Annotated in this window: 62 protein-coding genes and 2 other annotated features (1 of these 64 running past the window's edge); of the genes, 48 read left to right on the forward strand and 14 right to left on the reverse strand. The window is 40.9% G+C overall.

Going from position 1 to position 57671, the window contains the following annotated elements; translation table 11 throughout:
• Window positions 1-64: 64 nt before the first annotated feature.
• From DAHG_RS05675 to DAHG_RS05805, 26 genes are all read left to right on the forward strand, one after another.
• Window positions 65-316 carry a hypothetical protein gene (locus DAHG_RS05675; RefSeq protein WP_022937371.1) on the forward strand — a complete coding sequence of 84 codons (252 nt, stop codon included), beginning with the start codon at window positions 65-67 and terminating at the stop codon, window positions 314-316.
• A 36-nt stretch (window positions 317-352) separates the two neighbouring features.
• Window positions 353-2497, forward strand: coding sequence for a Tex family protein (locus DAHG_RS05680; protein WP_022937372.1), 2145 nt, complete (start codon window positions 353-355; stop codon window positions 2495-2497).
• Between the two features lie 10 nt (window positions 2498-2507).
• Window positions 2508-3137 carry a GDSL-type esterase/lipase family protein gene (locus tag DAHG_RS05685; protein WP_022937373.1) on the forward strand — a complete coding sequence of 210 codons (630 nt, stop codon included), beginning with the start codon at window positions 2508-2510 and terminating at the stop codon, window positions 3135-3137.
• Complete coding sequence (locus DAHG_RS05690; protein ID WP_022937374.1) at window positions 3137-3568, forward strand: C-GCAxxG-C-C family protein; 432 nt, start codon at window positions 3137-3139, stop codon at window positions 3566-3568. The genes DAHG_RS05685 and DAHG_RS05690 overlap by 1 nt, the downstream gene beginning before the upstream one ends.
• Window positions 3569-3673: 105 nt before the next feature.
• Window positions 3674-3943, forward strand: coding sequence for an ACT domain-containing protein (locus tag DAHG_RS05695; RefSeq protein ID WP_022937375.1), 270 nt, complete (start codon window positions 3674-3676; stop codon window positions 3941-3943).
• Window positions 3944-3955: 12 nt separating this feature from the next.
• A complete protein-coding gene (locus DAHG_RS05700) occupies window positions 3956-5314 on the forward strand; it encodes a PFL family protein (protein WP_022937376.1) in 1359 nt (452 codons plus the stop codon).
• Between the two features lie 298 nt (window positions 5315-5612).
• Entirely contained in the window at window positions 5613-6089 is a 477-nt protein-coding gene (locus DAHG_RS20475; RefSeq protein WP_022937377.1) for an SLOG family protein, read from the forward strand.
• Between the two features lie 79 nt (window positions 6090-6168).
• Entirely contained in the window at window positions 6169-6642 is a 474-nt protein-coding gene (locus DAHG_RS05710) for a pyridoxamine 5'-phosphate oxidase family protein (protein ID WP_022937378.1), read from the forward strand.
• Window positions 6643-6655: 13 nt separating this feature from the next.
• Entirely contained in the window at window positions 6656-6982 is a 327-nt protein-coding gene (locus DAHG_RS05715) for a DUF3784 domain-containing protein (protein ID WP_022937379.1), read from the forward strand.
• 126 nt (window positions 6983-7108) lie between these two features.
• Window positions 7109-9025 (forward strand): molecular chaperone HtpG, encoded by a 1917-nt coding sequence (htpG, locus tag DAHG_RS05720; protein ID WP_022937380.1) that lies wholly within the window; start codon window positions 7109-7111, stop codon window positions 9023-9025.
• Window positions 9026-9108: 83 nt separating this feature from the next.
• The gene (locus DAHG_RS05725) at window positions 9109-9897 is read left to right on the forward strand and encodes a MurR/RpiR family transcriptional regulator (RefSeq protein WP_022937381.1); all 789 of its coding nucleotides are present in this window, start codon (window positions 9109-9111) and stop codon (window positions 9895-9897) included.
• 53 nt (window positions 9898-9950) lie between these two features.
• On the forward strand, window positions 9951-10868 hold the full coding sequence (locus tag DAHG_RS05730; RefSeq protein ID WP_022937382.1) for a DUF7916 family protein: 918 nt from the start codon (window positions 9951-9953) through the stop codon (window positions 10866-10868).
• A gap of 90 nt (window positions 10869-10958) precedes the next feature.
• Window positions 10959-11636 (forward strand): hypothetical protein, encoded by a 678-nt coding sequence (locus DAHG_RS05735; RefSeq protein ID WP_022937383.1) that lies wholly within the window; start codon window positions 10959-10961, stop codon window positions 11634-11636.
• A gap of 105 nt (window positions 11637-11741) precedes the next feature.
• Entirely contained in the window at window positions 11742-12602 is an 861-nt protein-coding gene (locus DAHG_RS05740) for an alpha/beta fold hydrolase (protein ID WP_022937384.1), read from the forward strand.
• Window positions 12603-12882: 280 nt separating this feature from the next.
• Window positions 12883-13119: a binding site (T-box leader), on the forward strand.
• Window positions 13120-13154: 35 nt separating this feature from the next.
• Entirely contained in the window at window positions 13155-14264 is a 1110-nt protein-coding gene (gene hisZ, locus DAHG_RS05750) for an ATP phosphoribosyltransferase regulatory subunit (protein ID WP_022937386.1), read from the forward strand.
• Window position 14265: 1 nt separating this feature from the next.
• Window positions 14266-14904 carry an ATP phosphoribosyltransferase gene (gene hisG / locus DAHG_RS05755; protein WP_022937387.1) on the forward strand — a complete coding sequence of 213 codons (639 nt, stop codon included), beginning with the start codon at window positions 14266-14268 and terminating at the stop codon, window positions 14902-14904.
• Entirely contained in the window at window positions 14898-16175 is a 1278-nt protein-coding gene (gene hisD, locus DAHG_RS05760) for a histidinol dehydrogenase (protein ID WP_022937388.1), read from the forward strand. Before hisG ends, hisD begins: the two co-directional genes overlap by 7 nt.
• On the forward strand, window positions 16175-17185 hold the full coding sequence (locus tag DAHG_RS05765) for a pyridoxal phosphate-dependent aminotransferase (protein ID WP_022937389.1): 1011 nt from the start codon (window positions 16175-16177) through the stop codon (window positions 17183-17185). Before hisD ends, DAHG_RS05765 begins: the two co-directional genes overlap by 1 nt.
• Entirely contained in the window at window positions 17182-17763 is a 582-nt protein-coding gene (hisB, locus tag DAHG_RS05770; RefSeq protein ID WP_022937390.1) for an imidazoleglycerol-phosphate dehydratase HisB, read from the forward strand. The genes DAHG_RS05765 and hisB overlap by 4 nt, the downstream gene beginning before the upstream one ends.
• Window positions 17760-18374, forward strand: coding sequence for an imidazole glycerol phosphate synthase subunit HisH (hisH, locus tag DAHG_RS05775; protein ID WP_022937391.1), 615 nt, complete (start codon window positions 17760-17762; stop codon window positions 18372-18374). Before hisB ends, hisH begins: the two co-directional genes overlap by 4 nt.
• Complete coding sequence (hisA, locus tag DAHG_RS05780; RefSeq protein ID WP_022937392.1) at window positions 18371-19087, forward strand: 1-(5-phosphoribosyl)-5-[(5-phosphoribosylamino)methylideneamino]imidazole-4-carboxamide isomerase; 717 nt, start codon at window positions 18371-18373, stop codon at window positions 19085-19087. The genes hisH and hisA overlap by 4 nt, the downstream gene beginning before the upstream one ends.
• 1 nt (window position 19088) lies before the next feature.
• Complete coding sequence (gene hisF / locus DAHG_RS05785; protein WP_022937393.1) at window positions 19089-19853, forward strand: imidazole glycerol phosphate synthase subunit HisF; 765 nt, start codon at window positions 19089-19091, stop codon at window positions 19851-19853.
• Window positions 19850-20182, forward strand: coding sequence for a phosphoribosyl-AMP cyclohydrolase (gene hisI, locus DAHG_RS05790; protein ID WP_022937394.1), 333 nt, complete (start codon window positions 19850-19852; stop codon window positions 20180-20182). The genes hisF and hisI overlap by 4 nt, the downstream gene beginning before the upstream one ends.
• The gene (gene hisE / locus DAHG_RS05795; protein ID WP_022937395.1) at window positions 20175-20498 is read left to right on the forward strand and encodes a phosphoribosyl-ATP diphosphatase; all 324 of its coding nucleotides are present in this window, start codon (window positions 20175-20177) and stop codon (window positions 20496-20498) included. The genes hisI and hisE overlap by 8 nt, the downstream gene beginning before the upstream one ends.
• 56 nt (window positions 20499-20554) lie before the next feature.
• Window positions 20555-21211, forward strand: a complete 657-nt coding sequence (locus DAHG_RS18915) for a phosphatase PAP2 family protein (RefSeq protein ID WP_022937396.1) — start codon at window positions 20555-20557, stop codon at window positions 21209-21211.
• 21 nt (window positions 21212-21232) lie between these two features.
• A complete protein-coding gene (locus DAHG_RS05805) occupies window positions 21233-21487 on the forward strand; it encodes a TfoX/Sxy family DNA transformation protein (RefSeq protein ID WP_022937397.1) in 255 nt (84 codons plus the stop codon).
• A gap of 250 nt (window positions 21488-21737) precedes the next feature.
• Here DAHG_RS05805 and DAHG_RS05810 read toward each other — a convergent pair whose 3' ends face one another.
• The 5 genes from DAHG_RS05810 to DAHG_RS05830 all read right to left on the reverse strand — a co-directional run bounded on the left by DAHG_RS05810 (window position 21738) and on the right by DAHG_RS05830 (window position 26344).
• Entirely contained in the window at window positions 21738-22928 is a 1191-nt protein-coding gene (locus DAHG_RS05810; protein WP_022937398.1) for a coenzyme F420-0:L-glutamate ligase, read from the reverse strand.
• Between the two features lie 59 nt (window positions 22929-22987).
• Window positions 22988-23869, reverse strand: coding sequence for an SPL family radical SAM protein (locus tag DAHG_RS05815; protein ID WP_026880836.1), 882 nt, complete (start codon window positions 23867-23869; stop codon window positions 22988-22990).
• A gap of 1 nt (window position 23870) precedes the next feature.
• A complete protein-coding gene (locus DAHG_RS05820; protein WP_022937400.1) occupies window positions 23871-24590 on the reverse strand; it encodes an N-acetyltransferase in 720 nt (239 codons plus the stop codon).
• On the reverse strand, window positions 24587-25492 hold the full coding sequence (locus DAHG_RS05825) for a helix-turn-helix transcriptional regulator (RefSeq protein WP_022937401.1): 906 nt from the start codon (window positions 25490-25492) through the stop codon (window positions 24587-24589). The genes DAHG_RS05820 and DAHG_RS05825 overlap by 4 nt, the downstream gene beginning before the upstream one ends.
• 84 nt (window positions 25493-25576) lie before the next feature.
• The gene (locus DAHG_RS05830; protein ID WP_022937402.1) at window positions 25577-26344 is read right to left on the reverse strand and encodes a hypothetical protein; all 768 of its coding nucleotides are present in this window, start codon (window positions 26342-26344) and stop codon (window positions 25577-25579) included.
• A gap of 751 nt (window positions 26345-27095) precedes the next feature.
• Here DAHG_RS05830 and DAHG_RS05835 point away from each other — a divergent pair.
• The 5 genes from DAHG_RS05835 to DAHG_RS05855 all read left to right on the forward strand — a co-directional run bounded on the left by DAHG_RS05835 (window position 27096) and on the right by DAHG_RS05855 (window position 30418).
• A complete protein-coding gene (locus DAHG_RS05835; protein WP_022937403.1) occupies window positions 27096-27950 on the forward strand; it encodes a MerR family transcriptional regulator in 855 nt (284 codons plus the stop codon).
• 54 nt (window positions 27951-28004) lie between these two features.
• The gene (locus tag DAHG_RS05840; RefSeq protein ID WP_022937404.1) at window positions 28005-28463 is read left to right on the forward strand and encodes a hypothetical protein; all 459 of its coding nucleotides are present in this window, start codon (window positions 28005-28007) and stop codon (window positions 28461-28463) included.
• Entirely contained in the window at window positions 28460-29101 is a 642-nt protein-coding gene (locus DAHG_RS05845) for a hypothetical protein (protein WP_022937405.1), read from the forward strand. The genes DAHG_RS05840 and DAHG_RS05845 overlap by 4 nt, the downstream gene beginning before the upstream one ends.
• Window positions 29102-29162: 61 nt before the next feature.
• On the forward strand, window positions 29163-29954 hold the full coding sequence (locus tag DAHG_RS05850) for an alpha/beta hydrolase (protein WP_022937406.1): 792 nt from the start codon (window positions 29163-29165) through the stop codon (window positions 29952-29954).
• On the forward strand, window positions 29945-30418 hold the full coding sequence (locus DAHG_RS05855) for a hypothetical protein (protein ID WP_022937407.1): 474 nt from the start codon (window positions 29945-29947) through the stop codon (window positions 30416-30418). Before DAHG_RS05850 ends, DAHG_RS05855 begins: the two co-directional genes overlap by 10 nt.
• Before the next feature lie 80 nt (window positions 30419-30498).
• Here DAHG_RS05855 and DAHG_RS05860 read toward each other — a convergent pair whose 3' ends face one another.
• The 8 genes from DAHG_RS05860 to DAHG_RS05895 all read right to left on the reverse strand — a co-directional run bounded on the left by DAHG_RS05860 (window position 30499) and on the right by DAHG_RS05895 (window position 38610).
• Complete coding sequence (locus DAHG_RS05860; protein ID WP_022937408.1) at window positions 30499-31230, reverse strand: calponin homology domain-containing protein; 732 nt, start codon at window positions 31228-31230, stop codon at window positions 30499-30501.
• Window positions 31231-31235: 5 nt separating this feature from the next.
• Complete coding sequence (locus tag DAHG_RS05865; RefSeq protein ID WP_022937409.1) at window positions 31236-31802, reverse strand: TetR/AcrR family transcriptional regulator; 567 nt, start codon at window positions 31800-31802, stop codon at window positions 31236-31238.
• A 110-nt stretch (window positions 31803-31912) separates the two neighbouring features.
• A complete protein-coding gene (locus DAHG_RS05870) occupies window positions 31913-32977 on the reverse strand; it encodes a branched-chain amino acid aminotransferase (protein WP_022937410.1) in 1065 nt (354 codons plus the stop codon).
• A gap of 10 nt (window positions 32978-32987) precedes the next feature.
• Complete coding sequence (gene leuB / locus DAHG_RS05875) at window positions 32988-34058, reverse strand: 3-isopropylmalate dehydrogenase (protein WP_022937411.1); 1071 nt, start codon at window positions 34056-34058, stop codon at window positions 32988-32990.
• Window positions 34051-34548, reverse strand: a complete 498-nt coding sequence (gene leuD / locus DAHG_RS05880; protein WP_022937412.1) for a 3-isopropylmalate dehydratase small subunit — start codon at window positions 34546-34548, stop codon at window positions 34051-34053. The genes leuB and leuD overlap by 8 nt, the downstream gene beginning before the upstream one ends.
• Window positions 34549-35811, reverse strand: a complete 1263-nt coding sequence (leuC, locus tag DAHG_RS05885) for a 3-isopropylmalate dehydratase large subunit (protein ID WP_022937413.1) — start codon at window positions 35809-35811, stop codon at window positions 34549-34551. It abuts the gene before it with no gap.
• Between the two features lies 1 nt (window position 35812).
• The gene (locus tag DAHG_RS05890; protein ID WP_022937414.1) at window positions 35813-37477 is read right to left on the reverse strand and encodes a 2-isopropylmalate synthase; all 1665 of its coding nucleotides are present in this window, start codon (window positions 37475-37477) and stop codon (window positions 35813-35815) included.
• A gap of 37 nt (window positions 37478-37514) precedes the next feature.
• Window positions 37515-37748, reverse strand: a binding site (T-box leader).
• A gap of 82 nt (window positions 37749-37830) precedes the next feature.
• Window positions 37831-38610, reverse strand: coding sequence for a hypothetical protein (locus tag DAHG_RS05895; protein ID WP_022937415.1), 780 nt, complete (start codon window positions 38608-38610; stop codon window positions 37831-37833).
• Between the two features lie 305 nt (window positions 38611-38915).
• Between DAHG_RS05895 and DAHG_RS05900 the strand changes: the two genes are divergently transcribed.
• The 13 genes from DAHG_RS05900 (at window position 38916) to DAHG_RS05960 (ending at window position 53447) form a co-directional block, all read left to right on the forward strand.
• Window positions 38916-40274, forward strand: coding sequence for a hypothetical protein (locus tag DAHG_RS05900; RefSeq protein ID WP_187118763.1), 1359 nt, complete (start codon window positions 38916-38918; stop codon window positions 40272-40274).
• A gap of 327 nt (window positions 40275-40601) precedes the next feature.
• Complete coding sequence (abc-f, locus tag DAHG_RS05905; RefSeq protein ID WP_022937417.1) at window positions 40602-42197, forward strand: ribosomal protection-like ABC-F family protein; 1596 nt, start codon at window positions 40602-40604, stop codon at window positions 42195-42197.
• A gap of 73 nt (window positions 42198-42270) precedes the next feature.
• On the forward strand, window positions 42271-42957 hold the full coding sequence (locus DAHG_RS05910; protein WP_022937418.1) for a peptidoglycan-binding domain-containing protein: 687 nt from the start codon (window positions 42271-42273) through the stop codon (window positions 42955-42957).
• A gap of 229 nt (window positions 42958-43186) precedes the next feature.
• Window positions 43187-44458, forward strand: coding sequence for a S8/S53 family peptidase (locus tag DAHG_RS18920; protein ID WP_022937419.1), 1272 nt, complete (start codon window positions 43187-43189; stop codon window positions 44456-44458).
• Between the two features lie 120 nt (window positions 44459-44578).
• Window positions 44579-46294 (forward strand): ABC transporter ATP-binding protein, encoded by a 1716-nt coding sequence (locus tag DAHG_RS05920; RefSeq protein WP_022937420.1) that lies wholly within the window; start codon window positions 44579-44581, stop codon window positions 46292-46294.
• 69 nt (window positions 46295-46363) lie between these two features.
• A complete protein-coding gene (locus tag DAHG_RS05925) occupies window positions 46364-46774 on the forward strand; it encodes a hypothetical protein (RefSeq protein ID WP_022937421.1) in 411 nt (136 codons plus the stop codon).
• Window positions 46775-46833: 59 nt separating this feature from the next.
• Window positions 46834-48216 (forward strand): aminopeptidase, encoded by a 1383-nt coding sequence (locus DAHG_RS05930; protein ID WP_022937422.1) that lies wholly within the window; start codon window positions 46834-46836, stop codon window positions 48214-48216.
• Window positions 48217-48308: 92 nt separating this feature from the next.
• Window positions 48309-48641, forward strand: a complete 333-nt coding sequence (locus DAHG_RS05935; protein WP_022937423.1) for a putative quinol monooxygenase — start codon at window positions 48309-48311, stop codon at window positions 48639-48641.
• A gap of 116 nt (window positions 48642-48757) precedes the next feature.
• Complete coding sequence (locus tag DAHG_RS05940; RefSeq protein ID WP_022937424.1) at window positions 48758-49468, forward strand: response regulator transcription factor; 711 nt, start codon at window positions 48758-48760, stop codon at window positions 49466-49468.
• Entirely contained in the window at window positions 49452-50864 is a 1413-nt protein-coding gene (locus DAHG_RS05945; protein ID WP_022937425.1) for a sensor histidine kinase, read from the forward strand. Before DAHG_RS05940 ends, DAHG_RS05945 begins: the two co-directional genes overlap by 17 nt.
• A gap of 95 nt (window positions 50865-50959) precedes the next feature.
• On the forward strand, window positions 50960-51850 hold the full coding sequence (locus tag DAHG_RS05950; RefSeq protein ID WP_022937426.1) for an ABC transporter ATP-binding protein: 891 nt from the start codon (window positions 50960-50962) through the stop codon (window positions 51848-51850).
• Complete coding sequence (locus DAHG_RS05955) at window positions 51847-53079, forward strand: ABC transporter permease subunit (RefSeq protein ID WP_022937427.1); 1233 nt, start codon at window positions 51847-51849, stop codon at window positions 53077-53079. Before DAHG_RS05950 ends, DAHG_RS05955 begins: the two co-directional genes overlap by 4 nt.
• An 8-nt stretch (window positions 53080-53087) precedes the next feature.
• Entirely contained in the window at window positions 53088-53447 is a 360-nt protein-coding gene (locus DAHG_RS05960; protein ID WP_022937428.1) for a hypothetical protein, read from the forward strand.
• 52 nt (window positions 53448-53499) lie between these two features.
• Here the strand turns inward: DAHG_RS05960 and DAHG_RS05965 are convergent, their stop codons facing one another.
• A complete protein-coding gene (locus DAHG_RS05965) occupies window positions 53500-54336 on the reverse strand; it encodes a DegV family protein (RefSeq protein WP_022937429.1) in 837 nt (278 codons plus the stop codon).
• A 161-nt stretch (window positions 54337-54497) separates the two neighbouring features.
• Here DAHG_RS05965 and DAHG_RS05970 point away from each other — a divergent pair, with 161 nt between their 5' ends.
• The 4 genes from DAHG_RS05970 to DAHG_RS05985 form a co-directional block, all read left to right on the forward strand.
• Window positions 54498-55061 (forward strand): DUF1836 domain-containing protein, encoded by a 564-nt coding sequence (locus DAHG_RS05970; RefSeq protein ID WP_022937430.1) that lies wholly within the window; start codon window positions 54498-54500, stop codon window positions 55059-55061.
• Complete coding sequence (rlmD, locus tag DAHG_RS18925) at window positions 55058-56410, forward strand: 23S rRNA (uracil(1939)-C(5))-methyltransferase RlmD (protein ID WP_022937431.1); 1353 nt, start codon at window positions 55058-55060, stop codon at window positions 56408-56410. The genes DAHG_RS05970 and rlmD overlap by 4 nt, the downstream gene beginning before the upstream one ends.
• Window positions 56411-57212: 802 nt before the next feature.
• Entirely contained in the window at window positions 57213-57521 is a 309-nt protein-coding gene (locus DAHG_RS05980) for a type II toxin-antitoxin system RelB/DinJ family antitoxin (RefSeq protein ID WP_022937432.1), read from the forward strand.
• Window positions 57518-57671, forward strand: the 5' end (the start) of a protein-coding gene (locus DAHG_RS05985) for a type II toxin-antitoxin system RelE/ParE family toxin (RefSeq protein WP_022937433.1). Its footprint extends 182 nt past the window's final position; 154 of the gene's 336 nt are visible here — the first part of the coding sequence; it begins with the start codon at window positions 57518-57520; its stop codon lies beyond the right edge, outside the window. The genes DAHG_RS05980 and DAHG_RS05985 overlap by 4 nt, the downstream gene beginning before the upstream one ends.

The following is a 57671-nucleotide window of genomic DNA, read 5'->3' on the forward strand; positions in this document are numbered from 1 at the left end:
TTATATCTTAATCAGGAATAAAAGACACCCCTTATTTATGATATAATAGTGGCTGGGAGGCATTATGCGAAAAACAATTGATCTACATGGCTGTTTGACATCACAAGCCAAGGCATATCTTTTAAAAACATTAGACAGCTGTCCTTCATCAGTGAATGAGCTGGTTGTCATTCATGGCTCCAATCATGGTGATAAATTGGCTCAGCTGGTCCGCAAACAAATCAAACATCCGCGTATCAGCAAGATATTTCTGACAATGAATCCAGGTGAAACCATTCTTGAGCTTAAGGCTGTCAAGACTGGAACAAAAAAATAAAAGCATTATAATCATAGAGAGAAAAGAGGTAGCAGTATGGAACATTTAATCGCGCCGATCGCGAAAGAACTTAATATATCAGTAAATCAAATTAAAAGTACATTAGCTTTGCTTGAAGAAGGCAATACAGTTCCTTTTATCGCCCGTTATCGCAAGGAGATGACAGGGGGACTTGATGAGGAACAGATCCGTGTTATTTCTGAAAAATATGAATATCAGGCGGCGCTTACCAAGCGTAAGGAAGATGTCGCCAGATTGATTGAGACACAGGGTAAATTGACCGATGAAATCAAGGCGCAGCTGGCAGCCTGCACAAAGCTGAGTCAGATTGAAGATATCTACCGTCCTTATCAGCAGAAACGCAAAACAAGGGCAACGGATGCCGTGGCTAAGGGGCTGAAACCCTTTGCTGAATGGATGCTGACGCTGCCTAAGCAGGGCAATGTCGAAAATGAAGCGGCAAAATATCTCAATGAAAAGGTTACAACGGCTGAAGAAGCGTTGCAGGGAGCCAGAGATATACTTGCGGAAATGGCAAGCGATGATTTAGAAATACGTAAAAAGCTACAGGACAGCATGAATAATTACGGTAAAATCGTAACTAAGGAAAAGAAAAAACATGAGGATGAGCGCAAGGTTTATAAGATGTATTATGATTTTACGAGCCGGGTGATTTCCATTCCGAATCACTGTATCATGGCAATGGATAGGGCGGAAAAGGAAAAGGTAATTACCGTATCCATTCAATTTGATGAGCAATACTGTATCAATTGGGCAATCCGCCGGTTTACTAAAAACCGTGAGAGCATCGTAAAGGAACAGATCGAAATGGCGGTGACTGACGGCATTAAGCGGCTGGCTATTCCATCAATTGAAAATACGATCCGCGCTGAATTAAGTGAACGTGCGCAGAAATCAAGCATTGATGTATTCTCGATGAATCTTGAACGTCTGCTGCTGCAGCCGCCAATGAAGAACAAGACGATTCTCGGCTTTGATCCGGCGTTTAGAACCGGCTGTAAATTAGCGGTCATCGATAAGACGGGGAAGATGCTGACGGTCAGTGTTATTTATCCGCATCAGCCCAATGCGAGAGTTCAGGAAGCTAAGCGCATTCTGCTTGATTTATGTACCCGCTATCCAATTGATATCATCGCTATCGGCAATGGTACAGCCTCACGTGAAAGTGAGAAGTTTGTTGCTGAATTTATCCGTGAGAATAAATTGAATATAGCTTTTACCATGGTATCGGAAGCCGGAGCATCAGTATATAGTGCGAGTAAGCTGGCGCGTGAGGAATTTCCGGATCTGCATGTGGAACAGCGCAGTGCGATTTCGATTGCCCGCCGTATCCTTGATCCGCTGGCAGAGTTAATTAAGATTGATCCGCAGTCAATTGGCGTTGGTCAGTATCAGCATGATCTGCCAGCCAGTCAGCTGAAACAGCGGTTGGATTTCGTAGTGTCTAAGGCTGTTAACCTGGTAGGTGTCAATGTGAATACAGCCAGTCCGGAGCTGCTTAAAAATGTATCCGGTTTGAGTGCTGCCAGTGCGAAGTCCATTGTTGATTATCGTGACAGCAACGGTGGTATCAGCAGCCGTAAGGAATTAATTAAAATACCAAAGATTGGCGCCAAGAGCTTCCAGCAGGCTGCCGGATTTTTACGCATTGAGGACGGCAGTGAAATTCTTGACCGTACAAGCATCCATCCGGAGAGCTATGATGCCGCTTATCATGTATTGAAAGAGCTGACTGTTGATCCGCAGCAGATTGGGTCCTTACAGGCTCAGGAAAAGGCTGCCGGCGCTGATCGTGAACAATTAATGAAGGTATGCGGACTTGATGAATATACATTAAATGATATTTTAGAAGCGATTGCCGCACCGCTGAGAGATTATCGTGACAGCTATGATGCACCGCTTCTAAGAAGTGATATTTTGGAGATGGAAGACTTAAAGGTTAATGAAAAACTGGAAGGAACTGTTCGTAATGTTGTGGATTTCGGTGCCTTTGTCGATATTGGCATGCATGAAGACGGACTGGTACATATCAGCAACATGAGCAAAGAGAAGTTTTCACATCCAAGTGAAATTGTATCCGTCGGTGATATTATTACGGTTTGGGTAAAGAAAATCGATGAAGAAAAGCAGAAGGTTCAGCTGACGATGCTGGAGCCATAAGGAGGACAGCATGAATCAAAGAGAATTACAAGATCGCTGTGAGGCATATCAGGTTGATAAAATCATGCAGATTCAAGCATGGGGTGAACAAGCGCATGAGGGCTCATTCGTCTTGTTGGGTGATTCACTGATCAATCGTTTTGATGAACATCTGCTTGACATAAACAAAGAGGTTATAAACTGCGGGATTGATGGCGCTACTTCGCAGACCTTGTATTTAGTGCTTGACTCAGTGATTCGTATGAAGCCGGACAAAATCATTTTTTTGATTGGCACAAATGATCTTGATGATGCCCATGAATTTGACTGTCTGGATATTACGTTTGCGCTTTATAATATGATTTCTTCCATCAGCAGGCAGCTGCGGGCAGTTAAGATCGGTATAATGACGCCGCTGCCAATTGATGAATCAAGACAAAAGACACGGGCCAGAAACAATCGTACATTAAAAATGCTGGGCAATGAAATGATGGCCTTAAAGGATGAACTGAATCATGTAGAGGTGCTTGATCTGTTTGCGTTATTTTCAGATGCGCAGGGCTCGCTGATTGATGAAATGACAACCGACGGCCTGCATTTGAACGCGCAGGGGTATGAGCGTCTTGCGAATAGACTCAATGAATGGCTGGTGAGTTTTTAGTGAATGACTATGTAGAAAAAGCGCTCGCTAATCAGCGCAATGGTTATAATTGTGCGCAGGCGGTTGTCTGCGCTTACGCTGATGCAGCCAATATCAGTGAAGCAGATGCCTATCGCATGGCTGAAGGCTTTGGTTCAGGATTGGCTGGCTGTCAGCTGACATGTGGTGCCCTGCTGGGTATGGCCATGGTGATTTCGTTGCTGAACAGCTCTGGAAAGCTGGGCGATAAGCAAACCCGCGGCCAAACATACAAGCTGATTCAGCAGGGACTGAAAATGTTTGAGACCATGAATCAATCGACTCAATGTGCTCAATTAAAGGGGATGGGATCACAGCCGATGCTGCGCAGCTGTCCGGGCTGTGTTGAAGACAGCGTAAGGATCATTGAGGAGCTTAAAAACAGCTGTGTCTGCAGCGGAAACATGCGGTAAGCCATGTATTTTATTTGAACACAAAAAAATGAATTGTTGGTGCGAAAAATCTTGTCAATTTAATACTTTAACGATAAAATAAGAAGACGTATAAGGAGAACGAAAATGAAAGCTGTAGTAAGTGTTTTGGGTAAGGATAGTGTAGGGATTTTAGCTAAGGTTTCAAAAGAGTGCGCAGATGTCAACGCGAATGTTTTGGAGGTAAGCCAAAATATTATGCAGGAAATGTTTGCCATGATTATGATGATTGATATCAGCCATATCAATTGTGATTTTAAGGATTTTGTTGATCATATGTCTGCATATGGTGATCAGAACAATCTGAAAATCCATGTGATGCATGAAGATATCTTCAATTCCATGCATCGTATTTAACAGGTGAAGCTTATGTTAAATGCTAATGATATTTTACAAACCATCAAAATGATTGATGAAGAGGATCTGGATATCCGTACAATAACGATGGGTATTTCTTTGCTTGATTGTGCTGACGCGGATATTGATAAATCCTGTGAGAAAATCTATAACAAGATTACTCGCTTAGCCAAGGATTTGGTTAAGACTGGCAATGATATTGAAAAAGAATACGGTATCCCAGTAATCAATAAGCGTATTTCAGTGACACCGATTGCGATGCTGGCGGCAGTCAGCGGCGGTGATCCTATCAAATATGCTTTAACTTTAGAGCGCTGCGCGCAAAGTGTCGGTGTTAATTTTATCGGCGGTTTTTCAGCACTTGTTCAAAAGGGCTTTTCAGCTGGTGATTTAGAAGTGATGAACGCGATTCCGCAGGCTTTAGCGCAGACGGATCATGTTTGTGCCTCAGTAAATATCGGCTCTACAAAAGCCGGTATTAATATGGACGCAGTTAAGATTATGGGTGAAAAGGTTGTGGAAGCTGCCAAGCTCACTCAAGACCGTAATTGTATCGGTGCTGCCAAGCTGGTTATTTTTTGTAATGCACCTGAAGATAATCCGTTTATGGCGGGTGCTTTTCATGGTGTCGGGGAAGCTGACTGTGTGATTAATGTCGGGGTGTCCGGCCCAGGGGTTGTAAGAGCCGCGCTGGCTAAGGCACCAAAGGATCTGCCGATGCATGAACTGGCGGATATTATTAAAAAGACAGCCTTTAAGATTACCCGTATGGGACAGCTTGTCGGAACAGAAGCGAGCCGCCGGTTAGGTGTGCCTTTTGGTATCGTTGATCTTTCATTGGCGCCGACACCGGCCATCGGTGATTCTGTGGCTTATATTTTAGAAGAAATGGGTCTTGAAACATGCGGTACCCATGGTACGACAGCCTGTCTGGCAATGCTTAATGACGCGGTGAAAAAGGGCGGCGTTATGGCATCAAGCTCAGTCGGCGGTTTATCGGGTGCTTTTATTCCTGTTTCTGAGGATGCCGGCATGATTAATGCAGCCCGCAGCGGTGCGCTAAGCATTGAAAAACTGGAAGCTATGACAGCGGTATGCTCTGTGGGTCTTGATATGATCGTTGTGCCAGGTGATACACCGGCCGAAACGATTGCGGCAATTATAGCTGATGAGGCTGCAATCGGTATGGTTAATTCTAAGACAACAGCTGTCCGTGCAATTCCTGCTATCGGTGTCGAAGAAGGCATGGATCTGGAGTTTGGCGGTCTGCTTGGCAGTGGTCCAATCATGAAAATTAATCGCTGTTCAAGTGCTGTGATGATCAATCGAGGCGGAAGAATTCCGGCTCCGTTGCAAAGTCTTAAAAATTAAAATTCAGCTCTTTTATCAAAAAGAGCTTTTTTAAATGAGTCAGCAAATTTTTTTTACGATTAAATTAAATATTGATAGATAAACAAAATAACTGGATAATTAACGTTTATGTACTGATTATTGGGCTAAATGTATTTTAACGTTAACTATTACAAGCGGCGGTTAAGCTGTTGTAACTTTAAAATGTAAAGTTTATAATAAAAATGAAAGTATCTGAATATCATGAAATAAGGTGAAAATAGTAATCATTGAAAATGATAGGATGATATAAAAATCAATGACTAAAGGAGACACAATTATGAAACGTACGATCTGTTTTGATGGACCGGTTTACGATCATCTGCAATATGCGAAGGATGAAAATTCAGTGGAATGTCAGCGTATTAAAAAGGCACTGACAGATAAAATCGACACTTTGATCAAAGAGGGAGAATGTGTGTTTATGAGCGGTGTGCGACGGGGGATAGAGATGTGGACTGCTGAAATCGTACTTGAAAAGATGGAAGTGTATCCCAATGTAAGTCTGATCTGTGTCTGTCCTTATGAGGAACAGCCAACCTATTGGAATGAGAATCACCGTGAGCGTTATTTTACGATTCATCAGCTTTGTACCAAACTGGTAATGCTTAATCGGCATTATGAGAATGATAGCTATCAGAAACTGGATAATTATCTTCTGGAGCATTGTGATACCATTGTTACGCTGAACAGTGAAGAATCAAGATTGGCAAGAAAAGCGGCGCAAATGAATAAGCTTATTTTAAGCATCGACTAAATAAGGAGGTTCAGCCTCCTTTTATATTGCTTGTTCCTGTTTTCAGTGCTACTATAAGAGAAACAGGAAGGTGATTTCCATGGATGCTTATGAAGTTGGACTGCAGAAGCTGTCAGCCTTATTCAGTCAGGATCGGACATTTGTTTTAGCGACAGTGAAGGAATCAAAACCCTCTCAGCGGGTAGTGGATACTTATTATGATGAGGGTGTATTCTGGATTGTCACCTATGCTCAGTCAAATAAGGTAAAAGAATTAAGGATGAACCCGCAGGTATCCTTATGTAATTCATTTCATACATTTAATGGTTTAGCTTATTATGCCGGACATCCGCTTGATGAGCAAAACAAAGATATCCGCGCCAAGCTGATTCAAGTATTTGAGCCTTGGTATTTTGCGCATAATAATGAAGCGGATAAGGATATGTGTTATGTGCGGATTGAATTAACAGAAGGTTTTTTTCATACTGATGGTTTCGGATATATCATGGATTTTACAAAGCATGAAGCTAAAATTATTCCCTTTACTCCGCAAATCAGTCTGTTACCGATTTAGGCAGGTGATGTAAATGCTGATACAAAGCATAGTGGGTGTAATTTGCGGGGGACTTGCATTGCTGCTTTTGATTTATTGTATTTTAATGCTGTGTGAAAAAGGCCCGATTTTTACTAATCGTTTTATATGGAGCAGTGAAGCTGAAAAGAAAACCTTTGATAAAAAGGCGGAATATCGTCTGGCGAGCATCGTCTACGGCACTCTGGCGTTATTCTTCGCTTTAGAGACGATTTATGTATTTACTTTAGATATGCGGATACTGATCGTAGGATTTTCTTTGATCGGCCTGCTTTTTATCTATTTAATAATTAATGCGGTTAAGTCACAAAGAAAGCGGTAAAGGATTGTTTATAGCAAAAATTAAGTTCGTTAACGAACTTTTTTTATTTTATGCTTGAATTTTAACAGAGATGGATTATAATATCATTAGCACTTAAATATGATGAGTGCTAATGGAGGGATCAACATGAGCAAAAAGAAAGCATTTAAAGCTGAGTCAAAACGATTACTTGATCTGATGATCAATTCTATTTATACGCATAAGGAAATCTTTTTAAGAGAATTGATTTCTAATGCCAGTGATGCGATCGATAAGTATTATTATTTATCATTGAGTGATGAGAATATTACGGCAGATCGTTCAGCGCTGAAAATTCAGCTGTCAGTGGATAAAGAACACCGTACTCTTACCATCAGTGATAATGGTATTGGTATGAACAAGGATGAGCTTGAAGAAAACTTAGGTACGATTGCCAAGAGCGGTTCTTTAGCCTTTAAGGAAAAAATGGAAGCAGAAGAAAAGAATGATGAGGATGTTGATATCATCGGACAATTTGGTGTCGGTTTCTATTCTGCCTTTATGGTTGCCAGTGATGTTGTTGTGGAAAGCCGCAAAGCTGGAGAAGAAGAGGCATACCGCTGGGAAAGCAATGCTGTCGATGGCTATACAATCGATAAATGTGAAAAAGCGGAGCATGGTACAACGATTACTTTAGTGTTGAAGGAAGACAGTGAAGATGAGAAATATTCACAGTATCTTGAAACCTATGAGATTGAAAATCTGATTAAGAAGTATTCTGATTATATCCGTTATCCGATTACAATGTTTGTATCACATGAAGAACCAAAAGAAGAAGGCAGCGAAGAAATGCAGCTGGTTGTCGAAGAAAAGACATTGAATTCAATGGTGCCTTTATGGAAAAGAAATAAATCAGAGATAACCAAAGAAGAATACAATGAATTCTACAAGAATAAATTTAATGATTACATGGATCCTCAGAAGGTGATTCACACACATGTGGAAGGCAGTGTAAATTTCGATACCTTACTGTTTATTCCGTCAAAGGCACCTTATAATTATTACAGCAATGAATATGAGAAGGGCCTGCAGCTGTATTCACGCGGAGTCTTTATCATGGATAAGGCCAGTGAATTAATTCCGGAATATTTCCGCTTTGTGCGCGGTCTTGTCGATTCACAGGATCTGAGCTTGAATATCAGCCGTGAAATGCTTCAGCATGACCGTCAGTTAAAAGCGATCGCTTCTAAGATTGAAAAGAAGATTAAATCTGAATTAGTAAATATGCTGAAGAATGATCGCGAGGAGTATGAAAAGTTCTGGAAGAACTTTGGCCTGCAGATTAAATTTGGTATTTATAATGATTATGGTATGCATAAGGAGATGCTGCAGGATCTGCTGATGTTTACATCTTCCCATGAAATGAAGCTGACAACGCTTGATGAATATGTGAGCCGTATGAAAGAGGGACAGGATGTTATCTATTATGTAGCCGGTGATAATCTTGATAAATTGGATAAACTGCCAAGTGCAGAACTGGTAAAGGATAAGGGTTATGAAATCCTTTATCTGACAGATAATGTCGATGAATTTGCTCTTCAGGTAATGATGAATTATCAGGAGAAGAATTTCAAAAATATCGCTCAAGGTGATTTGAATCTTGAAAGTGAAGAAGAAAAGAAGGAAATCGAGGAAAAGGCAGAAGAAAATAAAGATATGCTGTCTGATCTGAAGGAAACATTAAAGGATAAAGTAAGTGATGTTGTTATTTCAACTCGCTTAAAGAGTCATCCGGTATGTTTGAGTGCCGGTGAGGGTATGAGCTTTGAAATGGAAAAAGTATTGTCCCAGATGCCTGAGGGTAATCCATACGGTATGAAGGCAACCCGTATTTTGGAAATTAATCCAAATCATCCGATTTTTGAAGCTTTACAGAAGCTGTATGGCCGTGATAAGGATAAGGTTAAGGATTATGCGGATCTGCTTTATGATCAGGCATTACTAATTGAAGGCTTTGATTTAGATGATCCAATCAGTTTCTCAAATAAGATTTGTAATTTAATGGTTGATGCAAGTAAAGAATAAGAGTGGCTGTCCACTCTTTTTCATCATTATAAAAGGAGCGCCGGGATGGAAAAATCAATAAACCAAGGCAAAAGAAGTCGATTATGAATAATGCCTATATTCGTCTGCTGGTTTTCTTATATACAGCTGAAAAATCCTCTGTGGATTATGAGATTGCCGTTGTTTTGATGAGGGAATATAATCGCTTTCCCAACATACTGATTGAAGATATCGCAAAGCAGGCTTGTACGACAGCTTCAGCAGTTACTAAGTTTTGTCATAAATTAAATTATAAAAGCTTTAAGGAGCTGCGGAATGACTGTATTTGTGATGAGCAGCTTCAGGTGATTCCTAAACAGCTTGAACTTGCCCAAACCAGCTATAAACAGGCATGTTTATCTTATTTAGAGCAGGAACAGCATAACCTAGCCTTTTATATGCAGTATCATGATGAAGCAATGATTCAAAAAGCAGCTTCATTGATGCGGGCGGGGATGGAAATCGGTGTCTGTTATGCCCCTTACAGCTATACCTGTGTGCATGTGATGCGCAATTATCTGGAGATGTTTCATATTCAGGTACAGGGTGTGCCAAGAGATCTCGATGAGGATTTTATGGCGTATCGCTTAAAGTCATCAGCTTTGATTTGGCTTATCAGCTTGCAGGGAACATGGATCAAGGAGCATTGGAACTGGCTGATTAAGCTGAAGGGTGAAGGGAAAACATTTTTAATCATTACTGCTACCTATGAAGAAACATTTAAAGAGCTGACACCTTATATTTTTCCTTTTCAATTTAAGGATACAATTCTGGATACAGCCGCTCAGATTTCTTGTCTTTTCGTGAAGCTTGCGTTTGCCTATGCGAATTTTCCAAAATTGGAAAAAAGCTGAACAGCGTTTATCAAAGACACCTGTTATACTGAAGCTGTAAACAGGAGGTAAAGATGATGAAACGTTTTTTGGATTGTGATTTTTCTGATATGGAGGCAATGAATAAAAAAGAATTGCTGGAATCATTAGAGGCAAGTGAGGGACGCGTGTTGATTGCAGAGTGTTCTCTGTGTCATGACAGTTTACTGCCCCCGATTAGCAACGCGGAAATCAGTGCGGCATTTGGCGCGGATATTCTTTTATTGAATATGTTTGATGTGAATCATCCACGTATTGACGGAATCCAAGTGGCAGATGACAGTGAGGTTATTCGTGAATTAAAAAGACTGAGTGGCCGATTGATTGGGGTTAATTTAGAACCCGTTGATCCAAGGGCAGAGACAATGGGTCAAATTAAAGCGATCTGTGAAGGCCGGCAGGCTAGTGTGGATACGGCGCTAAAAGCAAAAGCGCTGGGCATTGATTTTATCTTGCTGACCGGCAATCCAGGCACCGGTGTCAGCAATCAGACAATCATTGAGACGTTGAAAATGATGAAGGAAGCAGTCGGTGATGATGTTGTATTGATGGCAGGTAAGATGCATGCCGCAGGTTCAAAAAGTGAAGCTGGCGAAAACATTATCACAAAGGATACGATCCGTGCGTTTGTCGAAGCGGGAGCGGATGTCATTTTGATACCAGCGCCGGGTACAGTACCGGGAATCACTTTAAATTATGTAAAGGATATGATTGCGTACGCTCATTCTTTAGATGCCTTGACACTGACATCGATCGGCACCTCCCAGGAAGGCGCTGAGGAAGCTACGATCCGTGATATTGCCTTGATGTGCAAGATGTGCGGTACGGATCTTCATCATGTAGGTGACGCGGGTTTTGCGCCGGTGGTACCAGAAAGTATTATGACATACAGCATTGCCATTAGAGGCAAGCGTCATACATATGCCCGTATGGCAAGATCAATTAATCGATAATGCAAGCGGGCTGTCTGATGGTTGTTATTGCAGAAAGTGACTAAAACTGTTAGAATGAATGTATATATTAGAGAATAAGAGAGGGTTATCATGCAACAATATTTGATAGTTTTAGGGATTTTTGCGATTATTTATTTAATTTATTATATTTGGAAAAAGAAAAAATCCAATGCTTTAATTGACGAACTTTACAAGGTACTGCTGAATAATGATGAAAAACGGCTGAATGAGATCTGTGATTCAAGATTGGCTAAGTTCTTATTTACACCTTATCATTTATATTACTATAAGTTAAATTTCTATACGAAGAATGATAATGAAAAAAAAGCAACGGAAATTTTAAAGACTTTGCTGCCTTTAAAGATTCGTGATAAAGAAAAGCTGTCTTTCTTAAATCTAACTTTCCCATATTTCTTAGGTAAGGAAAATAAGAAGATGTGTGAAGAAATCGCACCGCTGATTAAGACTTTATCCGCTAAGGATAAAAATGCAGAGCTGATCTGCAGTGAAGTTGATTTATTAATGGATATTTATATTCATCCTAACCGTGAGAGAATTGCGGAGCTGCGCGCTCTTGCTGATGAGAATGAGGGCGAGGTTAAGGCAATGTATCTTGAACGTCTGGCTATTCTGTATACGATGCTGGATGAAATGGATAATGCGAAAGCGGCTTTTGATGAAGCGGTGCCATTGGCTGAAAATGCGGCTTATAAGGCGAAGCTGGAATTACTTGCTGAAAAGATCGGCGAAAAGAAACATAAGAAATAGTTATTATAATCAGAAACAAGCTGCCCTGAATTTGCTTTTATAGGGCAGCTGTTTTTAAAATATCAGATATATTACAGATCCAGAATCTGAAAACATGGAGGATTTATGAAATCGATATATAAATCAGCACAGGGAAAGCAAAAAATAATCGATCTATATGATGAACAGTTATCGAGACTTAATGTGCCTTATCACGATATTTATATAGCGACCTCCTTTGGTCAAACGCATCTAATTGAAGCAGGGATTCAAGCGGGGCCGCCTCTGCTTGTATTTCATGGCGGCAATGCGACTACCGCCTATAATTTATTAGCGTGTACGTTTCTGTTGGAGAATTTTCATGTTTATGCCGTTGATACAATGGGGCATCCCGGTAAAAGTGCTGAAACTACTTTATCGCCTAATAATTATGATTATGGCAAATGGGCAAGTGAAGTGATATCTAATCTTGGATTCCAGAAAATACGATGTTTCGGCGGTTCTTTTGGGGCAGGCATCCTTGCCAAAACGATGTGCGCGGCTCCTGAAAAAATTGAAAAAGCGGTGCTTTATGTGCCATCAGGAATAAAGAATGCGCCTGCTATCCATTTAATAAGCATGGCATTGCCAATGCTGTTCTATCGGCTTACACATAAACCGAAATGGTTGATTAAAACCATTTTGCCAATGGCTGTATCTGAGGAAAACATTGATCATGACGCGCTTGAAACGGCAAAGTGCAGCATTGATAACGCAAGAATCAAAGCGGGGATGCCAAGTGATGCAGATCCGAATAAAATACGAAAATGTCTCGCTCCTACGCTTGTAATGGCAGGCGAAAAGGATTGTATGTTTCCAGCTGAACGGGTAATTCCACAGGCTGAAAAAATGCTTGTCAGCTGTACTGCTTATTTATTGGCAGGCAGAGGGCATATGCATAGCTTAACGAAAACTGAGAAACAAATGATTATTCAATTTCTTATGTGAAATAGTACAATTGAAATGATTGTCAGATTAATATCACCGTTTTTTTTATTACTGATTTATTAATAATAGACAAAATATATTATAAAAATTAAAGTTTTTATTTATTTTAAGCAAAAAGTTAGAATACAATAATGTTATTAAAAGATAGGTAAGGCTGGTATATATCGGGTGGAGATGAGTGCACTTAAATTTGTCTGTTGAATGCAAATTATTACATTTTAATGAAAATTTACAGAAAATGGTTGACATCCATTTTCTTCAGCGTTATGATTGAATCAGAAATAATGTTAAGACTGGAAAGAGTAGAGCTGGGCGCAGTATAGAGAGCTTTCGTTTGGTGGAAGAAAGCCTGTTTAACAGTTTGAACACATCCACGAGCAGTCAGGGTGAATGAAGTAATCCTGAACGGGTCCCTGCATCCGTTATCATGCTAGAGTATGTTTGTACTTGAAGAGGTTGGCATTGTGAGATGTCAATAAAATAAGGTGGAACCACGAAGTCAGCTTTCGTCCTTAGGATGAAAGCTTTTTTGTATTTAAAGGAGGCATAAAGATGCAATTCAGTATTCCGGAGGGAACCCGCGATCTTCTGCAGCGCGAGTGCCGAATTAAAAGATTAATGCAGAATCGTATTGAAGCGGTTTTCGAGCGTTGGGGATATGAGGAAATCATTACACCGGCTATTGAATATTATCGGACTTATCAGACTGGCTTCATGCTGCCCAAGGATGAGGAGATGTATAAGTTCTTTGATCAGCAGGGACAGATTTTAACTTTAAGGATGGATATGACGGTACCCATCGCAAGATTGGTAGCAGCCCGTTTCAAGGATCAGCAGCCGCCGTTTCGTTTTCGATATTGCGCCAATGTCTATAAGGTTAAGGAGCATTTAGCTGGTAAGCAGAATGAAGTGAGCGACTGTGGGATTGAATTGATCGGCATGAATGAGCAGGAAGGCGATCTGGAGGTGCTGTGCTGTGCGTGTGAGGTGATTGATCAGCTTTCATTAAAAGACAGTGTGCTTGAGATCGGCAACGTGAATTTTTTTCATCAAGCTTGTTTAGCCTATGGCATTGTGGATGATCAGCAGGCTTTAATGGCTGAATTGATTGACAGGAAGAATCTGCCGGCCCTTCATGAACAAGTATCCAAGCTGCAGTTGGATGATGCGGGCAAGGCATTCTTTCTGCGGCTGCCATGGCTGTGCGGTAAAGCGGATATCTTAGATGAGGCTTTGTCCTATTGCTTCAATGATGAATTGCGTGCAATCGTGCTGGCCTTGAAAAAACAGCATGCGGCGTTAACGATGTTTAGCGATGCTGCAATTACTTATGATTTAAGTAAGGTACCGCATCTGAATTATTACAGCGGTTTGATTTTTGAGGTTTATGCGCAAGGTGCCGGCAGTGCGGTAATCAGCGGCGGCCGTTATGATCATCTGATTGAGAAGTTCGGCAAAGCGATGCCGGCGATTGGGTTTTCAATCAAGCTGGATCAGCTGCTGCCGCTGATGAGTGATGTGAGTGTTAAAAAACATGTTCTGGTATATCCGTTATGTAAACAGGTAGAGGCGTTAAAACAAGCAGCGCTCTTGCGTCAGCAGGGAATTGTCGAGCTGCGGGTTGATGATCAGGCTGACATTGTATGGTTTGAGGAGGGATAGAATGAGTCTTTCAATTGCGTTAACCAAGGGACGTTTAGAAAAGCAGACTGTGGAAAGATTGGCGGCAGCCGGTTATGGCATCGAGGCTTTAAAAGATAAGGGACGTCAATTAGTATTTCAGGATCAGGTTAAGGATATACGCTATTTTCTGGTCAAAGCAAATGACTGCATCACCTATGTGAATCATGGCGTGGCAGATATAGGTGTCGTCGGTAAGGATACTTTGCTGGAAAATATGAATGAGACCTATGAGCTGCTGGATCTGAAGATGGGCTGCTGTAAATTTATCGTCGCGGGTTTAAAAGATAAGAACCCTTTAATGAAGTTTGGCCACATTAAGATTGGTACGAAATATCCTAACGTATGCCGGGAATATTTTCAAAAAAGAGGTATGGATGTAGAAATTATTAAGATTGACGGTTCGGTGGAACTGGCGCCGATTTTAGGCTTATGTGATGGTATTGTTGATATTATGGAGACGGGGTCAACGCTCAGGGAAAACGGGCTGGTGGTTTTTGATACCGTTTGTGATTTATCGGCAAGATTAATTGTGAATAAGGCCAGCTTTAAATTAAAACAGGCAGAAATTTCACAGCTTTTAGAAGATTTGAAGAAAGTGATGGAGGATGAATCATGTTAGAGCGAATTAAACAGTCGGAAACAAAAAAGCTGGAAGCATACCTGCGCAGCCGCAGTGATGATTTAAGCTATGAGGTATTAAGTAAAGTGCAGTTAATTCTGAGCGATGTGCGTCAGCATGGTGATGAAGCAATCATTCGGTATACGAAAGCTTTTGACGGCATTGAGCTGACTAGCTTAAGAGTGAGTGATGAAGCGCTTAATGAATGGGCAGCGGCGGCGGATGAAGCGTTTAAGGAAGCAATGACAAAGGCTAAGGATAATATTATAGCCTTTCATGAAGCGCAGAAGCAGAACAATTATCTTCAGCAGCAATCCTTAGGTATTTGTTTAGGCCAGCGGGTCCTGCCGTTAGAGCGTGTCGGTGTTTATGTGCCAGGCGGCCGAGCTCAGTATCCATCAAGTGTATTGATGAATGTTTTGCCCGCTAAAATAGCTGGGGTGAAGCGCATCGTTATGATTACACCGCCCAGCAAGAGCGGTCAGCTTGATCCAAAAATCGCCTATGCGGCACAGCTGGCCGGTGTCGATGAGGTTTATCTGGCAGGCGGCGCGCAGGGAATCGCAGCACTGGCTTATGGCAGTGAAACCATACCGCGGGTTGATAAAATTGTCGGCCCGGGTAATATTTATGTGGCAGCCGCTAAAAAGCTTGTCTATGGCACTGTTGATATCGATATGATTGCGGGGCCCAGTGAGATTTTAGTGATCGCGGATGAGGGGGCAAGAGCTGATTATACAGCTGCTGATTTATTATCACAGGCAGAGCATGATCCAATGGCTTCTGCCATTCTGGTTACGACCTCATCAAAGCTGGCGGATCAGGTTTGTGAAGAATTGAAACGGCAAAGTGAACAGTTGCCTAAACAGGCTATTATAGCGGAATCATTAAAAGCTTATGGTAAATTAATTCTCTGTGAGACACTTGCTGATTGTGTGGAGGTTGCCAATGTGATTGCTCCGGAACATCTTGAATTAATGGTTGCCGACCCATGGGCGCTGTTAGGCTTAGTACGCAATGCCGGCAGTGTATTTCTCGGCTATTACACATGTGAGAGTGTCGGCGATTACTGGGGCGGTACCAATCATGTACTGCCGACCAACGGTACAGCCCGCTTTGCCAGCGCGCTTTCGGTGGACAGCTTTGTGAAGCGTTCTTCTTTTCTTTACTATTCGAAGGAAGCAATTGAAGCCTATGGATCAAAGATTGTAACCCTCGCCGAATCAGAAAATCTGCAGGCACATGCCAATGCGGTCAAGGTGCGGATGTGATGAAGACGATTAAAACCTATCAGGTAACGCAGAGTCAGGGGATCTTATTGAATGCTAATGAATGCGGTGAAAATCTGCCGCTTACCGTTAGAGAAGAAATTGCTCAGGCAGCTCTTGACTTGGCTTATAACCGTTATCCTGATGATGAATGTAAAGAATTACTGAACGCTTATGCGAAAGTGATGAACCTATCAACAGAACAATTAATTGCCGGCAATGGCAGTGATGAATTGCTGGGCTTATTAATCAGTGTTTTGGCAGCTAACAAGAGCGTATTAACCCTTGATCCCGATTTTTCAATGTATGACTATTATGCTTCCGTTCATCAGGCCGAACTGCTTAAATTTCAGCATGATCTGCATCGTCCCTTTGATCTTGACGCATTCATTCAGATGGGGAAAAAGGCGGATTTAATCTTATTTTCTAATCCAAACAATCCTTCCGGCATAGCACTGTCAGCGGCTGACTTATGTCAATTGGTGGAAGCTGCGGCGCCGATACCGGTAATCATTGATGAGGCATATGCGGAGTTTAATGATGAATCAATGATTGATAAGCTTGCTGTTTATGAGAATCTGATACTCACCCGCACTTTATCCAAGGCTTATGGCTTGGCAGGCTTAAGAGTTGGCTTCGCCATCAGTAATCCCGCCATGATTCAGCGTTTAAAGGCAGCTAAGGTGCCTTATAATGTGAACAGCTTTTCTCAGCGGGCGGCATCGATTGTTTTAAAACATGATGAAATCTTCGCACCCCGTACAGCGCAGATTATCCATGAACGGGAAAAGATGCTGGCAGCCTGTCAATCATTAAAGCATTTTACTGTATATCCTTCTAAAGCTAATTTTATTTATTTCAGAAGCAAAAGAAAAGCAGTCTTTATGAGCCTGCTTGACGATATAAAGATCCGTGATTATAGCGATGACGGCTTTCGTATTACGATTGGCAGTCCTGATCAGAATGAGCGGATCATAAGCCTGCTTAAACAGGCGGATAAGGAGATTTTATGAGAACATGCAAGATGCAGCGAGTAACAAAAGAAACAAAAATCAGCTGTTCACTCAACCTTGACGGCAGCGGTCAAAGTAAGATTGCGACCGGTATCGGATTTTTCAATCATATGCTTGAATTATTTGCCTTCCATGCCAATTTTGACTTGGAGCTGATGGCTGATGGTGATCTTGATGTGTGTGATCATCATACGATTGAAGACTGCGGTATTTTATTAGGTGAATGCTTTAAAACAGCGTTAGCGGATAAACGGGGAATCAATCGGTATGGTTTTATGAGTCTGCCGATGGATGAAGCATTGGCAAATGTAACGTTGGATCTGTCAGGACGCAGCTATTTAGTTTATCACTTTGAATTAAAACGTGAACAGATCGGCGGCTTTTCCTGTGAGATGCTTGAAGAATTTCTGCGCGCGTTCAGCTTTAATGCGGGTATTACATTGCATGTGAATGTTGCCTATGGAACCAATGATCATCATAAGATTGAAGCGGTATTTAAAGGCTTGGGCCGCGCTTTAAGGCAGGCTGTGCAAATTAGCGGTGATGAGCTGCCCAGCACCAAGGGGTTATTAGCATGATTGCCGTAATTGATTATGGCATGGGCAATCTGCGCAGTGTAGAAAATGCTTTAAAGAAGCTCAATGCCGATTATATGATTACCGCCGATAAGGAACAAATCTTGGCCGCGGATAAAATAATTCTGCCCGGTGTCGGTGCCTTTGGTGACTGTATGCGAAATCTGCGGGAAAATGGTTTGATCGAGGTATTAAATACGGCGGTATTGGATCAGAAAAAGCTCTTCTTAGGGATCTGTCTCGGTATGCAGGTTCTGTTTGAAAGCAGCGAGGAAGGTGCGCTGACACAGGGGCTGGGCTATCTGAAGGGCAAGGTTGTGAAAATGCAGGATACAAGTGTTAAGATTCCGCATATCGGCTGGAACCGCCTTGAGTTATGCGGCCAGGATGTGATAACCTCTCTGATTGATGATGAAGCCTATGTCTATTATGTGCATTCTTATTATGCTTCTGAAATTGATGAGAAGGATCTGCTTGCTTATTCAAATTATGGAACGATGCGCTTATGCGGGTTGATTCGTCATGAGAATATCATCGGTGTCCAGTTTCATCCGGAAAAAAGCGGTGAGACCGGCTTGAAAATATTAAAATATTTTGTGGAGGAACAAATATGATCTGTATTCCGGCAATTGATCTGCTTGATGGACAGGCAGTACGGCTGTTTCAAGGTGATTATGAAAAAGGGGAAGCAGTTGGTGAGGTTGACAGCATTTTAAAGCGGTTGAATCATGCCAAGGCTCAGCTGCTGCATGTCGTCGATTTGAATGGCGCAAAATGCGGTCAGCGGGTGAATGAGGCATTAATCGCCAAGATTGTGCAGAAGGCTGAAATGCCGGTTGAGGTCGGCGGCGGTATCCGCACGATGGAAGCCATTGAAGCTTATCTGAACTGCGGTGTAAAACGGGTGATTTTAGGTACGGCAGCCTTAGAAGATGAAACATTTTTAAAGGCCGCGCTGGCTCGTTACGGCGATCAGATCGCGGTCGGCGTTGATTGTAAGGATGGTTTTGTCTGTGTGCGCGGCTGGCTATCTGAAAGCCAGGTCAATTATATTGAATTTGCGAAGCATCTGGAAGCACTGGGGGTTTTGACGCTCATTGTGACAGACATTAAAACTGATGGTACATTACAAGGGCCTAATTTGACGATGTTAAAAGCGCTGCGCTCACAAGTATCACTTCAAATCATTGCCAGCGGCGGCATCCGTGACCTTCAAAACCTTCGGGATTTGAAAGCTATCGGCATGGACGGCGCTATTATGGGTAAAGCGATTTACGCGAATACCATCGATCTTGAGGCAGCAGTTAAGCTCTGCCGGGAGGCTTGATATGCATACAAAAAGAATAATACCGTGCCTTGATGTTAAGGATGGTCGTGTTGTGAAGGGAATTAACTTCCTTGGTTTAAAGGAGGTCGGCGATCCGGTTGAACTGGCTCGTCAGTATTATGAACAAGGTGCCGATGAATTAGTGTTTTTAGATATTACAGCGACCAATGAAAAACGGGAAACGATGCGTGAGCTTGTTGAGGCGGTAGCTAAAGAGATTTTTATTCCCTTTACGGTTGGCGGCGGCATTCGCTCACTCGATGATATAAGAAAACTGTTATTGGCAGGTGCTGATAAGGTTTCATTAAATTCAGCGGCGGTTTATGACCCGCAATTAATACGCGCTGGTGCTGATAAGTTTGGCAGCCAGTGCATCGTGTTGGCGATTGACGCGAAAAAGCGGTCTAACAGCGGCTGGAATGTCTATACTCAGGGTGGTCAGAAGGACAGCGGGCTGGATTTGATTGAATGGGTAAAGGAAGGACAGCGGTTAGGTGCCGGTGAGATCTTGTTGACGAGTATGGATGCGGACGGTACCCAGCAGGGCTATGATCTTGAGATGCTTCAGGCAGTGCAGAAGGTTGCCCGTGTGCCTTTAATTGCATCAGGGGGCTGCGGCAGCCTTGATGATTTTAAAGCTGTATTCCTTGCAGATGCGGCAGACGCGGCATTGGCGGCTTCGCTGTTTCATTATGGAAAGCTTACAGTCAAGGAAGTCAAGAATGCTTTGGCTGAAGCGGGAATCGCTGTGAGGAAAAGCCTATGATCGAGTTGGATTTTGAAAAGAATCATGGTTTAATACCCGCCATTGTACAAGACAGCACAAGCCGGCAAGTGCTGATGCTGGCCTATATGTCAAAAGCCAGTCTTGAACGCACGCTGGCAAGCGGGCTGGCCTGCTACTACAGCCGTTCCCGTCAAGAACTATGGACAAAGGGAGAAACCAGCGGTCATTATCAGCATGTGGAAGCCATCTATGTTGATTGTGACGCGGATACGCTTTTGCTGCTGGTCAGACAAGAGGGAGCCGCCTGTCATACCGGTCATCAAAGCTGTTTCTATCGGACAATTAAAGGAGAAGAAAGTGATGAATGAATTTGAAAATCTATATCTTACCATCAAAGACCGCAAACAAAATCCAGAGGCAGGCTCCTATACCGCCTATCTGTTTGATAAGGGCTTAGAAAAAATATTAAAAAAAGTCGGTGAGGAAGCTTGTGAAGTAGTAATCGCGGCAATGAAAGATGATAAAAGCGAACAGGTGAATGAAGTCTGTGATCTAATGTATCATCTGATGGTACTGCTTGCGCAGTTAGATATTCCATTGGCTGATGTATGCGAAGAATTAGGCAGACGTTCCGCTAAAACACATAATCTGAAGGCAGAACGCAAACCGATTGAGAAACTGTAAAAATTGATAATTTATCTGAGTTGTGTTATCCTAATCACTAAGAAATGAGTGATTGGATGAAATTATTTGAAATGCTGAAAAAATATCGCCGGCAGCTGCTGCTTACCATGGCTGTCTGTATCTTTTTATTTATTGCCTGTGCGTTGAAGCTGAATCAGCTTTCCGCATTTGATCAGCAAGTCTATACTTTTGTATCACTTGCAATCTCTAAAACACTGACGCCGCTGATGCGCATGCTGACTGAATTAGGCGGGACGCTGGGCTTAGTTCTTTTATGTGCCATCGGCGCACTGCTTTTAATGCTAATGAAAAAGCGTGTACTGGCTTGTTTAATGATCAGCAATCTGGCAATAACCGCAGCCAGTAATGTTCTCTTGAAACAGCTTTTCATCAGACCAAGACCGATTGGTTACCGGCTGATTGAAATTGATGGCTATTCATTTCCCAGCGGTCACTCGATGGCGGCGATGGCCTTTTATGGCTATTTAATCTATTTGATCTGGCATAAGCTCGAAGTAAAATGGCAGAAGTATCTGTTTACTTGCTTACTAAGTTTATTGATTGTTTTAATCATGCTGAGCCGTATTTATTTGGGTGTGCATTATGCCAGCGATGTGTTAGCCGGCGCGGCTGCGGCATTGGCGATACTGATTTGTTTTACTTCATGTACCAGAAAATATTGTCTGCTTGAATTAAATGATAAAAAGGACTAAGATTAAGGCAGAGGTGATCGTATGAGCGAGCTTAGCAAGCTGCCAAATGTCGGCAAGGTATTGGAAGACGCGTTGCTGCAGATTGGTGTGCATAATGAAGAAGAATTATGTTTAATGGGAGCCAAAACAGCTTTTATTAAAATCAGGGAACAGGTGGATGAGGGAGCCTGCCTGCATATGCTCTATGGTATTGAAGGAGCTATTGAAGGAGTTAGAGATAATCTGTTAGCTGATGAGGTCAAACAGGATCTGAAGCAGTTTTTTAAAAACTTATAATGAAAAATGATCTGTGGGTAAACCATGGATTATTTTTTTATGTTCTTAAATAAGCTGGATTTGGAGAAATGTGTAATAAATGAGTCAAAAGCTTGGAAAAATGTGTAAAACTTTAATCGGCTATTAAAAATACTCAGTTAGAAAAACAAAAGAATTCTTGTTAATACATGGTAAAACGTAATTCTTATAAGTATAAAAAAATCCAGGCACCTGTTCAGTGAGCCTGGATTTTATTGTTTTAAATGGATGATTAATTCGTATAATTATCAAAGTAGCCCTGTACCAATACAATCGGTGTTCCCTTGTCACCAGATCCGCTGGTCAAATCACAGAGAGAACCAATTAAATCGGTCAGACGCCGTGGTGTAGTACCCTGGGAAGCCATTGAGCCAACAAGATTATCATCTTTTGATTTAATCTTTTCGCTGATGGCAGCTTTTAATGCTTCACCATTCAAATCAGAGAAATCATTGTCTGCCAGATATTTCAGCTTTAATTCATTCGGAGTACCTTCAAGTCCGTCAGTATAAGCAGGTGATACACATGGATCAGCCAATTCCCAGATTTTGCCGACAGGATCACGGAACGCGCCATCACCATAAACCATAACTTCGATATGCTTTCCGCAGCCTGCTTTTAATTGCTGCTGAACCGCTTCAACAAACGGCATGCAGTTTCGCGGGAACAGCTTAACGCTCTCTTCGGTGGACTTGTTTGAACCAAGCAAACCAAATTGCTCATTATAGCCGCTGCCATTTACACTGGCATTCAGGATATCGTCCAAGCCGCATACAACTTCTGCACCGGCTTTTTTTAGCAGGCGTTTTGTACGCTGGCGGGTATGAATGTCACAAGTCAGAATCCGTTTAGTATAATCAAGAATCACTCTTGGATCATTCGCAAATAGGATTTCAACCTCAGCACCGCTTTCTTTAATCAGCGAGCTGTAATAATCAACATAATCTACACCAGTAAAGGTATGTTTATTTTCACCGAATAATGCACGGTATTTTTCTAAGGTCAGTACATCACTGTAAGGGTTGATGCCGGCTTCATCAAGCATATCTAAAGATACTAGCTCATTGCCGACTTCATCACTTGGATAACTCAGCATTAATACTACTTTTTTCGCACCCTTGGCAATTCCTTTAAGACAAATTGAAAAACGATTGCGGCTAAGAATCGGGAAAATGACACCGATGGTTTCACCGCCAAGCTTCTTTCTTACATCTTCGGCAATCGCATCTGTAGACGCATAATTACCCTGTGCTCTGGCAACGATTGATTCAGTAACTGCCACAACATCCTTGTCTCTTAGTTCAAAGCCTTCTGCTTCTGCAGCTTCAAGTACGCTAGAGGCTACAATGGCTGCCAGATCATCACCCTCACGAATGATTGGACAGCGGACACCTCTTGATATAGTTCCAACTTTTCTTTCCATAAGAATCCTTTCTTGTCTCACGACGTTACAGTATTATTATAAACGAAAAGCGGGTAGGTTTACAGATGCAAATGCAATTGTTCGACAGTTTTTCGCTGATAGGCATGAATGATGTCTGACATCTTATACAGGATACCGGCTTCATCACAGGCGCTTTTAAATATGGCATAGAGCCGGCGGGCATTCGGCACCTGACAGTTATAGCTGCTGCCATAGGCATGAATCATCTTCTGGGCAGTGCCAGGGAATAATTCATCTGCTTTCTTTAAATAATAATCACGCTGATTATCACGCAGTGTCACACCAAACATTGGATAAATGAAAGGTATCTTATGCTCTTTTGCCTGCTTGACAATCGCTGTTATATTTTCTGATGTATCATTGATGAAAGGAAGCAGCGGCATTAATAAAATACCGGCATAAATCCCTGCCTCATTCATGGTCTGAAGGGCTTCAAAACGCTTAGAGGATGGGCAGACATTTGGTTCAATCAGCTTGGCTAAATTATCATCAGCACAGGTAATTGTCATTTTCACGATTGCGCTATTATGTTCGGAAATACTTTTAAGAATATCAAGATCACGAAGAATTAAATCACTTTTAGTCTCTAATGATAAACCAAAACCATAACGATCAAGCAGCATTAACGCTTGCCTTGACAGCTGAAGTTCTTTTTCAAATGGGTTATATGTATCTGACATAGCACCCATACCGACAACACCTTTAACCCGTTTTCGGCGCAGTTCATTTTCTAATATCAGCAACGCATCTTTCTTAATCCGTACCGTATCAAAATGATCAATGCCGTAACAGCTGCTTCTCGAATCGCAGTAAATACAGCCATGACAGCAGCCGCGATACAGATTCATATTATAATCAACACCAAACCAGCCGGCTTTATAGCTTACATTCTGTAAGATTGACTTAGCGATAATTTCCATATCAGATTCCCAAGAAGCTTTTAATTTTCTTTTCTGAATAGATTTCATTGGTAACAAAACAACCATCTTTAAATAACGCATAGGTTGTTACCGGGGATGGACAAGCTTTGGCTTTTTCAAACGTATCGATATGGATCAATGTCATAGGGATATTGTTTTCATCCGCAATCTTTTTAAATAACGGCGCATATTGAGCGGTAAACGGACATTGAGCGGTGTAATACAGGCAGAGTCCTTCTGGCGCTTTTGAACAGTTAAAGGCAGGTAATGGCTGATCATCAAAGGGCAGTGCGGCTAACTCAAAGGGAGCCCAGCTGTCAGCCAGCACAAATCCATTTGCTTTCAAAAAGACAGGATCGGAAAGAAAGGGCATTTTCTTCGCTGAGGTTATGGCCGCCAGCCCTGATTTACCTTCAGCTTTTGCTTGGTCAATTAATTTTGCGAGTAATTCTTTTCCATATCCGCAGCCCTGATACTTACCGCTGACCCAGAAACAGTCAATGATCATATAATTATTGCCGATTATCGGCAGCCAAGCCTTTTCAACCGGCATCGCTTCGATAAATACCTTTCCGCTGACATCACCCTTTAAAAAATACAAGCCTTGATCAAGCTGCTGCTTCAGCCACGCTCTTTTTGCCGCAGTACCTAATTTATTTGAAGTTGCACAGCATAAATGCTCTTTATCGATATTTTCTTTTGTTAGTTGTATGTAATTCATTCTTGTTCTCCTTGATATAATATAGACAGTTCTTTTAATTGACGGCTTATCTCATACCGCAACACACTAGGTTCAAGTAATTCACAGGCATTGCCGAAAGATAATACAAATCCAATGATCCAGCTTTCATCAGGAAAGGTTCCAGTAACGATGAAATAGCCGTTTTCATCACGGGTGTAAGTATGCGGATCAAATTCATCAACGACCCGAAACCCCATGCTTGGATGAATCCTTAAAGTGTAATTAAATTGTTTATCAGGCTTGGGCATCGACGGCAGTTTTGTGATTGGCTTTCTGTTGAAGGTTTCCTCTAACACTGTCAGATTAATAATGCGTGAAATCTTAAAGAAGCGAAATCCCTGACGTAAATGACAATAGGCATAGATATACCAGGCAGATCCTTTAAAAATCAGCTTATAAGGATCGACCGTACGCTCACTTTCTTGACCTTCATTGCTGATATAAGAAAAATGCAGGCATTGGCAGTTGAGAATTGCATTTTTAAATAAATTGAATAATTCGTTAGAAGTATCCACAGCCCAGTTTGTAAAGTCAACATGAATCCAATCAACATCAAGATTGGGGAAGAGGGCGGAAAATTTATTTAGAACAGAGGATGTGGCAGGATCATACACTTGATTAAAGCTATGGAGGGCAGCCAGAATTTCCTTTTGTTCATCATCGGTAAGATAGGTACGGTTTAATACATGATCGTCCATTAAACGAATCCCGCCGCCGCGGCCTTTTTCAGTATACAGCGGTATTCCTGCCGCACTCAGCACATCTAAATCACGATAAATTGTCCGCACCGATACTTCAAAATGTTCAGCCAGTTCCTGAGCGGTAATTGAACGTCGCTGAATCAGCAGCCAGATTGTTTCAAGATAGCGTTGTAGTTGCATTGTTATCACCTGTTGATATTGTAGCACATTAAACTGACAACCCTATGTCATATTAAAAAGAAAAGATTATATCGGTTCATATAATTATTCGTTTGTTTCTATGTGATGACGTATTTCAGCTTCATGATTTTGACAAAATTTATAACTTGCCTGCATAAATTTATCAATCGGCATTTGCTGGTACATTTCATATAAGTGATCAAGAATACATTTATTATCAATAAATAGTGTGTAAAAATAATCATAGACACACCCAGTCTCAAAATAAGGGTTAATTGAGCTTAATAAAGGGTCACGCATAATTGGGTCAACAACCATTTCACTTAATATCCATTTTAAATGCGGCGTTTCATATTCTTCAGCTTGATCATGAAAGATTTCTTGCCACACTTTAAACCATATAAAATGAATGATTTCGTGGATTGCGATGCCGACTGCGCCCTTGTCACTATTTAGATAAAATAAATCGAAGCTATGCTCAGACAGTGAACGAGGACATATTGGATTGAATGTAATTTTTGCGTTCATATCGTTAAATTCTTCTTCGAGATTTATTTTAAATGCTGACTTTAAAGCTTCGGTAATTTGCGGCAGACATATCTCCCAATGGTTTTGATAAGCGATGCGTTTAGCTTTTAACGTATTTTTATTTTCTTCAACCAGTTGTGTGAAAATAGTTCTTAAATATAGTTCTTGATCTTGCTTTTCTAATTGGTAAATCTTGCTGCGGTCAATTTGCGGAGTGAAAGCAAAGATAGGTTCTGTCCAATAAGCAGTTTGACTGTTATCTAAAAATTGTGAAATACTTTGAACATTGTAATCGACATCCACTAAGGTAAATACTAGTTTCATAAGGGCCTCCTTAATCAGAATCATTATTAAGATGATTATACCATGCTGCGCCCTTGTTTGATTTATTTAACATTATTATGCAGGTTGAAATTATTGTTATAAAATAGTTGACAAGAGGTAACGAACTGGTTATAATTTAATCATAAAGTTAACCAAAGCTAATTATGGCGGCTGTCACAAGATAAGAATTCCTTCTTTTTTTAGTCATCTGGTTAGAATTGGGTAACTTTTAAAGGAGACTGCTCCAATGCTTGTCATCCTAAAAATGCCTTGAAGCAATGATGACCCTCATGAAATCAAATGTTTCTTGGTTTGCCGATGTGTTTTGAACATGAAGGCAGAAATTATCTGGTTATACGCTTTTATATAAAAGGAGCGTCTTGTACCATGATATAAGAAGTTATGATTAAAATTTTGGCAGTAAATCTTCACAGATTCAGCTCAGGGTTATCGTATGCTGGTAAAACCTTGTTTAACTCCTATGGATGGGGAGACAGACAATGGGTATGACTGGCAGATACTCGCTTACTTGAGAAAGTCCTAATGATTAACGGTATTCCCGAAACCGTTGAGATTTGAATTCTTTACCTTTTGACGCTGAATTTACAAAATTTTTATTCCTGTTTAATCCCGTTTTAGTTTTTTAATTCCCGTAAACAAATTTTTATAATTTTTACCCCTTTCTTAAAAAAACGATGTTTAGCCGCATCGTTTTTTTCTGTGCTATAATGTTGAAAATGGAGGTCGGCTTATGAAGATAAATGAACGGATAGAAAGCAGCTTTGATGAGGTTGACCGCTTGGATAATGAACGATTAGATAATTTTTATACGGCTTCACAGGTTTATGAAAGCCTTGGTTTAAGCCGTGAAACAATCAGATATTATGAAAAGCTTGGATTATTAAGTCCACTGAAGCAGTCAGGGAATAATTATCGGCAATTTACGGTATATGATTTTCAGCGTTTAATGATCATCGATGCTTTTAAGAAACGCGGCTTTACGGCATCACAAATTTGCAGCTTGATGAGTTTGGATACTCCCGAGGCATTGGCGGCTGAATTGGCAGGCAAGGCAGAGGAGATTAGAGAACACATGATTTTGCTGGAAAAACAGCTTCATCAAATTGAACAGGATCGTTGCTTTATCAAAGAGCTGCCTCAAACCTTGCATCAATTTACAATTCGGTCGCTGCCTTTATATCGCGTTTGTTCTGTATTGCCGGCGATTACTAGTTTTGAGGAGTATGCCGATAAAGTATTAAGTCGCATGGATCTTGATCATGAGGATATTTTAAATAAGCTGATCCGTGTTGTCCATTTTGATCATGAGTCGGGTTATCTCAATTCTCAGATTTGTGTGGTTGAGCTGGCTGAAACGGCTGAAGAAGGTCAAACGTATCTGCATAGCGGCCGCTGTATTTATTCGGCGGTTGCTTCAGAGATTGGGGAAATGAATACAATGGGAAGAATGTTCGAATTGACTTCATCATGGATCGATGGACAGCAGTTAAGTGATCAAGGGGTTGTTTATATCCGGCCTCGCTGTGTGCTTGCCGGTAAGCTGCCAGCCTTTTACTATGAATCATGGGTGCCTTTAAATGATTAGTCTTGACCTGGGGGTATGAACCACGTTTACACTCTTTATGAAGGATGTGAACGAATGAAAACTTTTATTGTGAATGAGTATAAAGAATTAAAAGATTCTGATGTCTATGATTTGCGTACAGAGACATGTAAGGATTGTATCGGATGCTGGACATGCTGGCTGAAAACACCGGGCAGATGTGTGCATCATGATTTAGATGCTTATTATCAGTCATTGCTTCAAGCGGATACGTTTTTGTTTTATTTGCGGCCTAGCCATGATTTTGTCAGCGGCAGAGTAAAGACCTTATTTGATCGTATGATTGTTTTAGGACTGCCTTTTATTCGTTATGACAGCGGCGAATCAATGCATTTAATGCGATATAGGAAAAATCCATCAGTTATTGTGCGCTATCTTGATGAATTTTCAGATGCGCAGGCACGCTCATTATTTGTGGAATATTTACAGCGTGTTTTTTTTCAGTTTGGTATGGAGGTAATTGAAATCAACGCTGATGGAGGACAAGCATCATGAAAACGATATTTATCAATGGTTCTCCGCATGGCCGTCAGGGTAATTCTGAAATCTTTATCCGTCAGCTAATGATTGGGATGGATGTTGTATCAGATGTTCTTTATGTCAGTACGCATCAATATGATGAATTGGCGGATCAGGCTGCTTTGGCAGATCGGCTGATTTTTGTCATGCCGCTCTATGTGCATGCCATGCCGGGAATTGTCATGAAGCTGTTTGAAGTAATGAAGCCTGCGAAAAAGGGAGCGCAGATTCTTTTTGTTGTGCAGTCAGGCTTTATTGAAGCGGCTCAGTCAGCCTATTGTGTCAAAGCGCTCAAGCATCAGGCAGCACGGCTTGGCTATGAATGTTTAGGCGTCGTTGTTAGAGGGAATTCAGCAGGTGTTTCTTTAATGCCTGAAAAAGCGAATCGAAAGCTTTTTGAAGATTTGCAGGCACTAGGTCAGCGGTTAGCGGAAACCGGCGAGCTCGATGAGGTGATCGCTGCGCGGCTTGGTGATCCTTATCGGCTGAGCCGTCAAAAGTTATGTCAGCTGCAGCTTTTATCACGGCTTGGTTTAGGTGATTTATACTGGCAATATATGCTTAGAAAAAACCATGCCTATAAAAAGCGGTTCGATCGTCCCTTTGGCCAATAGGTTTGTTTCCAAAAGCTTAAAATCGTGGTAAGCTATTCATAATAAATCATGGAGGTGGCTTATGGCTGTACTGCATATTAATTTTATGTCAGCAGCACTAGGACGTCAGGTTAATTTTACGGCTGTGATACCTAGTGTCGATTTTGATCATCTAAATATTGAAGAAATGTATAACCCCAAACGAAAGCTGAAGGTCTTATGGCTGCTGCATGGCTTTTCAGGAGATGAGAATGATTATCTGACCTTTACCAATGCGGCCCGTTATGCTCAGGATCATCAGCTGGCCTTGATCCTGCCGCCGGCTGAAAACAGCGGTTATACTGATATTCCCAAGGGGGCTAAATATTTCAGTTTTATCGGTGAGGAGCTAGTCGCTTTCTGCCGTTATCTGTTTCCTTTAAGTGATCGGCGCGAGGATAATTTTATCGGCGGCTTATCAATGGGCGCGATGGGGGCAATGAAGCTGGCGTTGGCCTATCCTCATCAGTATTCAAAAGTGGTATTGATGTCCGGCTGTGCTTTTGATTTAGCAGACGGCGGAATGGGAAATGTTGACTGGTTCGGTGATGCTCCACAAGTATTTGGCGGTTCCATTCCAGGCGGCAGGGAACTGATCGGCACACGTGAGGACGCTTATGCGATGCTGAAGGAGAACGCGGAAAAGCATTGTGAACTGCCTTGTTTTTATATGCGTGTCGGCAGTAAGGATTTTCTGCTTGATAAGTGCCGTTATGCGAAAGCACAGCTGGAAACGTATGGCTATGAGTTAGATTATGCTGAGATAGAAGGATATGGACATGAATGGCGTTTCTGGGATCTGGTTTTGAATGAGGTCATTTCAACATGGCTGTAATTTATTCAGAAGAAGAAATCAGGCAGCTGATAGCACAGCTTTACGCATCAGATGCTAATGCCGGTTACGCGGCTTTGAAGCAGCTGGAAATGATGAGTGAAGAGGGGGCGGCAGTAAGTCTTTACTTAGATGAATTCTTTTCAATGCTGAATCATAAAAATTCATATGTGCGTAATCGGGGGTTGGTATTGATTGCGGCAAATGCTAAATGGGATAGTGCGCAAATGATTGATGCGAAGCTTGAGCACTTTCTCGATCATCTTCATGATGAAAAGCCAATTACCGTCAGACAATGCGTCAAACTGCTGCCGCTGTTAGTAAAAGACAAACCAGAACTTACTTTAAAAATAACGGCGGCCCTGCGGCAGGCACAGCCCATGGCCTATTCAGCAAATATGCAGAAACTGATTGCTGAGGATATTAAGCAAAGCTTGGCGTTGATTGAAAATGCCGCTCAGCGATAATTATAAGCGTTAAAAAACACATCTTTCTAAGAAATGATGTGTTTTTATATTATTGGCATTTTCAAAGGCAAACGATGCAGTTAATAGCGGGATTGATTCTGGATGGCCCACATGATCCAATTCGACCACTCAACGGCTAAATGTTTTTGGTGTTCCTTAAGAATGATTTTTGGACATAAACGGGGAAATTCGACTAAGGTTCTGACTTCAATTCCCGTGGATGTATCTTTAAATTGATGTCGGACACCGCCGATAATTGTACCGTCTTTGAGCTTCGCAATGCCTGTTGATTGAAAAGGGTAATCAAAATTTCTAGGTTCTTTTAATCCGGTTTCATCGTTAAACGTGATATAGAATTGAGTAGGAACCGGTGTGCAGCCGGCGGTTTCAATAACTTCAAGCGTATCGTTTAAGGGTCTTAAAGCATAATGGTCGGGACAGGCAGCAAGATTTGCACGGCGGTGTTCTTCACTGTCTTCTAACATCAGCGCGTCAATCACTTTAGAGAATTTTGCTGCTGTAATACCATCAGCCGATAGAATTGTTATCGCCGCCCGCCGTTTGCCGAATGAAAAAACAGCGGCAAGCTTCATCGCAAACTTGCCAAACGCCAATTTAGTTTTAATCAAAGATGTTATTTCAGCATAGGACATTTCTGCTTTTAGGGTCGTTAAGCTTTCATACAAACGGTCTGTATCATCAGTCATGGGCAATGTTTTCTTAAGATTTTTAAGAACTTTACCGATTCTTTTACGAATCCAAGCCGCTTTTTCCTCTTCGCTGAATTCTTTTCCATCAATTAATATTTTCATGATTGTTATCCTTTCAATATTTTGTATACCATATTTTTCATCGCATCCAGCGCGTCTTTATTGATTTCTGTGTTTTCATCAAAGACGCATATTAAGCCATTTAATATAAAACCAGCCGTAATGGAAACATTATTTACATGAAATACATTTTCTGATAACCCTTGTGTCAGCACGTTTTCTGTTTCTTTCTTTAATTGAGAAATCAGCTTTTCTGTCAGGGCATAATGATATTCACTGCGAAAGGGTGCGCTTGAACGAAGCGGTGCCATCTTTTCAGCATAATTGAAAAAGGCGGTCAATACAGCTTCTAATTTATCCCATGCGGTAAGCTTTTGATCCTTTAATATTGCTTCAAATACAGCAATTTCCTGTTGGATGTAGTAATTTAAAGCTTCATCAAGGAATTCATCCTTTGATTTAAAGTAATAATAAAATAAGCCGGTAGCAACCTCTGCCTGTTTCACTACTTCTTGAATGCTGACTCCTTTTTCACCTGCTTCAAAAAATAATTTAATACCAATATCTAATAATTCTTGCCTGCGTATATCAGGCTTTTTTACGATTCTGCTCATAATATGCCTCCACTGAATATGATTCAATTATAATATACTGAATATGGTTCAGTCAAAGATCAGCGCATAAAAAATGCAAGTCTGTTTATTTGACTTGCACTTTCTTAATCCTATTTTACGACTCTGACCCAATTAAACGGATCTTCAACCTTACCCCATTGGATACCGGTTAATGTATCATAAAGCTTTTGCGTCAGCTCGCCGGTTTTGAAATCATTGATCGTTACGATATGACCGCGATAATTCAGTTCCCCAATTGGCGAGATTACCGCCGCTGTACCCGTACCGAAAGCTTCTTCCAGTTCGCCTTTGTCACCGGCCGCCATCAAATCATCGATTGCCAGATGTGTCTCATGAACGGTATAGCCCCAGCTTTTCAGCAGTGCGATGATTGAGTCACGTGTTACACCCGGCAGGACAGTGCCTTCAATCGGTGCGGTATAGATTTCATTATTAATTTTAAACATAACATTCATCGTGCCGACTTCTTCAACATATTTGCGTTCTACGCCATCGAGCCATAAAACCTGAGTATAACCTAATTTTTCTGCTTTTGCCTGAGCGGCCACGCTGCCTGCGTAATTACCGCCGCATTTAGTGAAGCCAGTACCACCGCGAACGGCTCTTACATATTCTTCTTCAACATAGATTTTAACTGGATTAACCCCCTCTGGATAATATGCGCCTACCGGTGAGCAGACAATAACGAAGGTATACTTCTTTGAAGGGTGAACACCAACACTGGCTTCTGTTGCGAACATGAATGGACGAATGTAAAGGGAAGTGCCTTCAGCTGTTGGAATCCAGTCAGCTTCTACCTTCACCAATTCCTCAACGGCTTGAACAAAGTCAGCTTCCGGGAAAATAGCCATGCAGAGACGTTCATTTGAATTTGCCATACGGCGGGCATTCATTTCCGGACGGAATAATAAAATTTCATTCTTAGGTGATTTATAAGCTTTCATGCCTTCAAAGGTTTCCTGTGCATAATGCAGAACCATTGAAGCGGGATTTAACATGATCGGCGCATAAGGCTGAATACGGGCATCATGCCAGCCCTGGCCTTCATCCCATTCGCAGACAAACATGTAGTCGGAAAAGTATTTGCCGAAACCTAAAGCGTTTTGATCGGGTTTAGTCTTAAGATTCTCTGATTTTATAAATTTGATATCCATGATGTTCCTCCTATAATTTTGAAACAATTTTATCGCCCATTGCTGAGCATGTCAATTTGATTTTACCTTCTGTATAAATATCCGCTGTGCGGTAGCCTTCATTCAGCACCGCGTTCACCGCATCTTCAATCGCCTGACTTTCAGCCTCCATTTCAAAGCTGTATTTCAGCATCATCGCTGCTGATAAAATCGTACCGATTGGATTTGCGATATTCATGCCGGCAATATCCGGCGCTGAACCATGAATCGGCTCATACATGCCGCGGCTGCCAACACCCAGCGAGCTGGATGGAATCAAACCGATTGAACCGGTAATCATGCTGGCTTCATCACTTAGAATATCACCGAACATATTTTCAGTTACCACAACATCAAATTGTGAAGGATTTTTGACTAACTGCATCGCTGTATTATCTACCAGCATGTCAGTATAGGTTACATCTGGATATTCTTCAGCCAGCCGATGCATTACCTTACGCCATAATCTTGAGGTATCTAATACATTGGCTTTGTCGACGCTGGTTACATGATGACGGCGTTTGCGGGCAGTTTCAAAGGCAACTCTGCCAACCCGTTCGATCTCATGCTCACTGTAGCTCATAATATCCGTAGCCTTTAATTCATTATTTATTTCCTTGGTTTCACGCTCGCCAAAGTAAACGCCGCCAATAAGTTCCCGCACAATCAGCAAATCAATACCCTGAGCGACAATCTCCGGTTTCAGCGGTGAAGCGGCAGCCAGTACGTCAAAAACCTTAGCTGGCCGAAGATTAGAAAATAAACCCATTTCCTTGCGTATTTTAAGCAATGCTTTTTCCGGGCGAATCGCGGGATCGACCTGATCCCACTTTGGTCCGCCGACCGCTCCCAACAAGACGCTGTCACAGTCTAAACAGGCAGCTAAACTCGCATCGGGCAGGGAAGTGCCGAATTTATCGATTGCACAGCCGCCCGCATCAATATAATTATAAGTAAAGTGATGATGATATTTATCGGCAGCAGCATCTAAGACCTTGATGGCTTCATCGATGATCTCAGGCCCGATGCCGTCACCCTTAATAACAGTAATACGCTTATTCATGAATAGACTCCTTTTTTAATTTATTTATCAGGCCATTGCATTCAATAATCTCTTTAATAAAATCAGGGAAGGCATTTGCCTGATAGCTTTCATTTTTTGTATGATTGGTTATGATGCCACTGTCAAAATCAATACTGATTTCATCACCGGTTTCAATCTTATCGCTCGCTTCTTCACATTCAAGAATCGCTAGCCCAATATTAATTGCGTTGCGGTAGAAGATACGGGCAAAGCTTTTGGCGATAACACAGTCGATGCCGCTTGCTTTAATGGCAATCGGAGCATGTTCCCGGCTGGACCCGCAGCCAAAATTATAGCCGCCGACCATGATATCACCAGACTGCACTTTCTTCACAAAATCCTGATCGATATCAATCATGCATAAGGCGCCTAATTCTTTAGGATCACTCGTATTCAGATAACGGGCGGGAATAATTACATCAGTATCAATGTTATCACCGTATTTATGTGCCTGACCATGTGCTTTCATTTACATTACCTCCTTCACATCAGCAATTCTTCCCATGATGCCGCTGGCCGCCGCGATGGCAGGGGAAGCCAGATAAACCTCAGAATCGACATGACCCATTCGGCCGACAAAATTGCGGTTCGTAGTGGATACACAGCGCTCACCCTCGGCGAGAATACCCATATAACCGCCCAGACAAGGACCGCAGGTAGGTGTTGAGACGATACAGCCGGCTTCAATAAAGATATCCATATAACCGCGCTTTACACATTCAAGCCAAATCTTTTGTGTAGCAGGAATAATGATGGCACGTACATCACGATGAATTTTCTTGCCCTTTAATACCGCGGCTGCCGCTTCCATGTCGGAAATTCTGCCGTTGGTGCATGAACCAATTACGATCTGATCGATTTTTACTTCACCGACTTCATCAATGGTTTTTGTGTTTTCCGGCAGATGCGGGAAAGCAATCGTAGATTTAATGGTTGATAAATCAAGGTCGATAATTTGATCATACACGGCATCTTCATCCGCTTTATACGTTTTATAAGGACGATTGACACGTTCCTTTACATAAGCTTCAGTAATTTCATCAAACTCAAAGATTCCATTTTTTGCCCCGGCTTCAATCGCCATATTGGCAATACACAAACGATCATCCATGCTTAGATTTTTTAACCCGTCACCGCTGAATTCCATGGATTTATACAAAGCTCCGTCAACCCCAATCATGCCGATAATATGCAGAATGACATCTTTGCCGCTGACCCATGGATTTAATTTGCCATGAATATTAAATTTAATGGCAGATGGAACCTTGAACCAGCATTCGCCGCTTGCCATACCGGCACACATATCTGTAGAGCCGACACCCGTAGAGAAGGCATTTAACGCGCCATAGGTGCATGTGTGTGAATCAGCACCGATAATACATTCACCAGGCCCTACCAAGCCCTTTTCCGGAAGCAGGGCATGTTCAATCCCCATAGTGCCGACATCATAGAAATTCGTTACGTCAAAACGTCTGGCAAAGCTTCGGCATTGTTTGCATTGCTGAGCGGCTTTAATATCTTTATTTGGTGAGAAATGATCCAAAACGATGGATACTTTATCTTTATCAAAAATATCCGTAAAACCAGCTTTCTCAAATTCTTTGATTGCTACCGGTGTTGTGATATCATTACCCAAAACCATATCTAACTTGGCATTAATCAGCTGACCGGCTGTAACCTGATCCAATCCGGCATGAGCAGCCAGGATTTTTTGTGTCATTGTCATTCCCATTTTATTTTCCTCCCATTAAACGATTTACCGCCGAGAATAAGGCGATTACACTGGCGGCGATAATATCATCATGAATACCGGCGCCCCAGTACATCAATCCTTTTTCATCATGGATTCCCACATAAGCAACCGCCTGTGAGGTTGATCCCTTTGTCAGTGCGTGTTCTTTATAAAGCAGATCCTTATAATTAATATTTAAGGATGAAGTAATCGCATTGCTTACCGCATCAAGCCGTCCGTTGCCGCGGCCGACAATATCTCTTTTTTCACCGTTCATTTCAATCGTTAAAGTAACCATCACTTCATTAGTTCTGACAAAATGATAATCCAGCATATGAATCGGCATCGTTTTGTTAAAGTATTCCTGTTTGAAGATTTCAAGAATTTCATCACTCTTTAACTCCTGATGGCGATGATCAGAAATACCCTTCATCAGATAACCGATATCCTCACGCATTTCCTTTGGCGTATCATAACCGTATTTTTGTTCCAGCAGATAACCGATACCGCCTTTGCCTGACTGTGAGTTAATGCGGATAACACCGCCGTCATACTGTCTTCCAACATCCTGCGGATCTACCGGCAGATAAGGCACGGTCCATGTATCCAGCTGTTTCTCTTCACGCCATTTCATACCCTTGGCAATCGCATCCTGATGACTGCCGGAGAATGCCGCAAACACTAATTCACCGGAATATGGCGAACGTTCATATACATGCATACGGGTTACTCGCTCGTATACTTCAATGATTTCAGGAATATTAGTAAAATCAAGATTCGGTTCCACACCCTGAGAATACATATTCATTGCCAAGGTGATGATATCTACATTACCCGTACGCTCACCATTGCCAAACAATGTACCCTCAATGCGGTCAGCTCCGGCCAGCAAGCCCATTTCACTATCTGCAACACCACAGCCGCGGTCATTGTGCGGATGCAGGGATACAATAATATTTTCCCGTTCATGGAGATGATCACACATATATTCAATCTGATTGGCATACACATGCGGCATGCTGACCTGAACCGTTACCGGCAGATTGATAATTACTTTATTCTCAGGTGTAGGCTTTAAGACATCAATGACAGCATTGCAGATATCAGCCGCAAAATCCATTTCCGTCTGGGTAAAGCTTTCCGGTGAATATTCAAATTGATAATTACCCTTCGTTTCATCAGCAATTGACTTAATCAGCTTAGCGCCGTCTACTGCAATCTGGATGATTTCTTCCTTGCTTTTTTTGAACACCTGTTCACGCTGGGCAACAGAAGTAGAATTATACAGGTGAACGATCGCTTTTTTAGCACCCTTCAAGGCATCAAATGTCTTACGGATAATATGCTCTCTGGCCTGTGTCAGCACTTGAATCGTCACATCATCAGGAATCAGATTCTGATCGATCAGCGCTCTTAAAAACTCATATTCAGTTTCACTGGCTGCCGGAAAGCCTACTTCAATTTCCTTAAAACCTACTTTTACCAGCATTTTAAAGAATTCAAGCTTTTCCTCAAGGCTCATCGGTATAATCAAACTCTGATTGCCGTCCCGTAAATCAACGCTGCACCAAATCGGCGCATGATCGACGTAATCCTTTTTAATCCAACGCATCGGTGCGTTTTCTACATTAAAATATGTACGCTGATATTTATTCGCATGTTTCATTTTTATGTCCCTCCCAATAAAAAAAGCCCAGTCTTATCAAAAAGACGGAGCTTAACACCGCGGTACCACTTTTCTTGATATCAAATTGATATCCTCTCAGCCAGTTTCAAACAAAACTGTTCTTCAATAACGGGAAGTCCCGACTTCCTTACTCGTTGCCTTTCAGGTTGCAGCTAACGGGCGAGAGCTGGATGTACATGGTACTGCTTCACATCAGCCAGCAGCTTTCTGTATCCGTTTTCCATCAGCATTTCCCGATCATCGCTTTTTATTTGATACTAAGAGAATACCCTTGTTTCATGAAAATGTCAAGACTATTTACAGCTTATTTCATAAATTTACAATAAATGAAATCAATACTCCTTGATGACTCTGATCCAGCAAGTAGTTTTCTTTGGCGGATCATTTTCTTCCACCATAGTTTTCTTTTCATAAGTGACAGATTTAGGTGACCCTGATTCATGGATGGCTTTGTTTAAAGAACGCTGCCCTGAGTTATTGCTTACATCAATGCCGCATTGCCAATCAATATTGCCATTATCATACATATCAGCTTCATGAATACAGTCATACTCATCACTGTCACTTTGGACATTGGTAAAATTAGCTTCGGATTGTGAAATATTAGCTTCAATTTCATCATCCATTTGCTGCATCTGTGACTTTTTCACTGGCGTTGGCTGACGTTTTGTGCATGTATCATAATTTGAGCAATCTTTACAGAATTCATCTTCACTGACCATCTCATCATAAGGATCATCAAAATTTGCACAGAGTGAGTCATCAAATAGATCATAAGGACTTTGATCATCCTCTTTCCAGACATGCTGATCCCCGTATTCCTTGATTCTTTCCTTTACCTTATCGAAAGTATCTTCCTCATGATCAATTAAATCATAAGGACTGCGGTCTTGTTCATGCCATACTGCGGTTTCATTTTGATCATCATTGACTGAATCCATCGTAGCTTCTTCACCGTCTGCTTCCATCAAATCATAAGGACTGATGTCTTCTTCGCGCCACACCGGCTTTGTCTGAATGGATGGATCTTTTACTTCTTCATCAAGAAATGGCTTAAATTCTTCTTCAAAGTTTAGCTGATCATTATCCAGATCCACATAAATTTTATCCATAACATTCTCCTTTCTTCTACCCATACTATGTAGAAGTAGGCATTTGGTTCATCCTCACTTCATTCTTATTAAGAAATATTTGCTGGCGTAATGGGTCTGATAAGAAAAAAATGATATAATTAATTTATAGAAGAAACAAAAATGATATGCGCATGGAAATAAAGCAGCTTTAAGATTGATAGGTTTGAATAATTAAAAATTGGAGGGCTTTTTATGAGTAAAGAAAAGAAAAAAATAACCATGTGAACCGTACGCTGGCAATTATCATTATTGCTTCATTTTGTCTGCTTATTTTAGCATTTGGTATGAGTCATCCACGAAAGCGTGAAATTCCGGTACTAGAAGATGGCGGCAGTATTTTTATGTCCTATGACGGCCCGGTTTTTCCTTTGACAAGCAGTGAGGCAGTGCCGGGGATTGAAGTAGTTCGTGAAATTGAATTTGATTTGTCTGATTATGACGTTTCATACGGTTATCGAGGTCTGCGGCAAAGTAAGATTCATGATTGTTATGTTTTGATGAATACCACAACGGAAGATAAAACGTTTACAGCACTCTATCCATATGTTTCTTCGTTTGATTCTAAGCTAAATCCAATCATTACAGTGAATGGTAATGAAGCAGAAACAAGGCTGCATAGTGGTATGTATAGCGGTGATTTCAGTGGTGCAGGAAGTAATACAGAAAGCTTGAATCTAAACGAAATATCCTCATGGGAGGGTTATCAAGCACTGCTTGCTGATGATGCCTATATAGAAGCAGCCTTCAGTGACTATCCAACACTGGATGAACCGGTATATGTTTATGAATTCAGTGAGATTAGCGATGGCGGCTCGGATGCCGCTGCTCCAACATTAAGCATAGAATTTTCAATGGATTATAATCAAACAGCAGTTTTTACTTATGGTTTTAATGGTGGCAGGTTTGAGCCTGAAAATAATTACTCACAGCGCAGTTTCTTCATTCCTGCCAAGGGTGACTATGATTATGGAATGTTAAGAATGTTGATTGTAATGGGTGATGATATTGCAGCTTATGATATACAGGGCTATCAAAATGGCGGCTGTAAACCCGGCGAGGAAATTGAAGGAGCAGAAGCTGTCATCAGACGTTATGAAACAACACTAGGTGATATACTGAAAACGATTACCACTGCTCATTATGAACAAAGTATCAGGACTACGGCTGTTGATGAAGTGGCTCCCTTGATAGCTGGTGGAATTAGTGAAGAAATGTTTTATGGTGAATTATGTCGTGTGTTTAAGCAATATAGTATCATTGGCAATGATACAAAAGAAAGGTATCAGACTGGCATGATAGAGGATTTGCTTAGTGATGTTGAGTTTTATAAACGCATTCTGTATGAGGCTTTTGAAATAACTATTCCAGCGGGTGAGAGTATTAGCGTTGAAGTGGAATTTAAGAAACGTGGAAGCTTTGATTTTGGTGGTACAGGCGGCAGGAATTTCGGTGTTACCGGTTATGATTTTGTCACTCAACTAGGCTCAGTTCTAAGCTTTAAGGAACAGTCATTGGTATTGAGTAATGATAATGGAATTGAAATTGTAAAACAAAATGTGGGCATTGATCCTGTTCAAAATCATGCTGAGCTTGATTTAAATGTTGAACACTATTATCTTGAAGTGCGATCAACTGACAAATAGTTTTTATGGAAAATACTGGCATTTCACCAAGCCTTGACATTTGTGAATGGCTATCTTAAAATAAGAATATCATTTCTAAAGGAGGTGCAGGGCAAGTGATGATTCGTATGATAGAGAGTACAAAACATAACCAACAGTTAGCGCATGATGCTTTTTGTCGTACGATAACATTCACTGTTTTTCTTGAAAATAGGGACGAGTGCGTCAATTTTTAGGGAAAACTTAAGTAAAAAGCCTTGCATCAATATTATTTTATAATTTTGAATGTCCCACTTTTTGCTGGGGCTTTTTCTTTTCCCACAATGAATATGGAAAGGAAATTTTATTATGACAATACAATTAAATCATGTCATAAAGGCATATACCCAGGATATTGTTCTGGATGATATTACATTGAAAATAACTGATGGTGAACATATAGCTATTGTTGGTGAAAACGGCTGCGGAAAATCCACCTTATTAAAGGTAATCGCTGGCTTGGAAACGATTCAGGAAGGGGAAGTGCTGATTACTAAGAATACCAGAGTTGCTTATCTGAATCAGATGTTTGATGCTTATGAAGGAAATGTTTTAAGCTATCTGATGGAAGCTCATGAGGACATTATTAAGCTTCAGCTGCAGCTGCAGGAATTAGAAGGACAGATGGCCAAAGCTGACGGTCATGAGCTTGAAAAAATATTAGATAAATATGGCAGGCTTCAGGCACGTTTTGAAAGCATGGATGGATATCAGGTCATGGTAACAGTGGAACAAATTGCCTGTGGCTTGCAGATCGAGCATTTGCTTCAAAGTGATTATCAGGTGTTAAGCGGCGGCGAGAAAACACGGGTGAATCTTGCTAAACAATTGCTGATGAAGCCAGATGTACTGCTTCTAGATGAACCGACGAATCATCTTGACTTTGTTGGGATACGCTGGCTGGAAAACTATATTCTGAATCTAAAAGAAACGGTAATCATTGTATCTCATGACCGGACATTTTTGAATCATACGGTTAAGAAAATCTATGAGATTACTTATGGTGAATTATCGATGTATATCGGTGATTATGATGCCTACCGCCATCAAAAACAGGAACGGTATTTATTATGGCAGCAGGATTATGAGGAACAGCAGAAGCAGATTAAAAAGCTGCAGGATGCAATCCGGCGTTTCCGTCAATGGGGACATGAGGGCGATAATGAGAAGTTTTTTAAAAAAGCTAAAATGTTAGAAAAAAGATTGGCGAATATTGAGCGCATTAAGCGTCCGCAGATATTGACACGGCGTTTTGATGTATCGGTGAAGGAAAAAGAAAGTTATTCGAAGAAAATATTAACGATTCATCAGCTTTCGAAGGCCTATGGTGAGAAGCAATTATTTGATCAGGCAGATGCCGATGTCTATTGGCAGGATCGGATTGCTGTCTGTGCTGAGAACGGGCAGGGGAAAAGCACACTGATTAAAATGATTATGGGTGAGGAAAATGCTGACAGCGGTGAAATCAGTCTTGCGTCCTCTGTGCAGATTGGTTATTTGCCGCAAATGATCCTTTTCCCCAAAGAGGAGGAAAGAATTTTAGCTTATGCACAGGTTACGTTAGGCTTAAATGAAGAGGATACGCGAAGATATCTGACACGCTTTGGCTTTGATCAGGCAGACATGTATAAACGGCTGAAGGTGCTCAGCGGCGGTGAGCGAACCAGATTAAAGCTGGCACTGATATTAAAGCAGGAAGTAAATCTGATTATTTTTGATGAGCCGACAAATCATCTTGATTTCACCAGCATTGAAATCATTGAACAGACTTTACAGGAATATACGGGAACCTTATTGGTGGTATCACATGATCGTTATTTCATTCAGACACTCTGTGAAAAGGTTTGGCTGATTAAAGCAGGGAAAATAAAAGAATATCTGAATGATACTTGGCTTGATGATTAAATTAGAAAATTAGTGGTAATTGTACAGTCGTTTTTATCACTTCGCCATAGAATAGTGCAGGAGGTGAAGGTAAATGACTAAAATTCTTGTTTATGATCAAGATAAGAATCTGATGTATAACTTTAATAAGAATGAAGATGATCCAATGCCATATTCTTATGGACGAACCTTGTTAGTCCGTGAATTCCGCGGTTCTTCAAGAGCGAATGTTTTATGGACGACAACAAGAGCGATGGAAGCATGGAATGACACCCGCCGAACTTATGGCTCAGGGATTCCAGTCGGTTATGCTTTTAAGCGTATTTGGGAGGGCGGTCACGGCCAGCAAAGTCAGCATTACGCTGGTGTATCTTTTGATGTCGGTCAGCGGCTGACTGCGGCTCAGCGACGTCAGATTCATCAGATTGCCACTAATCTGGGAGTATGGGGTTATGTTGAACCTTTATCAATGACACCGACTTGGGTGCATATGGACCGCCGTTACATTGGCGCGGCCTGTGGTGGTACTGCTGGCTTTCCAACCTTAAGAAGCGGTAATTCTTCAACCTATGTTTTAGTGCTTCAGGATGCACTGAATGCGTTAGGCTACGGTACTTCTTATTTGGACGGTATCTTTGGCCCGGCAACCAGAAGCGCATTGGTCACATATCAGCGTAATAATGGTTTAAGTGCTGACGGCATCTGCGGATGTGCGACTTGGCGTAAAATTGTTGCCATGGTTGTTGGGATTGGCAGAACGCCATCCGTTATAGATTACTAAGCAGGAAGCAATTCCTGCTTTACATATGTGCTATAAAAGAATTTTGAATAGTTCACGAGCTTATAATGAAGAAATGAAATTAATTGCTGATTAGGTGCATGAATTTGCATAATCATAATAATTATTTTGAATTGATTGATGTCAGGGTCATAAAGGACTAGTATTAAAATAAAGATATCAGTATACGTTTTATTACTTTCAGATTTTGTGAAAGAAAGGGGTGAAAGAAATGCTTAAAAAACAACTTAAGATAATGACCTGTCTGACTTTGCTGCTGTGTGGGTGCAGCGTGGATACCAATGATTTTGAACCAGTGACCAAGCTTGGTGATTTAGCTAAGATTGCGAAACAAGAAAGGGTAATTGTTACTGAGGAAAAAGTCAACCCCCAGTCTGTAACAACGCAAAAGGTGACAGAATTACCAATTTTTGAGGTTGAAAGTCTGTATAATGTAGGATGGAATCTGATGGGGCTTGATCTGTCTGAATTTGATTTATCCGAGAATAAAAATCTGATTTATTCATCCTTTGACACTTTTACTGTCTGGCCTGATAAGCTGCCGGAAACTTTTGATCCAATTCAAATTATGGAACAGGGTAAAAATCCAGGCTTAGGCATTCGCGCCCTTCATGAACAGGGAATTACCGGCAAGGGTGTGAGTATTGCCATTATCGATCAATCCTTGGATGTGAATCATGAGGAATATGCTGATCAGCTGATGCTTTATGAAAAAATAAATGTTTATGGTGATGGTATTTCAATGCATGGTCCGGCGGTTGCCAGCTTGGCAGTAGGTAAAAGCATTGGTGTCGCACCCGATGCAAAGCTGTATTTTATAGCCTGTGATTTTATTGATTACGATGTAAAAACAGATGAAGCCACGATTAATTTTAATTACTTGGCATCTGCGATTGAACGAGTGATTGAAATCAATGAGGTGCTGCCAAAGAATGATAAAATCCGTGTGATTTCAATATCCAGAGGCTATGGACTTGGTAAAGATGCTGAATTAGGTTCTGATGAATTATATGCCGTCATTGAAAAAGCTAAATCGGCGGGTATTTTTGTAATTACTGTAACACCAAGTGTAAATTACAGCTTTGATATTAATTTTTTAGGCCGTAAGCTAAATACAGATTCGGATCAATTAAATTCGTATACCTTACCTCTGATATGTCAGACAATTCCAGAAGCGATTTGTATTAGAGATGAAACCGTAAATCCAATGATATATGCACCTATGGATGGACGTACATTGGCTGGTGATGGCGGTGAAAATTCATATACATATCTTTCAACCGGCGGTGCGAGCTGGACAGTGCCATGGCTGGCAGGCATGTATGCTTTATGTGTTCAGGCGGATCCTGATATGAATCCGGATAAATTCATCAGGAAAATAAATGAAACCGGTGATATCTTAACCTTGGATACCGGCGAAAAAATTAAAACCGTAATCAATCCACAGCGGCTGATTGAAGCAATTCAGGCTGATAAAAAGTAAAACTAAATGGATCAGGATTCCTTTTCGTAACTCGAAAGGGAATCCTTTTTCTAGTGCTGATGGGTTGGTCTAATTGATTAAAAAATGCTATACTAATTACTGAATGTTAGGGGTGAATATATGATTAAACGATTTATACAATATTATAAGCCGCACAAACGGCTGTTTATTCTGGATATGATTGCAGCTTTTTTTATTTCCATCTGTGATTTATCCTATCCAATCATAACCAGAGGGATTCTGAATGATTACATACCTAATCAGCAGCTTCGCTCTGTTGTAGTAGCTGCTATATTGCTGCTTGCCATCTATTTACTGAAATGTCTGCTTGCTTATTTTGTACAGTATTACGGACATTTAGTTGGTGTCTATATGCAGGCGGATATGCGGCGTGATGTATTTAATCATCTTCAAAAGCTGCCGTTTTCCTATTATGATGAACATGAAACCGGTACGATTATGTCACGGATGATCAATGATTTAATGGATATATCTGAGCTTGCGCATCATGGGCCTGAGAATCTGTTTATTTCATCAATTATGATGATTGGTGCTTTTATTTATTTATGCACGATCAATGTGCAGCTGACGGTAATCATTTTTATCTTTATTCCGATTTTAATTTATTTTGCGATTAAAATGCGCGCTAAAATGACGGAAGCTTTTACGGAGGCGCGTGTTAAAATCGGTGAGGTAAACGCCAATCTGGAAAATTCAATTTCCGGTATCCGTGTTTCAAAGGCTTTTACCAACGCGGAATATGAAGAAGAAAAATTTCAGGCTGGTAATAATGCCTTTAAACGGGCCCGTGAAAAATCATATAAAGCGATGGCGCAATTTCACAGCGGTACCGGCCTGATCGTCGATCTGCTGAATGTCGTAGTGATTTTGGCAGGCGGTATTTATACTTATTTTGGCGTGATTGAAGTTGCGGATTTTGTGGCGTATATGCTGTTTATCAATATGTTTGTTTCACCGATTCGCAAGCTGATTGATTTTGTGGAGCAGCTGCAGTCAGGTGCGACAGGGTTCAGCCGTTTCTGCGAGCTGATGGATCAGGAACCTGAACAGGAAAGCAAAGATGCCCGCAATCTTGAACATGTTGAAGGTCACATTCGTTTTGATAATGTAAACTTTACCTATTCTGACGGCAAGGAAGTGCTTCATGATATTAATTTAGATATTCCGGCTGGCAAGACAGTCGCCCTCGTTGGTCCAAGCGGCGGCGGCAAAACTACGATCTGTCATTTAGTTCCGCGCTTTTATCAGCTTGAAACCGGCACAATCAGTATTGACGGCATCAATATTGAAAATATCTCGTATGAAAGCCTGCGTAAGAATATCGGTATTGTTCAGCAGGATGTATTCTTGTTTACAGGTACTATCCGTGAAAATATCGCTTACGGCCGTCTTGATGCCAGTGAAGAGGAAATCATTCAAGCGGCTAAACGGGCAAATATTCATGACTATGTGATGCAGCTGGAACATGGCTATGATACCCAAATCGGTGAACGCGGTGTTAAACTGTCCGGCGGTCAGAAGCAGCGCTTGTCAATCGCCCGTGTATTTTTAAAGAATCCGGCTATTTTGATTCTTGATGAAGCTACCAGTGCTTTGGATAATGCGACAGAAATACTGATTCAGGATGCTTTGGATGAATTATGCAAGGGAAGAACGACTTTAGTTGTTGCCCATCGTCTGTCGACCATTAAAAATGCCGATGAAATTGTGGTAATAACCGATCACGGCATTGAAGAGCGCGGCACTCATGAAGAATTGCTTGAGAATAATAAGCTATATACAATGCTTTATAATTCTCAGTTTAAAACAAATTAGTGACACTTTGTTCAGAGTTGTTGCAACTGTTCATAAATCGCTTATACTTAAAAGAAAGAGGTGTTATTTATGAATGAAACAGAAGATCTGAGAAATTTATTGGCAAGAGCTAAAGAAGATGGTCAGGAATTTTATGTAAGCTCACTAGAAAATATGATTGAAGTTTTGATGGAAAAGGTAGACCGCCTGACTTTAGAAAATCAGGAATTAAAGCGCGGTGAATTAGCTTTGGATGAATATCATCTGCGTTTCTTTGAAGAGGCTTATCTGCCTGATCCGGATAATTTTAGTGAAGAAAAGATTACGAGCTATTTATTAGTTCATGATGAACATTACCGGATTGCTTTTGAAGAGCTTCTGGTATACGGGTATTTAAGAAAACCGGCGAAAGACAGCTTGATAAGACTTTATACAGTGCCGAATGAGAAGAAGATGAAGCTGTTGTCAGCCCTTAAGAAAAGACTGCCTAAAAGTGAATAAAAGGGCTGTAAAATAAATTAGAATGACGTATAATATTAACGGATAAAAAGGAGATATTTATGGCAAAAATTAAGAATGCATGGGAAAAGTATGATGATGCCGCGATGCAGGCGTGCTTTTCTTTTAATGAAGAGTATAAGAAGTTTATCAGCAGCTGCAAGAGCGAACGTGAATGTGTAAGCGAAAGTGTGCGGTTCGCAGAAGCAAAAGGCTATCGTGATTTGGAAGAGGTTATCAAGACTAACGGCAAGTTGTCAGCCGGGGATAAGGTTTATGCGATAAATATGGATAAGGCGCTGGCTTTATTCCACATTGGCAGTGAACCATTAGAAGCGGGTATGAAAATTTTAGGCGCTCATATTGATTCACCGCGTATTGACCTGAAGCAAAATCCGGTATATGAAGATAATGAATTAGTTTTATTTGATACGCATTATTATGGCGGTGTTAAGAAATACCAATGGGTAACGCTGCCTTTGGCAATGCATGGGGTCGTAGTGAAGAAAGACGGCACTAAAATCAATGTTGTCATCGGTGAGGATGATTGTGATCCAGTTGTTGGTATTTCTGATTTATTAGTTCACCTTTCAGCTGATCAGCTGCAGAAGACAGGTGCTAAGGTTGTAGAAGGCGAAGATTTGAACGTATTGGTTGGCAGTATTCCGGCGAAGGATGCGGAAAAGGAAAAATCAAAGGCGGCAATCCTGAATTTGCTGAAAGAGAAATATAATATCGAAGAAGAGGATTTTGTCTCTGCGGAGATTGAAGTAGTGCCAGCCGGCAAAGCAAGAGATTACGGCTTAGATCGCTCGATGGTTATGGGCTATGGTCATGATGATCGGGTATGTGCCTATACATCTTTGATGGCTCAGCTGGAAATCGAGGAAACTGATCGGACTTGTGTTTGTCTCTTAGTGGATAAAGAGGAAGTCGGCAGCATTGGCGCAACGGGTATGCAGTCACGTTTCTTTGAAAATACGGTTGCGGAATTAATGAATTGCATGGAGGCTTATACAGAATTAAAGGTTCGCCGTGCATTGAAAAATTCAGTCATGCTTTCTTCAGATGTAAGTGCTGCTTATGACCCGAATTATCCAAGTGTTAACGAAATGAAGAATACTGCGTTCTTCGGTCATGGCTTATGCTTTAATAAATATACCGGTTCACGCGGGAAAGGCGGCTGTAATGATGCCAATCCGGAATTTATCGCTAAACTGCGTGATATTATGGACAGCAATGAGGTAACCTTCCAAACTTCTGAGCTTGGCCGTGTGGATCAAGGCGGCGGCGGAACGATCGCTTATATTACTGCACAGTACAATATGGAAGTTATTGACAGCGGTATCGCGGTTCAGAACATGCATGCACCTTGGGAAGTTGTATCGAAGGCAGATGTTTATGAGGCCTATAAGGGTTATTTGGCATTCTTAAAAAACGCGTAATATAAATAATGAGATGGCTGAAGCTGTCTCATTTTATTTGCAAAGCGCTATAATGAGAATTAAAATAAAAATAGTTAAAGGAGGACAATCAGATGGCATTTACAGTAAATATTTATTATACAGGTAAAAATGGGAGCGCAAGAAAATTTGCCCAGGCGATGATTGACAGCGGTATCGTAGAGGATATTCGTGCGGAAAGCGGCAATCTGCGCTATGAATATTTCTTCCCAATGGAGGATGAGGAAACGGTGCTCTTAATTGACAGCTGGCAGGATCAGCATGCGCTTGATCTGCATCATGCTTCACCAATGATGGAACAGATTACGCAGTTAAGAGATAGATATGACCTGCATATGAAGGTAGAACGTTATATTTCAGATGCGAGTGGGGATGCTGCTTTGAATGATTCGTTCATCAGAGAATAAAATGCTGACTGACATGAGGAGTGTATGGCATAAACAGCAGCCAGTTTAAGCTTGCCTTGATATTGTTTATTTAAGCGGCTATGATAGAAGGTAATAAAAGCAAGGAGAGGGATATAGTGAAGGATTATAAACTAATGATTGTCGATGATGAAAGGGATATACTGGATTTACTTGCAAGGGCATTAAATATCGAAGGTTTTAAAAATATCATAAAAATAGATAATGGTATCTCAGCAATCGCAAGCTGTTTGGAACAGCAGCCGGATATAATCATTTTGGATGTAATGCTGCCCGATATGGATGGCTATGAGGTTTGTAAACAAATCCGTCAATTTTCACATTGTCCCATTCTATTCCTTTCTTCTAAAAATGATGAGCTTGATAAAATATTAGGTTTAGCGGTAGGCGGTGATGATTATGTCACTAAACCATTCAGTCCCAAAGAAGTTGCATATCGTATAAAAGCACAGCTGCGCCGTATGGGCTATACTGAAGAGGCATCAAAACCGCATTGGCTGCAAATAGGAAGCCTGATCATCGATGGCGAAGGGTGCCGGGTAACTAAAAATAATCAGCCTGTTGAATTAACGGCAAGAGAATTTGAAATCTTGTATTATTTGGCACAAAACAAAGGCCGTGTTATCAGCCGGGAACGATTATATGAGGCAATCTGGAGTGAAGACAGTTTTGGCTGTGACAATACGATTATGGTGCATATCAGCCATTTGCGTGAAAAGATTGAAGATGATCCTAATGATCCCCAATACATTCTCACGATGAAGGGCTTAGGATATAAGCTGGTAGAACCCCATGAAAAAGCGAAGTAAAAATATCGTATTAAGAATCAGTGCTGTCATATCCATTCTTATTCTGCTGCTGACTGCTGCGCTCATGGGTATGGTTTATTATATTTTTTATATTCCAGAACCAGAAGGACTTAGTTTAGCATCATGGCCAAGTATTTTTACGGATAACTTTGCGGTATGGCTTGATTGTGAAGATGGAGAGCTTAATGTTGAGGCAAAAGGGCTGACCCGATTAGATGAATATGGGTTATGGATTCAAATTGTTGATGAAGACGGCTATGAGGTGTTTTCACACAATAAGCCTGAAGATTATCCTAATGCCTACTCACCATCAGAACTGATTTTATTCACCAAAGATAATTATGATGAAAACTATACACTTTTTGTCAGCAGTTTTGAAGATAAGGGAAATCGTTGGAATTACATTATTGGCTTCCCCTATGCGATTGGAAAATATATGCTTTATTACAATGGAGAAAATCTTGGCCGGCTTTCTCCCATCGTCAAGACAGCTATGCTGGCAGCTTTACTGGGGCTGATCTTTTTGGTTATTGCGGCATGTTTTTGGCTGTCACATCAGCTGTCGAAAATATCTGCTGGCATTAAACAGCTCTCATTGCGTACTTATGAGCCGATAAAAGAGAAGGGTACTTTTGGTGAGGTTTATAAGGCATTAAACAAAATGGATGATGAAATTAAGCATGCGGATCAGTTAGAGGCAGAGAGTGAACAAGCACGCAGAGAATGGATTGCCAATATCACTCATGATATGAAAACACCGCTGTCGCCGATTAAAGGGTATGCGGAAATATTATCTCAGGAAACGCTGAATGATGAAGCACTGATACAGGAATATGCGTCAATTATTTTAAAGAATGTGAATCATACAGAAAAACTGATTAACGATTTGAAGCTGACCTATCAGTTAGAGTCAGGGGCTTTGCCATTTAACCCACAAGAAGTTTCTATCATTCACAGTTTGCGGGATTGTATTATTGATATAATCAATGATCCTCAATTCAGTGAAAATGATATAGAATTTGTCAGCAGTCAGCCGGAAATATACGCGCAAATTGATGAGGCATTGTTTCGCAGAGCGATACAGAACATAATTATTAATGCCTTTATGCACAATCCGCCTAAAACTAAGGTAGCAGTAACGGTTACCGAGAATGATTGTGAAAAAATAATGATATCTATCCGTGATAATGGCACCGGCATGGATGAGGAAGCATTAGCCAAGCTTTTCAGCCGTTATTACAGAGGAACGAATACTGAACAAAAGGCAGAAGGCAGCGGTTTAGGTTTAGCGATTGCTAAACAGATAATTCAACTGCACGGCGGTGAAATTAATGTGATGAGTCAGCTTAATGAAGGGACAGAATTCATCCTCTTGATTCCCAAATTCACAGCTTAAGGTAAACTTAAGGAAGGTAAAAGGTTAATTTAAGATAGGCAATTTATGCTATTAGCATAGGTTGCCTATTTTTTATACCAAGGGAGGTTTTTAAGATGCAGCTTGAATTGCGGAATTTAACAAAACAATATGGAGCTAAATGTGCAGTTGATGATATTAATGTTGTTTTAAGACCCGGTGTATATGGCTTGCTTGGCGCTAATGGTGCAGGTAAGACAACACTGATGCGAATGATATGTAATGTTTTGAAACCCTCAGCCGGCAGTATTTTATTAAATGGAAAGACGGCGGCAGAATTAGGAGAGAGCTATCATGCTCAATTGGGGTATATGCCGCAGGATTTTGGTTTTTATCCTGATTTTACCGGCCGGGAATTTATGTATTATATGGCAGCGGTGAAAGGGCTTAATGAAAAAGAAGCTAAACATCAAATAGAACATCTTCTGCAAATGGTTAATCTGCAGGAAGCGGCAAATAAGAAAATTAAAACATACTCCGGCGGCATGAAGCAGCGATTGGGAATTGCTCAGGCTGAATTGAATAATCCTGCTATCCTGATTTTAGATGAACCGACAGCCGGGCTTGATCCTAAAGAGCGTGTGCGTTTTCGCAATCTTATTGCCAATTTTGCTAATGAAAAAATTGTAATATTATCTACCCATATAGTTTCTGATGTTTCCTACATTGCTGATACCATTCTGATGATGAAAAACGGTAAATTTCTCTTGCAGGAGCCAATGAATACAATTACCAATTGCATGGAGGGTAAGGTGTGGGAGCTTTTAGCGGCTGAGCATGAAGTAACAGAATACAATGAATGTTTTTCAGTAGTTAATCTTCATCATGAAAATGATACTGTACGTTTGCGGATCGTCAGTGACACGGCTCCCTCAGAAAAAGCTGTTAATGTGAAACCAAGTTTAGAAGATTTGTTCTTATATTACTTTGCGGAAGAAATGCAAAATGAAGGGAGCGGTGAATTATGAAGACCCTAGTAAAATATGAATTTTTAAAAATCCTGCGCAAACCTTCTACATTGATCGTGATGGTCGTCAGCGTGCTTTTGACAGCCTTCCTTTTCGGACTGCCAATATTGCAGTATCAAACTTATAATCAAGAGGGTGTACTGCGTGGCTTGGCGGGAATCGAGTATGAAAAAGCTCTTGCGTCTGAAAATACTGTTGTGCTGAATGATGAATTTGTGCAAGATGTTGTTCAGGAAGTAACTCAGCTTTTTGCTGATCCGGATAATGTTGGCTTTGACGGCACGGAAAAATTCTTAATCGGTAATGCTTATTGGCAGGATATCGCGCCCAAAGAAAAGCTGCTGCGCTTGATTGCGACCAATTACGCCAAGCAAGGAGAATCTGCGGGATATAATCAATTACCTGAATTGAATTTAAGTGAAACAAGCTTCTATGCGGCAAGGGCAGAAAAGATTGATGCTTTGCTGAATGCTTCGTCCCGCAATCTCTCTGATGCGCAAAAGCAGTATTGGCAGAACTTAAATCAGCATGTTGCTGTGCCGTTTAATTATGGATATTATGAAGGCTGGGAAGTAATCTTGACGAGCTTTGAACTTTTAATATTTGCCATCCTCTCAATTTGCATCGGAATCGCTCCTGTGTTTTCCAATGAATATCAGATGGGAACCGATGCCCTCATCTTATCTGCAAAATATGGAAAAACAAAATGTGTCAGCGCTAAAATAATCGCCGCATTTCTATTTGCCATTATAGCGTTTACTCTGCATATCATCGTTGCTTTTGGCTTGCCGCTTGCCTTTTTCGGATTCGATGGCTGGCAGCTGCCCTTGCAGATATTGGGTACAACCATTCCCTATCCTTTCACCTTGCTGCAGATGTGTCTGATCAATACTGGTGTTCTTTATCTTGTATTGATAGCCATGGCTGGCTTAACATTACTGTTATCCGCTAAGCTGAAAACTCCTTATATGGTATTGGCTATATTAGTGCCTGTTTTATTTATTCCAATGTTTTTGACACCTACGGGAACTCAGGGAATATATAACCAGCTTTTATTTTTGCTGCCATACCGTGCGATGATGCCTGAATTTGGCAAATATATTTCATATCAGATTGGCGGCTTGGTATTCGATGTTCTTTCTGTAAGGATGATAGTTTATCCGATTATAACAATTGTTTTTGTGATATCAGCATGCCATGCTTTCAAAAAGCATCAGGTTTCTGCTTAGAGGCTCTTATGAAAAAGAAAAACATAGTTGGCATGATTATCTTCATAAGTTTATTACTCGCTGCCATTTTTATGCTGATATCCACTAAAGCATCTGAGAAAACATTCGAAGCTGTTATTTTAAATACTGTTATACAAAGTGATGGGGAAGTACGGCTGATTGTGGAGCGAACAACGCAAATATATGCTGATCCTAATAATTCACTCGCAATCAGCAGTGAAACATCATTAGTTGACGAAAAGGGTAATAGGGCAGAGATTGCTGCACTTCAAAGCGGCACTCATGTGAAAGTGAGACTGAAGGATGCATTCATTGAAGAAACGCCATTTTATTATCCAACCGTATATGAAATAAGAATCATTAAATAAACAAGAAAAAACGATATAGCTGGACTATATCGCTTTTATATCTATAAGTTAATTAGCATTGAATGGCCTGAATGGCGATGCACTGAGGACCTCCCTGGGTAATAAAAGCAGGTGTCAGTTCAAATAATTCAATTCTGATATCTGGAAATGCAGTTTTTATTTTTGTGAGAATGCCTTCTGCCTGCTCTTTCGCATAGGCATGTGATACACCGATAGAATAAGAGGAATCAATGCCGCGGCGGCGCATATCTTCAAGAATCATATCGACAGCTTTACCCATGGTACGGGCCAATGCGAATTTTTCAAGACGGCAGCCATCTTCAGTCTGCATCATCACAGGTTTCAGTTTTAAAACACCGCCAATTGTTGCAGCTAACGGTGTTAAACGGCCGCCGCGTTTTAAAAAGCTAAAATCCTGAGGTATTAAAAATGAGAAAGCAGAATCAGCCATACGCTGAATCTCAAAGAGTATTTCATTTGTATTTTTACCTTCAGCAACTAATTCCATGACTTTATCTACCATGAAACGCTGCGGTGCGCAAAGCGTTTTTGAATTAATGACATGTATATTTTCTTTTGAAGCCGCACTATCTTTAGCACTTAACGCTGATTGATAAGTACCGGAAAGACCATCTGCCATACAGATATGAATGATTTCATCATTCTGACATTCATCATAGGCTTCCATAAGCATACCAATCGGCGGCTGAGAAGAAGAAGGAATACTTCCTTTTAATACTTGCTCATAAAAGGTTGGGGTGTCAATATCAACAAATTCCTGATAAGTTTGGTTATTGATTGAAACACTTAATGGGAATACCTTAAAGCCTTTTTCAGCGCCTTCCTGAGGCGTATACATGGTTGATGTATCGGTAAAAATTTTATTCATGATTCTCTCACTTTCTATTATATTTCTCATATGAAATCTGATGTAAAGTAGTATTGAATACTACTTTATGTAATTAATCATATCATAAAATAAGGTTTTTACAACCTTAAACTTGCAAATTTCTATAAATAAAGTACAATATGAATGAAATGAGGTTTTTTATGGAAACAATGGAATTAAAAAAAATGATACATGACACGTTAAATGATCGTGATTTAAGTGTCAGTGAAATACCAGATCTTGATTTATACATGGATCAGATCATCAGTTTGATCAATCATGCTTTTGAAGAGAACAAGCGTGATCCTGAAGCTAAGGTTGTTACTAAAACAATGATTAATAATTACACTAAGGAAGGGCTGCTGCCGCCGGCAAAGGGTAAAAAATATACGCTGGAGCATATGCTGAGGCTGATGATTGTTTTATCAATGAAGAATACACTGTCCTTAGGGGATATTAAAATTGTGATGCAGAATTTATCGGAGACTGACGATTATAGTGTGGATTCTCTGAAAGATAGTTATACGAGTTATCTTCAGCTGAAGCAGCAGATTCGTGAGTCAGTAGGTGATGCGATCTGCTGTTTGATTGATGTTGAAATGCTTGATCCGTCACAGAAGAAGGATTTATTATTGCTGCTGCTTGGTTTTACTTCTATGGCTGATGAAATGAAGCGGGTCGCGGAGAAGATGATTGATACTTATTTTAAAGGGGAATCAAAATGAAGCTGAATCAAAGTTTAAATATTAAAGTCAGGCAGCTTGCAATGGATGGTCAGGCTTATGTACCAATTCAAGGTGAAACGGTTATACTGAATGGTGTTTTACCTGATGAAGAAGTAAAGGTGACGTTAATCAAACGTATTAAAGAGGGTTGGATTGGCAGAGTGGATGCGTTGATCAAGCGTTCGCCGAAAAGAGTTAACAGTGCATGCCCGTACAGTTTAAAATGCGGCGGCTGCGCTTATCTGCATATGGATTACGCTTATGAGCTTCAGCTTAAGAAACAGCAGCTCATTGATCTTGTCAATAGTCAGGGGCTGCGGCTCAAGGTGCATGATGTGTGCGGCATGGAGGCTCCCTGTGCTTATCGAAATAAGATTATCATGAGTTTTGGACGGCATGGCAAACAGGTGCAGTTTGGTTTTTATAGTGATTATTCTCATGAAATCGTGGATATCAAGAATTGCTTAAATCATGATGAAGTCAGCAATCGCATTCTTCAGACAATTAAAGAGCTGATAATTAAATATCGCGTTGAAATATATGATGAAGACCGCCGAACCGGTTTTCTTCGTCATGTTTTGATTAGGCGCGGATTTATGAGTAATCAGACGTTAGTCTGTTTCGTAGGTGCGCAGAAGGTATGGCCGGGCAGTAAAAATTTTGTGAGTGAATTAATTCAGCGCTGTCCTGAGGTAACAAGTGTGGTTCAGAATACAAATTCAAGAAAAACAAGTGTTGTGCTGGGCGATGAAGAAAAGATACTATATGGCAAGGGATTTATTATTGATAAATTATTAGGGGTAAAATATACCATATCAGCTAAATCATTTTATCAGATCAATCATGATCAGACAGAAAAGCTTTATGCCAAAGCGATTGAATTGATGGCTTTAAAGGGTAATGAAATGGTTTATGATATGTATTGCGGAATCGGTACGATTGGCATCAGCGCGGCTTCTAAGGCTAAGAAGGTCATTGGTGTCGAAGTCAATCGTCAGGCGGTTGAGGATGCGAAGAAAAATGCGGCTGTGAATCAAATTAAAAATGTCGAGTTTGTCTGTGAAGATGCTTCAGCATATATGAAAAAAGCAGCGGCTCAGCGCCGGATGGTAGATGCTGTGTTTATCGATCCGCCAAGAAGCGGCAGTGATGAGGCTTTTTTGACAGCGTTGGCGAATATGAAACCGAAGCAGATTGTGTATGTGTCATGCAATCCGCAGACGCAGATGCGGGATATTAAGGTGCTGATGAAATATGGCTATCAGGCAGAGGAATGCTATCCGTTTGATATGTTTCCAAGGACGGCGCATGTTGAGAGTGTTGTGTTGATGTCGCGCAAAGATAAATAAAGTGCGAAAAAGTGGCTAAAACAAGGGGTTTTCAGTGTTGGGCAGAAGAGTGCTGGATGTCGGAAATCCCTTGTTTTATGTCTGTCAGAATTTATCTATCATTTTATGTGTGGTAGGTTGAGTTGACAGTACTATTTTTTATGGATTGTGTTGATAGGAGTGATATTTGGAAGGGGAGTTGACAGCAAGAATATTTATGAATTGCCCTCTATCCAATCCTTTATACATATATCGGGTGGCAATGGAAGAATAGGACTTCCACTTTTTGCATTTTGATTTAACAGATGATGGGGATAAATCGTTAGTTTTGTATGTCCATGTATATCCCTATAAAAAGGCCATATTTTCAAAAGGAAGAATATCTTGCCTAATTAGAACGAATATCAAAAACATTTTAGCAGCCCAATTACTGATTCCCTTTAGCTGCGTAAATTCTTTTGTTACAGCATTATCATCCAGATATTCTAATTTTCCCAAATTGAGTTATCAGTAAGAATGGCAACAGTTAATCCTTTGATGTAGAAAACTATTGCATTAGAGGTTCCGATGGATCCAGCCTCCGGCGTTAAGATGTACAGCTTGGCCTTTCTATCCGTGACTTAGATTTATTCACGATTGGTATGGTCAACGATATGTACTCAGAGAGCAGGAATGATGATTATAAGTTCAAAGAGGTCGCAATGCAGGAGGATTTCGACAAATTTTAATGAAAGGTTGCAAATATTAAAAATGTATTGCTATTGTACTTACAAGTGAGTATACTATAAGTAGAAGAAATGCGTTTTAGAAAGGAGCGATTACTATGGCAGCAAAATCAGCAAATCTCTATGCCAGAATTGAACCAGAGGTAAAGGAGCAGGCAGAGGGAATTCTTTCTGCACTTGGCATTCCTGCATCGAATGCAATCAATATGTTCTATAAACAGATTATCCTTCACAGAGGATTGCCCTTTGAGGTCAAGATACCCTCTGCAAGACCATTAGACATGGGCACTTTATCAGAGGAACAAATAAATGAAGAATTAGAGAAAGGTTATGCGGACATGAAGGATGGTCGTACAAAGCCAGCAAGTAAGGTATTTGCAGACATTCGCAAGAATTATTATTTATGATCTTTGAAATTGAGGTTTCAGAACAGGCGGATAGAGACCTTAGAAATATTTATGAGTATATTGCTTTTGAACTTCAGTCCCCAGAAAATGCGGCAGGTCAGCTTAACCGACTGGAGGAGGGCATCATGGGACTTGACCAGATGCCTGAGC

This window comes from Dielma fastidiosa (assembly GCF_000313565.1).
GTDB lineage: Bacteria > Bacillota_I > Bacilli_A > Erysipelotrichales > Erysipelotrichaceae > Dielma > Dielma fastidiosa.

What these genes read in the sequence shown, in the direction of transcription:
- DAHG_RS05675 (WP_022937371.1), top strand. Translation starts at nt 65, where the DNA reads ATGCGAAAAACAATTGATCTACATGGCTGTTTGACATCACAAGCCAAG.
- DAHG_RS05680 (WP_022937372.1), top strand. Translation starts at nt 353, where the DNA reads ATGGAACATTTAATCGCGCCGATCGCGAAAGAACTTAATATATCAGTA.
- DAHG_RS05685 (WP_022937373.1), top strand. Translation starts at nt 2,508, where the DNA reads ATGAATCAAAGAGAATTACAAGATCGCTGTGAGGCATATCAGGTTGAT.
- DAHG_RS05695 (WP_022937375.1), top strand. Translation starts at nt 3,674, where the DNA reads ATGAAAGCTGTAGTAAGTGTTTTGGGTAAGGATAGTGTAGGGATTTTA.
- DAHG_RS05700 (WP_022937376.1), top strand. Translation starts at nt 3,956, where the DNA reads ATGTTAAATGCTAATGATATTTTACAAACCATCAAAATGATTGATGAA.
- DAHG_RS20475 (WP_022937377.1), top strand. Translation starts at nt 5,613, where the DNA reads ATGAAACGTACGATCTGTTTTGATGGACCGGTTTACGATCATCTGCAA.
- DAHG_RS05710 (WP_022937378.1), top strand. Translation starts at nt 6,169, where the DNA reads ATGGATGCTTATGAAGTTGGACTGCAGAAGCTGTCAGCCTTATTCAGT.
- DAHG_RS05715 (WP_022937379.1), top strand. Translation starts at nt 6,656, where the DNA reads ATGCTGATACAAAGCATAGTGGGTGTAATTTGCGGGGGACTTGCATTG.
- htpG (WP_022937380.1), top strand. Translation starts at nt 7,109, where the DNA reads ATGAGCAAAAAGAAAGCATTTAAAGCTGAGTCAAAACGATTACTTGAT.
- DAHG_RS05725 (WP_022937381.1), top strand. Translation starts at nt 9,109, where the DNA reads ATGAATAATGCCTATATTCGTCTGCTGGTTTTCTTATATACAGCTGAA.
- DAHG_RS05730 (WP_022937382.1), top strand. Translation starts at nt 9,951, where the DNA reads ATGATGAAACGTTTTTTGGATTGTGATTTTTCTGATATGGAGGCAATG.
- DAHG_RS05735 (WP_022937383.1), top strand. Translation starts at nt 10,959, where the DNA reads ATGCAACAATATTTGATAGTTTTAGGGATTTTTGCGATTATTTATTTA.
- DAHG_RS05740 (WP_022937384.1), top strand. Translation starts at nt 11,742, where the DNA reads ATGAAATCGATATATAAATCAGCACAGGGAAAGCAAAAAATAATCGAT.
- hisZ (WP_022937386.1), top strand. Translation starts at nt 13,155, where the DNA reads ATGCAATTCAGTATTCCGGAGGGAACCCGCGATCTTCTGCAGCGCGAG.
- hisG (WP_022937387.1), top strand. Translation starts at nt 14,266, where the DNA reads ATGAGTCTTTCAATTGCGTTAACCAAGGGACGTTTAGAAAAGCAGACT.
- hisD (WP_022937388.1), top strand. Translation starts at nt 14,898, where the DNA reads ATGTTAGAGCGAATTAAACAGTCGGAAACAAAAAAGCTGGAAGCATAC.
- DAHG_RS05765 (WP_022937389.1), top strand. Translation starts at nt 16,175, where the DNA reads ATGAAGACGATTAAAACCTATCAGGTAACGCAGAGTCAGGGGATCTTA.
- hisB (WP_022937390.1), top strand. Translation starts at nt 17,182, where the DNA reads ATGAGAACATGCAAGATGCAGCGAGTAACAAAAGAAACAAAAATCAGC.
- hisH (WP_022937391.1), top strand. Translation starts at nt 17,760, where the DNA reads ATGATTGCCGTAATTGATTATGGCATGGGCAATCTGCGCAGTGTAGAA.
- hisA (WP_022937392.1), top strand. Translation starts at nt 18,371, where the DNA reads ATGATCTGTATTCCGGCAATTGATCTGCTTGATGGACAGGCAGTACGG.
- hisF (WP_022937393.1), top strand. Translation starts at nt 19,089, where the DNA reads ATGCATACAAAAAGAATAATACCGTGCCTTGATGTTAAGGATGGTCGT.
- hisI (WP_022937394.1), top strand. Translation starts at nt 19,850, where the DNA reads ATGATCGAGTTGGATTTTGAAAAGAATCATGGTTTAATACCCGCCATT.
- hisE (WP_022937395.1), top strand. Translation starts at nt 20,175, where the DNA reads ATGAATGAATTTGAAAATCTATATCTTACCATCAAAGACCGCAAACAA.
- DAHG_RS18915 (WP_022937396.1), top strand. Translation starts at nt 20,555, where the DNA reads ATGAAATTATTTGAAATGCTGAAAAAATATCGCCGGCAGCTGCTGCTT.
- DAHG_RS05805 (WP_022937397.1), top strand. Translation starts at nt 21,233, where the DNA reads ATGAGCGAGCTTAGCAAGCTGCCAAATGTCGGCAAGGTATTGGAAGAC.
- DAHG_RS05810 (WP_022937398.1), bottom strand. Translation starts at nt 22,928, where the DNA reads ATGGAAAGAAAAGTTGGAACTATATCAAGAGGTGTCCGCTGTCCAATC.
- DAHG_RS05815 (WP_026880836.1), bottom strand. Translation starts at nt 23,869, where the DNA reads ATGGAAATTATCGCTAAGTCAATCTTACAGAATGTAAGCTATAAAGCC.
- DAHG_RS05820 (WP_022937400.1), bottom strand. Translation starts at nt 24,590, where the DNA reads ATGAATTACATACAACTAACAAAAGAAAATATCGATAAAGAGCATTTA.
- DAHG_RS05825 (WP_022937401.1), bottom strand. Translation starts at nt 25,492, where the DNA reads ATGCAACTACAACGCTATCTTGAAACAATCTGGCTGCTGATTCAGCGA.
- DAHG_RS05830 (WP_022937402.1), bottom strand. Translation starts at nt 26,344, where the DNA reads ATGAAACTAGTATTTACCTTAGTGGATGTCGATTACAATGTTCAAAGT.
- DAHG_RS05835 (WP_022937403.1), top strand. Translation starts at nt 27,096, where the DNA reads ATGAAGATAAATGAACGGATAGAAAGCAGCTTTGATGAGGTTGACCGC.
- DAHG_RS05840 (WP_022937404.1), top strand. Translation starts at nt 28,005, where the DNA reads ATGAAAACTTTTATTGTGAATGAGTATAAAGAATTAAAAGATTCTGAT.
- DAHG_RS05845 (WP_022937405.1), top strand. Translation starts at nt 28,460, where the DNA reads ATGAAAACGATATTTATCAATGGTTCTCCGCATGGCCGTCAGGGTAAT.
- DAHG_RS05850 (WP_022937406.1), top strand. Translation starts at nt 29,163, where the DNA reads ATGGCTGTACTGCATATTAATTTTATGTCAGCAGCACTAGGACGTCAG.
- DAHG_RS05855 (WP_022937407.1), top strand. Translation starts at nt 29,945, where the DNA reads ATGGCTGTAATTTATTCAGAAGAAGAAATCAGGCAGCTGATAGCACAG.
- DAHG_RS05860 (WP_022937408.1), bottom strand. Translation starts at nt 31,230, where the DNA reads ATGAAAATATTAATTGATGGAAAAGAATTCAGCGAAGAGGAAAAAGCG.
- DAHG_RS05865 (WP_022937409.1), bottom strand. Translation starts at nt 31,802, where the DNA reads ATGAGCAGAATCGTAAAAAAGCCTGATATACGCAGGCAAGAATTATTA.
- DAHG_RS05870 (WP_022937410.1), bottom strand. Translation starts at nt 32,977, where the DNA reads ATGGATATCAAATTTATAAAATCAGAGAATCTTAAGACTAAACCCGAT.
- leuB (WP_022937411.1), bottom strand. Translation starts at nt 34,058, where the DNA reads ATGAATAAGCGTATTACTGTTATTAAGGGTGACGGCATCGGGCCTGAG.
- leuD (WP_022937412.1), bottom strand. Translation starts at nt 34,548, where the DNA reads ATGAAAGCACATGGTCAGGCACATAAATACGGTGATAACATTGATACT.
- leuC (WP_022937413.1), bottom strand. Translation starts at nt 35,811, where the DNA reads ATGGGAATGACAATGACACAAAAAATCCTGGCTGCTCATGCCGGATTG.
- DAHG_RS05890 (WP_022937414.1), bottom strand. Translation starts at nt 37,477, where the DNA reads ATGAAACATGCGAATAAATATCAGCGTACATATTTTAATGTAGAAAAC.
- DAHG_RS05895 (WP_022937415.1), bottom strand. Translation starts at nt 38,610, where the DNA reads ATGGATAAAATTTATGTGGATCTGGATAATGATCAGCTAAACTTTGAA.
- DAHG_RS05900 (WP_187118763.1), top strand. Translation starts at nt 38,916, where the DNA reads ATGAGTCATCCACGAAAGCGTGAAATTCCGGTACTAGAAGATGGCGGC.
- abc-f (WP_022937417.1), top strand. Translation starts at nt 40,602, where the DNA reads ATGACAATACAATTAAATCATGTCATAAAGGCATATACCCAGGATATT.
- DAHG_RS05910 (WP_022937418.1), top strand. Translation starts at nt 42,271, where the DNA reads ATGACTAAAATTCTTGTTTATGATCAAGATAAGAATCTGATGTATAAC.
- DAHG_RS18920 (WP_022937419.1), top strand. Translation starts at nt 43,187, where the DNA reads ATGCTTAAAAAACAACTTAAGATAATGACCTGTCTGACTTTGCTGCTG.
- DAHG_RS05920 (WP_022937420.1), top strand. Translation starts at nt 44,579, where the DNA reads ATGATTAAACGATTTATACAATATTATAAGCCGCACAAACGGCTGTTT.
- DAHG_RS05925 (WP_022937421.1), top strand. Translation starts at nt 46,364, where the DNA reads ATGAATGAAACAGAAGATCTGAGAAATTTATTGGCAAGAGCTAAAGAA.
- DAHG_RS05930 (WP_022937422.1), top strand. Translation starts at nt 46,834, where the DNA reads ATGGCAAAAATTAAGAATGCATGGGAAAAGTATGATGATGCCGCGATG.
- DAHG_RS05935 (WP_022937423.1), top strand. Translation starts at nt 48,309, where the DNA reads ATGGCATTTACAGTAAATATTTATTATACAGGTAAAAATGGGAGCGCA.
- DAHG_RS05945 (WP_022937425.1), top strand. Translation starts at nt 49,452, where the DNA reads ATGAAAAAGCGAAGTAAAAATATCGTATTAAGAATCAGTGCTGTCATA.
- DAHG_RS05950 (WP_022937426.1), top strand. Translation starts at nt 50,960, where the DNA reads ATGCAGCTTGAATTGCGGAATTTAACAAAACAATATGGAGCTAAATGT.
- DAHG_RS05955 (WP_022937427.1), top strand. Translation starts at nt 51,847, where the DNA reads ATGAAGACCCTAGTAAAATATGAATTTTTAAAAATCCTGCGCAAACCT.
- DAHG_RS05960 (WP_022937428.1), top strand. Translation starts at nt 53,088, where the DNA reads ATGAAAAAGAAAAACATAGTTGGCATGATTATCTTCATAAGTTTATTA.
- DAHG_RS05965 (WP_022937429.1), bottom strand. Translation starts at nt 54,336, where the DNA reads ATGAATAAAATTTTTACCGATACATCAACCATGTATACGCCTCAGGAA.
- DAHG_RS05970 (WP_022937430.1), top strand. Translation starts at nt 54,498, where the DNA reads ATGGAAACAATGGAATTAAAAAAAATGATACATGACACGTTAAATGAT.
- rlmD (WP_022937431.1), top strand. Translation starts at nt 55,058, where the DNA reads ATGAAGCTGAATCAAAGTTTAAATATTAAAGTCAGGCAGCTTGCAATG.
- DAHG_RS05980 (WP_022937432.1), top strand. Translation starts at nt 57,213, where the DNA reads ATGGCAGCAAAATCAGCAAATCTCTATGCCAGAATTGAACCAGAGGTA.